This is a genomic window from Actinomadura soli, assembly GCF_005889715.1.
Taxonomy (GTDB): domain Bacteria; phylum Actinomycetota; class Actinomycetes; order Streptosporangiales; family Streptosporangiaceae; genus Spirillospora; species Spirillospora soli.
This window is the reverse complement of sequence record NZ_VCKW01000024.1, coordinates 1-51,865: the sequence shown is the minus strand read 5'-3', so window position 1 is coordinate 51,865 and position 51,865 is coordinate 1. Positions and strand designations below refer to the sequence as shown.

Annotated in this window: 46 protein-coding genes; 20 read left to right on the top strand and 26 right to left on the bottom strand. The window is 72.6% G+C overall.

The window, feature by feature from the left end:
- Positions 1 to 136: 136 nt before the first annotated feature.
- Entirely contained in the window at positions 137 to 1,561 is a 1,425-nt protein-coding gene (gene glnA / locus ETD83_RS07190) for a type I glutamate--ammonia ligase (RefSeq protein WP_138644262.1), read from the top strand.
- A gap of 100 nt (positions 1,562 to 1,661) precedes the next feature.
- Positions 1,662 to 2,153, top strand: a complete 492-nt coding sequence (locus ETD83_RS07185; protein ID WP_138644261.1) for a GNAT family N-acetyltransferase — start codon at positions 1,662 to 1,664, stop codon at positions 2,151 to 2,153.
- 44 nt (positions 2,154 to 2,197) lie between these two features.
- Here the strand turns inward: ETD83_RS07185 and ETD83_RS07180 are convergent, their stop codons facing one another.
- Together ETD83_RS07180 and ETD83_RS07175 are read right to left on the bottom strand one after the other, a co-directional pair.
- On the bottom strand, positions 2,198 to 3,031 hold the full coding sequence (locus ETD83_RS07180) for an NmrA family NAD(P)-binding protein (RefSeq protein WP_138644260.1): 834 nt from the start codon (positions 3,029 to 3,031) through the stop codon (positions 2,198 to 2,200).
- Complete coding sequence (locus ETD83_RS07175; protein ID WP_138644259.1) at positions 3,028 to 3,453, bottom strand: nuclear transport factor 2 family protein; 426 nt, start codon at positions 3,451 to 3,453, stop codon at positions 3,028 to 3,030. The genes ETD83_RS07180 and ETD83_RS07175 overlap by 4 nt, the downstream gene beginning before the upstream one ends.
- 87 nt (positions 3,454 to 3,540) lie before the next feature.
- Between ETD83_RS07175 and ETD83_RS07170 the strand changes: the two genes are divergently transcribed.
- Positions 3,541 to 4,134, top strand: coding sequence for a TetR/AcrR family transcriptional regulator (locus ETD83_RS07170; RefSeq protein ID WP_138644258.1), 594 nt, complete (start codon positions 3,541 to 3,543; stop codon positions 4,132 to 4,134).
- Here the strand turns inward: ETD83_RS07170 and ETD83_RS42270 are convergent.
- A complete protein-coding gene (locus ETD83_RS42270) occupies positions 4,094 to 4,255 on the bottom strand; it encodes a hypothetical protein (RefSeq protein WP_171064055.1) in 162 nt (53 codons plus the stop codon). The two genes, ETD83_RS07170 and ETD83_RS42270, sit on opposite strands and share 41 nt — an antisense overlap.
- A gap of 305 nt (positions 4,256 to 4,560) precedes the next feature.
- Here ETD83_RS42270 and ETD83_RS07165 point away from each other — a divergent pair, with 305 nt between their 5' ends.
- Together ETD83_RS07165 and ETD83_RS07160 are read left to right on the top strand one after the other, a co-directional pair.
- Positions 4,561 to 6,696 carry a DEAD/DEAH box helicase gene (locus tag ETD83_RS07165; RefSeq protein WP_138644257.1) on the top strand — a complete coding sequence of 712 codons (2,136 nt, stop codon included), beginning with the start codon at positions 4,561 to 4,563 and terminating at the stop codon, positions 6,694 to 6,696.
- A gap of 91 nt (positions 6,697 to 6,787) precedes the next feature.
- Positions 6,788 to 7,180, top strand: a complete 393-nt coding sequence (locus tag ETD83_RS07160) for an OsmC family protein (RefSeq protein ID WP_138644256.1) — start codon at positions 6,788 to 6,790, stop codon at positions 7,178 to 7,180.
- 167 nt (positions 7,181 to 7,347) lie between these two features.
- Here ETD83_RS07160 and ETD83_RS07155 read toward each other — a convergent pair whose 3' ends face one another.
- Positions 7,348 to 9,087 (bottom strand): glycoside hydrolase family 3 protein, encoded by a 1,740-nt coding sequence (locus tag ETD83_RS07155; protein ID WP_138644255.1) that lies wholly within the window; start codon positions 9,085 to 9,087, stop codon positions 7,348 to 7,350.
- Positions 9,088 to 9,176: 89 nt separating this feature from the next.
- The gene (locus ETD83_RS07150) at positions 9,177 to 10,622 is read right to left on the bottom strand and encodes an alpha/beta hydrolase (protein ID WP_205717531.1); all 1,446 of its coding nucleotides are present in this window, start codon (positions 10,620 to 10,622) and stop codon (positions 9,177 to 9,179) included.
- 341 nt (positions 10,623 to 10,963) lie between these two features.
- Here ETD83_RS07150 and ETD83_RS07145 point away from each other — a divergent pair, with 341 nt between their 5' ends.
- On the top strand, positions 10,964 to 11,881 hold the full coding sequence (locus tag ETD83_RS07145; RefSeq protein WP_230420745.1) for a phosphatase PAP2 family protein: 918 nt from the start codon (positions 10,964 to 10,966) through the stop codon (positions 11,879 to 11,881).
- Between the two features lie 73 nt (positions 11,882 to 11,954).
- Here the strand turns inward: ETD83_RS07145 and ETD83_RS07140 are convergent, their stop codons facing one another.
- From ETD83_RS07140 to ETD83_RS07120, 5 genes are all read right to left on the bottom strand, one after another.
- Complete coding sequence (locus tag ETD83_RS07140) at positions 11,955 to 15,005, bottom strand: bifunctional [glutamine synthetase] adenylyltransferase/[glutamine synthetase]-adenylyl-L-tyrosine phosphorylase (protein WP_407921472.1); 3,051 nt, start codon at positions 15,003 to 15,005, stop codon at positions 11,955 to 11,957.
- 20 nt (positions 15,006 to 15,025) lie between these two features.
- Complete coding sequence (gene glnA, locus ETD83_RS07135; protein WP_138644252.1) at positions 15,026 to 16,387, bottom strand: type I glutamate--ammonia ligase; 1,362 nt, start codon at positions 16,385 to 16,387, stop codon at positions 15,026 to 15,028.
- Between the two features lie 165 nt (positions 16,388 to 16,552).
- Positions 16,553 to 17,353: an amino acid ABC transporter ATP-binding protein gene (locus tag ETD83_RS07130; RefSeq protein ID WP_138644251.1), complete on the bottom strand. Its 801-nt coding sequence runs from the start codon at positions 17,351 to 17,353 to the stop codon at positions 16,553 to 16,555.
- Entirely contained in the window at positions 17,350 to 18,219 is an 870-nt protein-coding gene (locus ETD83_RS07125) for an amino acid ABC transporter permease (RefSeq protein ID WP_230420743.1), read from the bottom strand. The genes ETD83_RS07130 and ETD83_RS07125 overlap by 4 nt, the downstream gene beginning before the upstream one ends.
- Positions 18,174 to 19,004: a substrate-binding periplasmic protein gene (locus ETD83_RS07120; protein ID WP_230420742.1), complete on the bottom strand. Its 831-nt coding sequence runs from the start codon at positions 19,002 to 19,004 to the stop codon at positions 18,174 to 18,176. Before ETD83_RS07120 ends, ETD83_RS07125 begins: the two co-directional genes overlap by 46 nt.
- A 186-nt stretch (positions 19,005 to 19,190) precedes the next feature.
- Here ETD83_RS07120 and ETD83_RS07115 point away from each other — a divergent pair, with 186 nt between their 5' ends.
- The gene (locus ETD83_RS07115; RefSeq protein WP_205717530.1) at positions 19,191 to 20,228 is read left to right on the top strand and encodes a terpene synthase family protein; all 1,038 of its coding nucleotides are present in this window, start codon (positions 19,191 to 19,193) and stop codon (positions 20,226 to 20,228) included.
- 33 nt (positions 20,229 to 20,261) lie between these two features.
- Here ETD83_RS07115 and ETD83_RS07110 read toward each other — a convergent pair whose 3' ends face one another.
- Complete coding sequence (locus ETD83_RS07110) at positions 20,262 to 21,230, bottom strand: ArsR/SmtB family transcription factor (protein WP_138644249.1); 969 nt, start codon at positions 21,228 to 21,230, stop codon at positions 20,262 to 20,264.
- A gap of 55 nt (positions 21,231 to 21,285) precedes the next feature.
- Here ETD83_RS07110 and ETD83_RS07105 point away from each other — a divergent pair, with 55 nt between their 5' ends.
- Both ETD83_RS07105 and ETD83_RS07100 read left to right on the top strand, forming a co-directional pair.
- Entirely contained in the window at positions 21,286 to 22,548 is a 1,263-nt protein-coding gene (locus ETD83_RS07105) for an MDR family MFS transporter (RefSeq protein WP_230420741.1), read from the top strand.
- A 32-nt stretch (positions 22,549 to 22,580) separates the two neighbouring features.
- Complete coding sequence (locus tag ETD83_RS07100) at positions 22,581 to 24,263, top strand: NAD+ synthase (protein ID WP_138644248.1); 1,683 nt, start codon at positions 22,581 to 22,583, stop codon at positions 24,261 to 24,263.
- 188 nt (positions 24,264 to 24,451) lie between these two features.
- Here the strand turns inward: ETD83_RS07100 and ETD83_RS07095 are convergent, their stop codons facing one another.
- Positions 24,452 to 26,578 (bottom strand): SpoIIE family protein phosphatase, encoded by a 2,127-nt coding sequence (locus ETD83_RS07095; RefSeq protein ID WP_230420740.1) that lies wholly within the window; start codon positions 26,576 to 26,578, stop codon positions 24,452 to 24,454.
- Between the two features lie 327 nt (positions 26,579 to 26,905).
- Here ETD83_RS07095 and panB point away from each other — a divergent pair, with 327 nt between their 5' ends.
- Positions 26,906 to 27,757 carry a 3-methyl-2-oxobutanoate hydroxymethyltransferase gene (gene panB, locus ETD83_RS07090; protein ID WP_138644247.1) on the top strand — a complete coding sequence of 284 codons (852 nt, stop codon included), beginning with the start codon at positions 26,906 to 26,908 and terminating at the stop codon, positions 27,755 to 27,757.
- 19 nt (positions 27,758 to 27,776) lie between these two features.
- Here panB and ETD83_RS07085 read toward each other — a convergent pair whose 3' ends face one another.
- From ETD83_RS07085 to npdG, 4 genes are all read right to left on the bottom strand, one after another.
- Positions 27,777 to 28,523 (bottom strand): hypothetical protein, encoded by a 747-nt coding sequence (locus ETD83_RS07085; protein WP_230420739.1) that lies wholly within the window; start codon positions 28,521 to 28,523, stop codon positions 27,777 to 27,779.
- 64 nt (positions 28,524 to 28,587) lie between these two features.
- Positions 28,588 to 28,926, bottom strand: coding sequence for a hypothetical protein (locus ETD83_RS07080; RefSeq protein WP_138644246.1), 339 nt, complete (start codon positions 28,924 to 28,926; stop codon positions 28,588 to 28,590).
- A 77-nt stretch (positions 28,927 to 29,003) separates the two neighbouring features.
- A complete protein-coding gene (locus ETD83_RS07075; RefSeq protein WP_138644245.1) occupies positions 29,004 to 30,077 on the bottom strand; it encodes a potassium channel family protein in 1,074 nt (357 codons plus the stop codon).
- 10 nt (positions 30,078 to 30,087) lie between these two features.
- The gene (npdG, locus tag ETD83_RS07070; protein WP_138644244.1) at positions 30,088 to 30,795 is read right to left on the bottom strand and encodes an NADPH-dependent F420 reductase; all 708 of its coding nucleotides are present in this window, start codon (positions 30,793 to 30,795) and stop codon (positions 30,088 to 30,090) included.
- Positions 30,796 to 30,888: 93 nt separating this feature from the next.
- On the opposite strand from npdG, the gene ETD83_RS07065 reads away from it, so the two are divergent.
- Complete coding sequence (locus ETD83_RS07065; RefSeq protein WP_138644243.1) at positions 30,889 to 31,485, top strand: hypothetical protein; 597 nt, start codon at positions 30,889 to 30,891, stop codon at positions 31,483 to 31,485.
- A gap of 20 nt (positions 31,486 to 31,505) precedes the next feature.
- Here ETD83_RS07065 and ETD83_RS07060 read toward each other — a convergent pair whose 3' ends face one another.
- Positions 31,506 to 31,685 carry a hypothetical protein gene (locus ETD83_RS07060; protein ID WP_138644242.1) on the bottom strand — a complete coding sequence of 60 codons (180 nt, stop codon included), beginning with the start codon at positions 31,683 to 31,685 and terminating at the stop codon, positions 31,506 to 31,508.
- A 67-nt stretch (positions 31,686 to 31,752) separates the two neighbouring features.
- On the opposite strand from ETD83_RS07060, the gene map reads away from it, so the two are divergent.
- The 4 genes from map (at position 31,753) to ETD83_RS07040 (ending at position 35,286) form a co-directional block, all read left to right on the top strand.
- Positions 31,753 to 32,604 (top strand): type I methionyl aminopeptidase, encoded by an 852-nt coding sequence (gene map / locus ETD83_RS07055; protein WP_138644241.1) that lies wholly within the window; start codon positions 31,753 to 31,755, stop codon positions 32,602 to 32,604.
- A 58-nt stretch (positions 32,605 to 32,662) separates the two neighbouring features.
- Positions 32,663 to 33,352: a ComEA family DNA-binding protein gene (locus tag ETD83_RS07050; RefSeq protein ID WP_138644240.1), complete on the top strand. Its 690-nt coding sequence runs from the start codon at positions 32,663 to 32,665 to the stop codon at positions 33,350 to 33,352.
- 19 nt (positions 33,353 to 33,371) lie between these two features.
- Positions 33,372 to 34,421: a DNA polymerase ligase N-terminal domain-containing protein gene (locus tag ETD83_RS07045; protein ID WP_138644239.1), complete on the top strand. Its 1,050-nt coding sequence runs from the start codon at positions 33,372 to 33,374 to the stop codon at positions 34,419 to 34,421.
- A gap of 148 nt (positions 34,422 to 34,569) precedes the next feature.
- Positions 34,570 to 35,286: a metal-dependent hydrolase gene (locus ETD83_RS07040; protein WP_171064054.1), complete on the top strand. Its 717-nt coding sequence runs from the start codon at positions 34,570 to 34,572 to the stop codon at positions 35,284 to 35,286.
- 65 nt (positions 35,287 to 35,351) lie between these two features.
- On the opposite strand, the gene ETD83_RS07035 is transcribed toward ETD83_RS07040, so the two are convergent.
- Genes ETD83_RS07035 through ETD83_RS07025 form a run of 3 tightly spaced genes read right to left on the bottom strand, consistent with a single transcriptional unit; the run spans position 35,352 to position 38,037 of the window.
- Positions 35,352 to 35,903, bottom strand: coding sequence for a hypothetical protein (locus ETD83_RS07035; RefSeq protein ID WP_138644238.1), 552 nt, complete (start codon positions 35,901 to 35,903; stop codon positions 35,352 to 35,354).
- Positions 35,900 to 37,366: a sensor histidine kinase gene (locus ETD83_RS07030; protein ID WP_205717528.1), complete on the bottom strand. Its 1,467-nt coding sequence runs from the start codon at positions 37,364 to 37,366 to the stop codon at positions 35,900 to 35,902. The genes ETD83_RS07035 and ETD83_RS07030 overlap by 4 nt, the downstream gene beginning before the upstream one ends.
- On the bottom strand, positions 37,363 to 38,037 hold the full coding sequence (locus tag ETD83_RS07025; protein ID WP_138644236.1) for a response regulator transcription factor: 675 nt from the start codon (positions 38,035 to 38,037) through the stop codon (positions 37,363 to 37,365). The genes ETD83_RS07030 and ETD83_RS07025 overlap by 4 nt, the downstream gene beginning before the upstream one ends.
- 101 nt (positions 38,038 to 38,138) lie before the next feature.
- On the opposite strand from ETD83_RS07025, the gene ETD83_RS07020 reads away from it, so the two are divergent.
- The gene (locus ETD83_RS07020) at positions 38,139 to 39,884 is read left to right on the top strand and encodes a hypothetical protein (protein ID WP_138644235.1); all 1,746 of its coding nucleotides are present in this window, start codon (positions 38,139 to 38,141) and stop codon (positions 39,882 to 39,884) included.
- A 33-nt stretch (positions 39,885 to 39,917) separates the two neighbouring features.
- Here ETD83_RS07020 and ETD83_RS07015 read toward each other — a convergent pair whose 3' ends face one another.
- The 5 genes from ETD83_RS07015 to ETD83_RS06995 form a co-directional block, all read right to left on the bottom strand.
- The gene (locus tag ETD83_RS07015; RefSeq protein WP_138644234.1) at positions 39,918 to 41,015 is read right to left on the bottom strand and encodes a baeRF3 domain-containing protein; all 1,098 of its coding nucleotides are present in this window, start codon (positions 41,013 to 41,015) and stop codon (positions 39,918 to 39,920) included.
- Positions 41,016 to 41,099: 84 nt separating this feature from the next.
- A complete protein-coding gene (locus ETD83_RS07010) occupies positions 41,100 to 41,798 on the bottom strand; it encodes a response regulator (RefSeq protein WP_138644265.1) in 699 nt (232 codons plus the stop codon).
- Positions 41,799 to 41,812: 14 nt separating this feature from the next.
- Positions 41,813 to 43,048, bottom strand: coding sequence for a sensor histidine kinase (locus tag ETD83_RS07005; RefSeq protein ID WP_138644264.1), 1,236 nt, complete (start codon positions 43,046 to 43,048; stop codon positions 41,813 to 41,815).
- Between the two features lie 76 nt (positions 43,049 to 43,124).
- A complete protein-coding gene (locus ETD83_RS07000; RefSeq protein WP_138644233.1) occupies positions 43,125 to 45,212 on the bottom strand; it encodes a cytochrome c oxidase assembly protein in 2,088 nt (695 codons plus the stop codon).
- Between the two features lie 113 nt (positions 45,213 to 45,325).
- A complete protein-coding gene (locus ETD83_RS06995; RefSeq protein WP_138644232.1) occupies positions 45,326 to 46,624 on the bottom strand; it encodes a helix-turn-helix domain-containing protein in 1,299 nt (432 codons plus the stop codon).
- A gap of 214 nt (positions 46,625 to 46,838) precedes the next feature.
- On the opposite strand from ETD83_RS06995, the gene ETD83_RS06990 reads away from it, so the two are divergent.
- From ETD83_RS06990 to ETD83_RS06975, 4 genes are all read left to right on the top strand, one after another.
- Entirely contained in the window at positions 46,839 to 48,284 is a 1,446-nt protein-coding gene (locus ETD83_RS06990; protein WP_138644231.1) for an NCS2 family permease, read from the top strand.
- A gap of 148 nt (positions 48,285 to 48,432) precedes the next feature.
- Positions 48,433 to 49,596, top strand: a complete 1,164-nt coding sequence (locus ETD83_RS06985) for a glycerate kinase (protein WP_230420738.1) — start codon at positions 48,433 to 48,435, stop codon at positions 49,594 to 49,596.
- A 214-nt stretch (positions 49,597 to 49,810) separates the two neighbouring features.
- Positions 49,811 to 50,329, top strand: a complete 519-nt coding sequence (locus ETD83_RS06980) for an aldehyde dehydrogenase family protein (protein ID WP_138644230.1) — start codon at positions 49,811 to 49,813, stop codon at positions 50,327 to 50,329.
- A gap of 117 nt (positions 50,330 to 50,446) precedes the next feature.
- Entirely contained in the window at positions 50,447 to 50,716 is a 270-nt protein-coding gene (locus ETD83_RS06975) for a hypothetical protein (RefSeq protein ID WP_138644229.1), read from the top strand.
- Between the two features lie 190 nt (positions 50,717 to 50,906).
- Here ETD83_RS06975 and ETD83_RS06970 read toward each other — a convergent pair whose 3' ends face one another.
- Positions 50,907 to 51,212, bottom strand: coding sequence for a hypothetical protein (locus ETD83_RS06970; protein WP_138644228.1), 306 nt, complete (start codon positions 51,210 to 51,212; stop codon positions 50,907 to 50,909).
- Between the last annotated feature and the right edge of the window lie 653 nt (positions 51,213 to 51,865).

Sequence of the window (51,865 nt, the reverse complement as noted above, 5' to 3'; positions counted from 1 at the left end):
GCCCCCGGCACGGCTCGGGCCCGCCCCCGCCGCGGCCTCCGCCGGACGCGTAACACAGCGGAAACATATGAGACACGGCCGGGAAACGGCGCCGACCTAGCCTGCCGGGAAGCCGAGAAGCGCTCAAGGAGGCCGGATGTTCAGCAGCGCCGAAGAGGTCCTGAGCTACATCAGGAACGAAGGTGTGCGATTCGTCGACTGCCGGTTCGTGGACCTGCCGGGCAAGATGCAGCACTTCACGTTCCCCGTCGAGAGCTTCGGCGAGAGCGTCTTCACCGAGGGGCTGATGTTCGACGGCTCGTCCGTCCGCGGGTTCCAGGAGATCCACGAGTCGGACATGCTCCTGCTGCCGGACCCGTCCACCGCCGTCGTCGACCCGTTCCGCCAGCACAAGACCCTGAACCTGAACTTCTTCGTCCACGACCCGCTGACCGGCGAGCCGTACAGCCGCGACCCGCGCAACGTGGCGAAGAAGGCGCAGGACTACCTGCGCGGCACCGGCATCGCCGACACCTGCTACTTCGGCCCCGAGGCCGAGTTCTACATCTTCGACGACGTCCGGTTCGAGACCAAGGCGAACGCCGGCTACTACTACCTCGACTCCGTCGAGGGCGCGTGGAACACCGGCCGCGAGGAGCCCGGCGGCAACCTCGGCGCGAAGCCCCCGTACAAGGGCGGCTACTTCCCCGTCCCGCCGATGGACCACTACACCGACCTGCGCTCGGAGATGGTCGCGCAGCTCCTGGCCTGCGGCATCCACGTCGAGATGCAGCACCACGAGGTCGGCACCGCCGGCCAGGCCGAGATCGACTTCCGGTTCGACACGCTCCTGAAGACCGCCGACCAGCTCCTCCTCTACAAGTACATCGTCAAGAACGTCGCGCGCGCCGCGGGCAAGACCGTCACGTTCATGCCGAAGCCGATCTTCGGCGACAACGGCTCCGGCATGCACTGCCACCAGTCCCTGTGGAAGGACGGCGCGCCCCTCTTCTACGACGAGGTCGGCTACGCGGGCCTGTCGGACAACGCCCGCTACTACATCGGCGGCCTGCTCAAGCACGCCCCGTCGCTCCTGGCGTTCACGAACCCCACCGTGAACAGCTACCACCGGCTCGTCCCCGGCTTCGAGGCCCCGGTCAACCTGGTCTACTCCCAGCGCAACCGCTCGGCCTGCATCCGCATCCCGATCACCGGCTCGAACCCGAAGGCCAAGCGCGTCGAGTTCCGCGTGCCGGACCCGTCCTGCAACCCGTACCTGGCCTTCTCCGCCATGCTCATGGCCGGCCTGGACGGCATCAAGAACAAGATCGAGCCCGCCGAGCCGGTGGACAAGGACCTCTACGAGCTCCCGCCCGAGGAGGCCCGCGCGATCCCGCAGGTCCCCGGCTCGCTCCCCGAGGTCCTTGAGGCCCTGGAGTCCGACCACGACTACCTCCTCGAAGGCGGCGTCTTCACGCCCGACCTCATCGAGACGTGGATCACGATGAAGAACGAGTTCGAGATCGACCCCATCCGCCTCCGCCCCCACCCGCACGAGTTCGAGCTCTATTACGACATCTGAGCAGCCGTCGGGCCCTTGGTAAGATCTTGCTAGCGGCGAGAGCCTCCTGAGACCGTCTTCAGGAGGCTCTTTCGCGTTTCCGCACTTACCGAGGACCTTCATGCCCGACCTGTCAGTTCGCCTCGCCGACTCCGGAGACCGCCCGGTCCTTGAGCGCCTGTGGCTGATGTTCCAGCACGACGTCTCGCAGTTCCGCGGCCTGCTCCCCCGCCCGGATGGAACGTTCCGCAGCGAACGCCTCCACGCCGCCTTCCACGACCCGGACTGGGCCGCGTACCTGCTGACCAGCGACGCCGACCCCGTCGGTTTCGCGACCGTCCGGGGCCTCAAGGACGACAAGCGCGTGCTGAGCTCCTTCTTCATCGTCCGCGGCGCCCGCAGGACAGGGCTCGGCCTGCGCAGCGTCCGGGAGGTGATCGCCAGGCACCCGGGCCCGTGGGAGGTCGCCTTCCAGGACGAGAACGTCCCCGCCGTCCACTTCTGGCGCCGCGTGGCCACCGAGATCGCCCCCGACGCCTGGACCGAGGAGCTAAGACCGGTACCGACCAGCCCCCAGCTCCCGCCCGACGTCTGGATCTCCTTCAACGCCTGAGCACTCCGGTGCAGGCGGGCCCCCGCGCGAACGGCGGAACGGCGTCATCGCGGTTCGTCTTCGAGGAAGGCGCGGAAGGCGCGCGGAGCCCGGCCGGTGACGCGGTGGACGGCGCCGGTGACGCGGTCCTCGGCCCCTTCGGCGATGGCGCGGTCCATGCCCGCCAGCATCTCGGCGTACTCCGGCGGCACCAGCGCCGCGAGGCGATCGCGCAGCCGCTCGTAGGACAGCCGGCGATGGACGACCGTCCGACCGGTGACATCGGTGATGATCGCGGCGATGTCGTCGTGGCTCAGCGTCTCCGGCCCGGTGAGGACGAGGTCGGTGTCCGGGGCGTGCTCGTCGGTCAGGGCGTGGACGGCGACGGCCGCGATGTCGTCGGCGTCGACGAAGCCGACACGGCCGTCGCCGGCGGCGGTGAGGATCATGGCCTCCTCCCGGATGCTCCTGGCGTGGACGTGGGTGCCGGTGAAGTTCTGCATGAACCAGGAGGGCCGCAACACCGCCCACCGCTCGAACAGGTGTGGAAGGACCTTGTGCACCTTTCCCGAAGCCTGGCCGCCCTCGGGTATGGCCGACGAACTGAGGAGCACCGCGCGCTGGACACCGGCCGCGCGAGCAAGGTCGAGGAAGGGCACCATGACCGCCGCCGGGGACAGATCGCCCGGCGGCGGTACGAGGTAGAGGCGCCCAACCCCGTCGAGGACGTCGCGATGGGTGCCGGGCTCGTACCAGTCGAAACGGACCGATTCCGCGCCAGGGACGAGAGCGGCGCGACGACCGGCCGCCCTGACCCGGTGCCCCGAGGCCGCCAGCCGCGCCGCGACGCGGCTGCCGGTGGTGCCGGTCGCGCCGATGACCAGGATGGTGTCGCTCACCGGGCACTCCCGGCGAAGTCGGCACCGGGTTCGAGGACCACCAACGGGTTCCAGTAGTCGCGGTAGGAGGCGAAGCGCCCGTCCTGGACGGTCACGACGGCGATGTAGGACATGTCGAAGGGCTTGCCGGTCTTCACCAGCCGCCCGACGCCGCGCATCTCGACCACGATGGTCTCCGGAACGGCGGTCTGGTGGATCCGCACGCCGGTGAAGTCGTGCAGGTCGATGTGGTCGGGATACTCGCGCATGTAGGCGGCGATGGCCTCGGCTCCGTCCAGGCGTCCAGGCCAGCCTGGCGGGGCGAAGGGGAACTCCATGACGCCGTCTTCGGCCCAAAGCGCGACCCAGCCGGGGATGTCGCCGTCCAAAAGCAGTCGCAGGCTGTGGCGGAACAGGTCCGCCGGTGACGTGTGCGCGGGCATGGGCGTCCTCCATCTTCTAGAATCCGGACTCTGGGTCCGGAATTTGAAGATACGGACCCATGGTCCGGATCGCAACCTGGAGAGCCCATGCCCGAGCGCAGACCCCGCAAGGACGCCGTGCGCAACCGGAAAGCCGTCCTCACGGCCGCCGACGCCCTCTTCGCCCGCAGCGCGAGCCCGGACGAGGTCACCATGGCCGACGTCGCGGCGGCGGCCGGTGTCGGCAAGGGGACGCTCTTCCGCGCCTTCGGCGACCGCACCGGCCTGATCCGCGCCCTGTACCAGGCACGACTGGAACCGATCAGGAACGCCGTCGAGGCCGGCCCACCGCCACTCGGACCCGGCACCCCGCCACTGGAGCGCATACCCGCCCTGCTCGACGCCATCCTGCGCTTCAAACTCGACAACCGCGGCCTCGCACTGGCCCTGGAGGAAACCAGCGGCACCAGCCCGTACCAAGCGGAGCACTACGCGGCATGGCACAACCTGCTTCAAAACCTGCTGGAACAAGTGCCGGGTCTGACCGACACCGGTTTCACGGCCCACGCACTCCTCGCCGCCACCAGAGCCGACCTCGTCGAGCACCTGGCAGGACGAGAGCGCGTACCGCCCGAGACGCTACGGGCTTATCTCGCGGGCTTCACAGCCACAATCCTGCGCTCTCGTCCGGACGGGCGTTGATCTCAGCGCGGTCCCACCAGCGCCATGCCGTTGCGGACTGCTCGGCTCGGGCGGCGGTGTAGGCGACCTCGTGGTGAAGCGCGCCCCACATGGCGCGCAGCTCGTTGTCGGCGCCGTCCACCCGGGGCTTGAGGAAGTCGAGGCCACCGCGGTTCGCGGCCTCGGCCGCGTCGAAATCCCCGGCGTGTGCTTGGCCTCGCGGATCAATTCGGGGAGCAGGCCGCCGAGGATGGTGCGATGGTCGGGCGCGGGACATGCTGGGCCGCTCCCGGTAGTGCTGGATGCGCTGCGCGACGGTCTCGGGCCGCGGGGTCGATACTTCGGGTGTTCAAGGCCCTGCGCCTCCAGTCCCGGTGCTTCAAGGCTGGGCGCAGGTGTCGGGGGGCGCTGGCATCATGTGGCTGGACCTCCGGACGAGGGAGCGGGATGACGGACGAGCCCAAGGGCGTCCTGCGGGACGCTCACTCGCTGCTGGGTGCCGCGCGTGACCTGCTGGCCGATCATCGGCGGGCCGTGTCCGAGGTGCAGGGGGCGCTGAAGCCGTTGCGGGTGGAGGCGGCGCGGGAGCAGATGCGGTCGATTCCGCTGGCCCGGTTGAAGGACGTCACGGATGGGCGGCTTCGGCTCGGGCCCTTGGAAGAGGCCGGGTTCGCCAGTGTCGCTGATGTGCTGGAGGCTACGCGGTACCGGCTTCAGCTACTGCCGGGGATCGGGCCGCAGACCGCGCAGCAGCTCCACGCGGCGGCGGGCGGGCTGGCGGAGGCGGCCGAGCAGTCGGTGGGCGTGCGGATCGACGTGGAGCGTCGGGACGAGGTGACGACGCCGCTGGTCATCGCGTTGCACCGCCTGGTGAACGCCGGGCCCGAGCTGCCGCGGGCGCGGGCCGCGGCTCAGGATGTGGAGCGTCGGTTCGGGCCGCTTGTGCGGGACGCGCGGCCGATGGGGTCGTGGTGGCGGAAGATCTTCGCGCGGCCGTCGCGGCGGGAGCGGGCGCGGGAGGCGGTCGGCGAGCTGGCGGAGGCGCTGAGGGGTGAGGAGGAGCGCGATACCCGGCTGCTGATGTCGCAGGGGTCGGTCGATCTGCTGCGGCCCGCTGTTTCGGGCGATGAGGCGTGGATCGACTTCGAGTTGCGGGCCTCTGATTATCAGACTCTGCTCGCCGATCTCGCGGCACTGGTGCCCGAGCGGGAGGCGGCGGAGGGGTTCCTGCCGGGTGATCTGGCGGCGCGGGTGAAACACCAGCCGCTGGACGACGGGTTCCGGCGGGTTTCGCTGCGCGGATACCAGTCGTTCGGGGCGCGGTTCGCGCTCGTCCAGCGGCGGGTGATCCTGGGCGATGAGATGGGGCTCGGAAAGACCATTCAGGCGATTGCGGCGATGGCGCATCTGCGGGCCCAGGGGGCGACGCATTTCCTTGTCGCGTGTCCGGCGAGTGTGCTCATCAACTGGGTGCGGGAGATCGAGTCGCGTTGCACGCTGGCGGCGCATCCCCTGCACGGGTCGGGGCGGGAGACCGCGTTGGAGAAGTGGGCCGGGGACGGCGGGATCGCCGTTACGACGCTCGCCACGCTCCATTCGCTGGACGTGCCGGAGCATGTGCAGCTCGGGATGTTCGTGGTGGACGAGGCCCATTACGCGAAGAATCACGAGACGCGGCGTGCCCAGGCGGTCGCGTATTGGTGCAAGCGGACGGAGAATGTTCTCTTTCTGACCGGAACGCCGATGGAGAACCGGGTCGAGGAGTTCCGCAGTCTGGTCGCGCATTTGCGGCCGGAGGTGGCGAAGCAGATCCGGCCGCATGACGCGGCGGTGGGGGCGCGGGCGTTCCGGTCGGCGGTCGCGCCTGTCTATCTGCGGCGCAACCAGCGGGACGTGCTCGTCGAGCTCCCCGAGGTCGTGTACGTGGACGAGCTGGAGGAGTTCAGCAGGGCGGATGCCAGGGCCTACCGGCGGGCCGTGGCCGACGGCAATTTCATGGCGATGCGCAGGGCCGCGTATGCCGTCCCGAAGAAGTCGGCGAAGCTCGACCGGCTGGTGGAGCTGGTCGAGGAGGCGGCGGCGAACGAGCTGAAGGTCGTGATCTTCTCGTATTTCCGGGACGTGCTGGCCACCGTCCAGGCGGCGCTGCCGAACGCGCGGGGGCCGATCTCGGGTGACGTTCCGCCGGTGCGGCGCCAGGAACTGGTGGACGCGTTCACCGCCGCGTCCGGGCACGCCGTTCTGCTGGCGCAGATCCAGGCGGGCGGGGTCGGGCTGAACCTGCAGGCCGCGTCCGTCGTGATCATTTGTGAGCCGCAGGTGAAGCCGACGATGGAGACGCAGGCGATCGCCCGCGCCCACCGGATGGGGCAGGTGCGGACGGTGCAGGTCCACCGGCTGCTGACGCCCGGCGGCGTGGACGAGCGGATGCTGGAGATCCTGCAGCTCAAGGCCAGGTTGTTCGACGAGTACGCGCGCCGCAGCGATCTCGCGGAGCGGACGCCCGACGCGGTCGACATCTCCGAGCAGGCCCTCGCGCGGCAGATCGTCCAGGAGGAGCAGGAGCGGCTCGCCACGTCGTGAGCGCCGCGTCCTGAACCGTCCCTGAGTGGGGAAGAACCCGGCCGAGGCCGCTGTTCACGCGGGCGAGGACAGGTGATCGGAGGGGATGGCGATGACCGAGGTGAGGGTGGAGCGCACCGAGGACGGGTTCCAGGCGGTCAACGACCGGGGCGCGCGGGTCGCCATCGGCGACTCGGGCGCCGAGGGCGTGTTCACGCCGGTCGAGCTGCTGCTGGCGGCGCTCGGCGGCTGCGAGCTGGTGACCGTGGAGCCGCTGACGGCGCAGCGCGGGCACCGGATGGCGCGGCTCGCCGCGACGGTCCAGGCCGACAAGGTCGCGACGAGCACGCTGGGCACGATCACGGTCACCTATGACGTCGAGCTCCCCGAAGGCGACGCCAAGGCCGGTGACGTGCTGAAGGCCGTGGCCGAGCGGGTGCACGAGAAGTACTGCACGGTCGGCAACGCCCTCAGGGAGCCCATGAGGGTCGAGCAGGTCGTCTGAGGCGGGGAAAGGAGCCCGGGTGCGCCGATCGGGGGAGGCGGCGCACCCGGGCGGTCCGGGCCGTCGAGCGGAGCTCGTCCGTTGCATGGTGGTGGGTGGGGGCTGGAGGACAGGCCGTCGAGCGGAGCTCGTCCGTTGAATGGTGGTGGGTGGGGGCTGGAGGACGGTCAGTACCGCAGGCCGTGGCCGTACGGGTACAGGCCCTTGATCGTGACCGGCAGGCGCCCGCCGGGCTGCTCGCCGAAGACGACGCGCGCGGCGGCCTTGTGCATGGTCAGGTCGATCCGCTGGGTGCGGGCGGTCGTGCCGTAGGTCGCGATGTACGCCTTCACGTCCGGGTAGGACGTGAGGTCGTACGGCAGCCCGATCGCGAGCGCCGCGACCGGCTTGCCGGTCGCCTGCAGCGCCTTGACGAGCTTGGCCTGCCCCGCGGGCAGCGGCTTGGACGAGAACGTCGCGACGAGGATGCGGTCGGCGGACGCGGCGCGCTTGACGGCGTCGGCGATCTCCGCGTCGGTCGGGTCGGTCGTCGCGGCCTGCCAGGTCTCCACGGGACCGTCCGAGACGGCGGCGACCTGGTCGGCGAACACCTGGGTCTGGACGGCGCCGGCGACGAGCGTCCTGTCATCGGACTCCGGGTCGAACGGGAGGACGTCGCCGTCGTTGCGCACCAGGGTCGTCGCGGCGAGTCCCATGTCGAGGGCGCGCCGCTGGAACCGCTTGTTGCCGGAGACCTTCTCGGCCGTCCCGGGGTCGGCGTAGCGGTGGTCCCCCACCTTGTACTTGCACTTGAGGCCGAGGATGCGCCGGACGGACGCGTTCACCCGCTCCCCGCTCAGCGAGCCGTCGCTCAGGGCGTCGGCGAGCGCGTCGACCGCCTCGGCGTGGGTCTCGAAGCCGCCGGTGGACATGATGACGTCCGCGCCCGCCTCGACCGCCATCACCGTGGCCTGGCGGGTGCCCCAGTTCTTGTCGATGGCGTCCATGTCCATGGCGTCGGTGACGATGAGCCCGTCGAAGCCCATCTCCTCGCGGAGCAGGCCGGTCAGGACCTTGGGCGACAGCGTGGCGGGCAGGTCGGGGTCGATGGCCTTCACCACGACGTGCGCCGTCATGATCGAGTCGGCGCCCGCCTCGATCGCGCTGCGGAACGGGGGCAGGTGCACCTTTTCGAGGGTCGCGCGGTCGTAGGTGACGGCCGGCAGCTCCAGGTGGCTGTCGAACTCGGTGTCGCCGTGCCCGGGGAAGTGCTTGGGCGTCGCGATCAGGCCGGCCTGGTTGTAGGTGCGCACCTGCGCCTCGACGAGATCGGTGACGAGGTCGGTGCGCTCGCCGAACGACCGGACGCCGATGATCGGGTTGGCGGGGTTGGTGTTGACGTCGGCGACCGGCGCGTAGCCCCAGTGGAAGCCCATCGCGCGGGCCTCCGCCGCGGTGATCACGGCGGCCTCGCGGGCGAGGCGCGGGTCGCGGGCGGCGCCGAGGCCCATCGCGTTGGGCAGCGGGGTCGTGCCCTCGCGGACGTTGTGGGTGGTGCCGAACTCGAAGTCCCCCGAGACGAGGAGCGGCAGGCCGAGGCGGGTGTCGCGCGCCCAGCGCTGCATCTGGTTGGCGTAGCGGGCGGCGATCGCGGGGTTCTCCGGCTCGTGGGTGAGGGTCGAGCCGATCTTCAGTTCCTGGATCGCGCGGCGGGTCTCGTCGATGGGCATGCCGTCCGGTTTGGCCCCGGTGGACACCATGACCATCTGGCCGACCTTCTCGGCGTCGGTCATCCTGGCGAGCTGGGCGTCGACGTCGCAGCCCCGGCCTTTGCCCGGCGGCGCCTGCGCGTGGGCGGGCGGGGCCAGCGCCAGCCCGAGCGCCGCGACCGCGGCGATGGACACGAGGGTTCGGCCACCGTTCCTCATAATGATCCTCCTCCGCTCATTGGTCTAGACCAGTCCATACCAGCGGTCGGGATCAATGGTGAAACTTGCCAAAAAGGTGCGGAGGCCGGTCAGGCGCAGGTCGTCCCGGCGGGCGGGACGGTGCCGTCGAGGAGGTAGGCGTTCACCCGCGCGCGGACGCAGAGGTCGCCGGTGTCGTAGGCGCCGTGCCCCTCCCCCTTGAAGGTGAGGAGCGTCGCCCGTCCGCCCAGGGCCCGGGTCAGCGCGGGCGCCCACGCGTACGGGGTGGCCGGGTCGCCGGTGTTGCCGACGACGAGGATCGGCGCGGCGGACGGGGCGGACACCTCGCGCGCCGCGTCGTCGCCCCGCACCGGCCAGCCGGTGCACTGCAGCAGGCCCCACGCCATGGACGTCCCGAAGATCGGCGAGGCGTTGCGGAACGCGGGAAGGAGGCGCCGGACGTCGGCCGGGGTGCGGCGCTCCGTGCCGTCCGCGCAGGTGATCGCGGTGTTGGCGGCGGTCAGGTTGCTGTAGGTCCCGTCCTGCCTGCGGCCGTTCAGGACGTCGGCGAGCGCGAGCAGCAGCGAGCCGTCGCGGCGTTTCGCGGCGTCGACGAGGCCCTGCGCGAGGTACGGCCAGGCGTCGCGGGAGTAGAGCGCGGCGGCGGCCCCGGTCGTGCCGAGGCTCTGGGTGAGCCTGCGGCCGCCGGACGTTCGCAGCGGCCTGCGGTCGAGCCCGGCGAGGATCCGTGCCGTGGATCTCACGACGGCCGGGCCGTCGGCGCCCAGCGGGCACGCCTTCGGACCCAGCCGGGCGCAGGCGGCCCCGAAGGCGCCGAGGGCGCGCTGGAACCCGGCGGCCTGCTGGAGCGCGAGATCCTTACTGCCGATCTTGGTGTCGACGGCTCCATCGAGGACGGCCCGTCCGACCCGGCCGGGGAACCGGTGGGCGTACGCGCCGCCGAGCCAGGTGCCGTAGGAGATCCCGAAGTAGTGCAGCTTCTCGTCGCCGAGCGCGGCGCGGACCAGGTCCAGGTCGCGGGCGGCGCTCAGCGTGCCGACATGGGGCAGGAGCCTGCCCGACCGCGCCTGGCATTGCTTGACATAGGCGGCGCGGCCGCCGATGTACGCCTTCTCCTCGGCGGGGGTGTCGGGGCTGTCGTCCCGGGCGGTGAGCTCGTCCATCTGCCGGGTTCCGGCGCATGTGACCGGGGCGCTGCGCCCGACGCCGCGCGGGTCGAACCCGACCAGGTCGTAGCGGGCGCCGAGGTCGGAGTACTGGCCCGCGGCCTGGGCGAGCGCGCCGACGCCCTCGCCGCCGGGGCCGCCGAAGTTGAACACCAGCGAGCCGGCGCGGCGCCGGCCGTCGGTGGCCGGAACCTTGATCAGCGCGATGTCGATCTTCTCGCCGGACGGCCTGGCGTGGTCGAGCGGCACCTTCACCGTCGCGCAGCGGAATCCGGTGGGCGGCGGCACCGTGCCCGGGGGCGGCGACGGGAGCCCCGTGCACCGCTTCCATTCCGGCGGACGGACGCTCGCGGGCGATATGCTCAGCACCGCCGCATGGCCCACGTGTGTACCACCAGAGGCGTAGTTCAGACCAGAAGCGGCCACCGCGATGGCGCCGACTACCGCAATGCCAGGTATCGCCCAAAAGCGGGCCATTCGTCCCCCCGTTCGTGTCGCGGGGGGCGACCCTGATCTACCCAGGGGCTCCTATGCTGACTCCTGATCAACTCCAGAGGCTCCACATGGGGGGAGCCGGAGGGGGAGGCGTCCCCGGGGCCCATCCCCCGAAAGTCCGGATACCGCATCAGGGTCGTACTACTCAAGTCTGAGATGAAGACCATTCGTCGCGGTGATCTCAATTAGGGGGCCGTGCGGCAAAGATGGGTACCATGGCTCAACCGCCCCCCCAAGCAGCGGCCGCGACGAAGCGGCGACGGGTGCTCACCGCTCCTCCGGTGTGGCGTGAGCTTCTTCTGGTCGTGCTCTTCTACACCGGCTATACGCTGACGCGGATCATCCTGGTTCAGGACGGCACGGGGCCTGCGTTCGCGCACGCCGACCAGATTCTCGGTGTGGAACGGTACCTGGGGCTGGACGTCGAGCTTCATCTCAATCAGACCTTGCTCTCGGTGCCCTGGCTTGCACGCAGCGCGAACATCTTCTACGCCACGATGCATTTCATCGTGACGCTCGGGGTCGTCCTCTGGCTGTACCGCTACCGGCCCGAGCACTACCGCTGGCTCCGCACGTCGATCATGACGGCCACCGGCGTGGCTCTGATCGGCTTCTGGCTCTACCCGCTGGCCCCGCCGCGGTTCCTGCACAACGAGGGCTTCGTCGACCCCGTGACCGCGCTGCACTCGCTCGGCCTGTACGCCAGCGACGCGTCCGGGACGCTCACCAACCAGTACGCGGCGATGCCGTCCATGCACGCAGGGTGGTCACTGTGGTGCGGCATCGTCCTGGTCAAGCTCGCTACGCAGAAGTGGGCCAAGGCGCTCGGCGCGCTGTACCCCATCACGACCGTGTACGTGATCCTCGCCACCGCCAACCACTACGTGCTGGACGCCGTGGCCGGATTCGCGCTGGTCGGCGGCGCGGCGTGGCTGTCGTGGATCCTCTACGTGAGGTACCCCGAACCGATCATCGTCGCGCGGGCCCGGATCGCGCACGGCATCGCGCACCGCGTCCGGCGCGGCGCCGGCGAGCCCGCACCCGGTCACGGTCACGGCCATGCCGCCGCCGCGACCGGAGGCGGCGCCACACGCTCCACGTACAACTCTGGTCGTACATCCCAACCCGCTTAGGTCGTACAAGCCCCCCGCGAGCGCCTGCCGCAGGCCCGGCCCCCGCCAACCCCGGCCAACCCGGTGAACGCGGCTAGTCCGCGCCGTAGAAGACACGGTCGACGACGGCTCGGGCGCGGCGGGCGCAGCGGCGGTAGTCCTCCAGAAGGTCGCCCGTGCTCGGATAGCCGAGGACGCGGGCGACGGCCGTCCGCTCCCGATGGTGATCGTTGGGCAGCAGGTCGGACGCGCGGCCCCGCACCAGCATGATCGAGCCGCGGATGCGGGTGGCGAGGCACCACGCCTCGGCGAGGACGGCGGCGTCCTCGGCGTCCAGGAGGCGGGCCCCGACCGCGGCGTCGAGGGCGTCCAGGGTCCGGGTCGTGCGGAGCCCGGGGATCTCGTGCGCGTGCCGGAGCTGGAGGAGCTGCGCGACCCACTCCACGTCCGCGAGGCCGCCGGGGCCGAGCTTGGTGTGCAGCCGCCGGTCGACGCCGCGCGGGAGCCGCTCGGACTCCATCCGCGCCTTCAACCGCCGGATCTGCCGGACGGCGTCGTCGTCGATCCCCCCGGACGGCCACCGGACCGGGTCGATCAGGGCGCGGAACCGCTCGCGCAGCCCCGGGTCGCCGATCAGCGGGTCGGCGCGCAGGAGCGCCTGCGCCTCCCAGGGCTCCGACCAGCGGGCGTAGTAGGCGGCGTAGGACGCCAGCGTCCGCACGAGCGGCCCCTGCCGCCCCTCGGGACGCAGGTTCGGGTCGATCTCCAGCGGCGGGTCGGGCGCTGGCAGGGCCAGCAGGCGGCGCAGCTCCTCGGCGACGGCGTGCGCGGCGCGTCCGGCGGCCCGCTCCTCCGCGCCGGGCTCGGGGTCGTGGACGAACATGACGTCGGCGTCGCTGCCGTAACCGAGCTCGTGCCCCCCGAACCGGCCCATCGCCACGACCGCGACACGCGTCGGCAGCGGCTCCCGCGACCCGGTCTCGATCTTGTTGACGGCGGCCTGGAGCGCGGCCTCGACGGTGACGGTGGCGATGTCGGTGAGGGTCTCCCCGACCGTCCGGACGTCCACGAGGCCGAGCAGGTCGGCGACCGCCACCCGGAACAGCTCCCGGCGGCGCTGCGCCCGCACCGCCGCGGCCGCCTCCTCCGCCGCCGGCGCCCCGGACCCCCGGCCGGAGTCCCAGTGGCGGCGGACGGCCGCGAGGGCCTCCGCGCGCATCGTCGCGAACGGGCGCGGGGACAGGCCGGAGTCGCTGCCGAGCAGCGCGACGGCCTCGGGGGCGCGCAGCAGCAGGTCGGTGGCGTAGCGGCTGGAGCCGAGGATCCACGCCATCCGCTCGGCGACGGTCACCTCGTCCCGCAGCAGCCGCAGGTACCAGGGGGTGGTGCCGAGCGCGTCGCTGACCTGCCGGAACCCGAGCAGGCCCGCGTCCGGGTCGGGGGCGTCGGCGAACCAGCCGAGCATGACCGGCAGCAGCGTCCGCTGGATCGCGGCGCGCCGCGACACGCCGGAGGTGAGCGCCTCGATGTGCCGGAGCGCGCCCGCCGGGTCGGCGAAGCCGAGCGCCTCCAGCCGGGCGCCGGCGGCCGCCAGGGTGAGCCGCGCCTCCTCCCCCGGCAGCCGCGCCACGGCCAGCAGCAGCGGCCGGTAGAACAGCTTCTCGTGGATGCGGCGGACCTCGCGGGCGTGCCGCCGCCACAGCGCGGTGAACTCCTTTACCGGGTCGGGGCGCAGGCCGAGGGCGCGGCCGAGGCGGCGCAGGCCGTCCTCGTCGTCCGGGACGAGATGCGTGCGCCGCAGCCGGTACAGCTGGACGAGGTGCTCCACGCGCCGCAGGAACCGGTACGCCGAGGACAGCGCCGCCGCGTCGTCGCGTCCGACGTAGCCGCCCAGCGACAGCGCGTCGAGCGCGTCGAGGGTGGCGCGGGCGCGCAGCGACTCGTCGGACCGGCCGTGGACGAGCTGCAGCAGCTGCACCGAGAACTCCACATCCCGCAGCCCGCCGGGGCCGAGCTTGAGCTGCCGCTCGGAGTCGGCGGTGCGCTGGTTCAGGTCGGCCTCGACGCGGCGGCGCATGGCCTGGACGTCCTCCACGAAGCTCTCCCCTTCGGCCGCGTCCCACACGATCGGGGTGATCATGTCGAGGTAGCGGCCGCCGAGGGCCGCGTCGCCCGCGACGGGACGGGCCTTCAGCAGCGCCTGGAACTCCCAGGTCTTGGCCCACCGCTCGTAGTAGGCGCGGTGGCTGGCGAGAGTGCGCACCAGCGGGCCCGCCTTGCCCTCCGGGCGCAGCGCCGCGTCCACCTCCCAGAGCGCGCCCTCCTCGGTGCTGGACGAGCAGGCCCGCATCATCCCCGACGCCAGCCGCGCCGCGGTGCGCAGCGCCGCCTCCTCCGGCTCGCCCTCCGCCGCCTCCGCCACGAAGATCACGTCGACGTCGCTGACGTAGTTCAGCTCGCGCCCGCCGCACTTGCCCATGCCGATCACGGCGAGGCGGCACGTCCCGTGCCCGGGGACGTCGGCGCGGGCGATGGCGAGGCCCGCCTCCAGCGCGGCGGCGGCGAGATCGGCCAGCTCGGCGGCGACGTCCGCGACGTCCGCGAGGCCGGTCAGGTCGCGTCCCGCCAGCGCGAGGAGCCGCCTGCGGTACGCGACGCGCAGCGCGACGAGGGTCTTGCGGCCGGACCCGGACGCCACCGGCTCCCCCGCGCCCGGATCGGCGCCGACGGCGGCCAGCAGATCGTCGCGGGGGTCCCGGGCCGGCGTCTCGTCAGCGTCGCGCAGCACCCGCCAGTGCTCCGGATGCCGGGCGAGATGGTCGCCGAGCGCGGCGCTCACCCCGAGGACGGCGATGATCCGCTCCCGCGTCCCCGGCTCCCCGGACAGGGCCTCCCGCAGCTCCCCGCCGACGCCCTTCTCATCGGCGGCCGGCAGGAGCCGGAGCAGCCCGCCGAGCGCGAGATCGGGGTCTGCGGTGCCGCCGAGGGCGTCGAGAAGATCGTCGCCGGGACGGGCGCCGGAGCCCTTCTCCGCGTCCAGGAGGAGCCGCTCGGCGCGGGCGGCGTCGGTGAAGCCGAGCCGCGCCAGGCGCGCCGTGAGGGACGAGCGGCGCTCGGGAGTGCGGGACTCGGTCACGGACTCCACCGTAATCCCGGGGACCTTGCTTAGAGGACGGCGAGGAGGCGCTTCCGCTCGAACTCGGTCACCTGGCGCCGGTAGTCCTCCCATTCCTGCCGTTTGTTCCGCAGGAAGAAGTCGAAGACGTGCTCGCCCAGGATGTCGGCCATCAGCTCGCTGCGCTCCATGGCGTGGATCGCCTCGTCCAGGTCCTGCGGGAGCGGCTCGATGCCGAGGGCGCGCCGTTCGGCGACGGTCAGCGCCCACACGTCGTCCTCCGCGCCCGGCGGCAGCTCGTAGCCCTCCTCGATGCCCTTCAGCCCGGCGCCGAGGATCGCCGCGAACGCCAGGTACGGGTTCGCCGCGGTGTCCAGCGAGCGGAACTCGATGCGGGTCGAGTGGCCCTTGTGCGGCTTGTACATCGGGACGCGGACGAGCGCCGACCGGTTGTTGTGCCCCCAGCAGATGTAGGACGGCGCCTCTCCCCCGGCCCCGGCGGCGGAGCCGACGTTGCCCCACAGCCGCTTGTAGGAGTTGACGAACTGGTTGCACACCGCCGTGATCTCCGACGAGTGGCGCAGCAGCCCCGCGATGAACGCCCGCCCGACCTTGGACAGCTTGTACTCCGCGCCCGGCTCGTAGAACGCGTTGCGGTCGCCCTCGAACAGCGACATGTGCGTGTGCATGCCGGACCCGGGATGCTCGGTGAACGGCTTCGGCATGAAGGACGCGTGCACGCCCTGCTCCAGCGCGACCTCCTTCATCACCAGCCGGAACGTCATGATGTTGTCGGCGGTGGTGAGCGCGTCGGCGTACCGCAGGTCGATCTCCTGCTGGCCGGGGGCGCCCTCGTGGTGGCTGAACTCCACCGAGATGCCCATCGCCTCCAGCATCGTGATCGCGTTGCGGCGGAAGTCGTGCGCGGCGCTGTGCGGGGTGTGGTCGAAGTAGCCGCCCGCGTCCGCCGGCTCGGGCTCGCGGCCGTCCTCCGGCTTGTCGTTGAGCAGGAAGAACTCGATCTCGGGGTGGGTGTAGAAGGTGAAGCCGAGGTCGGCGGCCCTGGCGAGGGCCCGCTTGAGGACGTAGCGAGGGTCGGCGAAGCTCGGCGTCCCGTCCGGCATGAGGATGTCGCAGAACATCCGGCCGACGCCCGGCGACTCCGACCGCCAGGGCAGCACCTGGAAGGTGGACGGGTCCGGCTTGGCGATCATGTCGGCCTCGTACACCCGGGCGAAGCCCTCGATCGCCGACCCGTCGAAGCCGATGCCCTCGCCGAAGGCGCCCTCCAGCTCGGCGGGGGCGACGGCCACCGACTTCAGGAACCCGACCACGTCGGTGAACCACAGCCGGATGAAGCGGATGTCGCGCTCCTCCAGCGTGCGCAGCACGAACTCCTGCTGACGGTCCAAAGCCTTCTCCCTCGGTACTGCCCGCTCCCTCGGCGCCGCCCGTGTCCTCGGCGCCGCGTCCCCGGAAACCCGGCCGCTACGTCGCAGTATGCCCGGCCGCTGTTACCGCGACGTTACGCGCGCGCGTTCCATCAGAACGTTCCCGCTGAGCGGAACATATCCGACTTATTCGCCCTCTCCGACCCGTGCCGCCGCCGGATCGAGGACGCGGGACAGGAACGTCCGCGTCCGCTCGTGGGACGGGTCGTCGATCACCCGCGCGGGCGGGCCCTCCTCGACGACCGCGCCGGCGTCCATGAACACGACCCGGTCGGCGACCTCGCGCGCGAAGCTCATCTCGTGGGTGACGACGAGCATGGTCATCCCCTGCTCGGCCAGCCCGCGCATGACGCCGAGGACGTCGCCGACCAGCTCCGGGTCCAGCGCGGACGTCGGCTCGTCGAACAGCATCACCTCGGGACCCATCGCCAGCGCCCGGGCGATCGCGACGCGCTGCTGCTGCCCGCCCGACAGCTGCGCCGGATAGGAGCCGATCTTGTCGGCGAGCCCGACCCGCTCCAGGTTCTCCCGCGCGATCCGCCCGGCCTCCGCCTTGTCGCGCTTCAGCACCTTCCGCTGCGCGATCATGACGTTGCCGAGGGCCGTCAGGTGCGGGAACAGGTTGAACGACTGGAAGACCATGCCGATCCGGCGGCGGACGGCGTCGATGTCGGCGTCGGGGTCGGTGACGTCCACGCCGACGACGTTGACGCTCCCGGACGTCGGCTCCTCCAGCAGGTTGACGCAGCGCAGCAGCGTCGACTTGCCCGACCCGGACGGGCCGATCACGCAGACGACCTCGCCCGGCCCGACGCGGAAGTCGATGCCGCGCAGCACCTCGTTCGTCCCGAACGACTTGCGCAGCCCGCTGATCTCGATCGCGCCGCGCCCGTCCGGCTCCCCAGGCCTCTTGTCCAAGCTGGTCATCGGGCCTCCCGCTGCCGGGCCTCCAGCCGCCGGGCCAGCAGGCTCAGCGGGATCGTGATGAGCAGATAGCAGATGCCGGCCACGATGATCGGGGTGGTGTTGCCGACCTGCCCCGCCAGGTCGCGGCCGAACTTGGTGAGCTCGCGCTCCTCCAGCGTGATGCCGAGGAACAGCACGAGCGAGGAGTCCTTGCAGAGCAGCACCAGCTGGTTGGTCAGCGGCGGGATGATGATCCGGAACGCCTGCGGGATGATGATCGACCACATCGCCCGGGGGTAGGACATGCCGAGCGACCGCGCCGCCTCCATCTGCCCCTTCGGCACGGCGACGATCCCGGCGCGGATCGTCTCGGCCATGTACGCGGCGGCGGCGAGGCCGAGGGAGAGACCCGCCTGGCCCACCGCGCCGCCGGGGATGTTCGTGCCGGGGAACGCCAGCGGCACCCCCACTCCCACGAAGATGAAGATCAGCAGCAGCGGCAGGCCGCGGAAGATCTCGATGTAGGCGGTGGCGAACGCCCGGTACGGCGGGACGGACGACAGCCGCATCAGCGCGATGAGGAGCCCGCCGCCGAGGCCGAGCCCGAACCCGACCGCGGTGTAGACGGCCGTGTTGCGGAGCCCGACCGTGATGACCTCGGGGAACAGGCCCTTGGCGACGTCCCAGTTGGCGAAGTTGCGCTGGAGCGTGCTCCAGTCGGCCAGGACGATCACCAGCACGACGACGACGATGAACAGGCCGTACTGCCCGCCGAGCGAGAGCTGCCGGCGGCGGCGCCGGGACAGCCCGCCCGGCGCCGCCGTCTTCATCTGCTCGGCCGTCACGACCCGCTGCCGCCCGCCGCCGGGGGCATGGGGCCGATCCACTTCTCATAGATCCGCTTGTAGGCGCCGTCCGACTTCGCCTGCGCGATCACCTCGTTGGTCATCTTGACCAGCTCGGGGTTGTGGCCCTTGCGCATCCACATGCCGTACTGCTCGCCCGTGTTCAGGTTCGCGACGACCTCGTACGCGGAGTTGGCCGGGTCCTTCAGCCAGCCCCGCACGACCGGGTCGTCCTGGACGATCACGTCCACCTGGCCGGTGCGCAGCCCGTCCAGCTCGGCGGTGGAGTTGTCGAACGAGCGCGGGTCGAGGCCCTTGCCGCGGACGAAGTCCTCGCCCGTGGTGCCCGCCTGGGAGCCGAGCTTGAGCTTCTTGGACTTGACGTCGTCCAGCGACGTGATCCCGCTGCCCTTCTTCGCCATCAGCGACTGGGTCGCGTCGAAGTAGGGGGAGGACACGTCCATGAACTTCACGCGGTCGGGCTTGATGGTCATCCCGCCCATCTGGATGTCGCACTTGCCGGCGTTCAGGGCCGAGCCCGTCTTCATCGTCTCGAACGGGGTGTCGACGATCTTCTGGGTGACGCCGAGCTTCTTGGCGACGAGGTCGATGATGTCCACGTCGAAGCCGACGACCTTGCCCGTCTTCTTGTCCTCGAACTGGAACGGCGGATAGGGCAGGTGCGTGCAGGACGTCAGCGCGCCCTTCTCGATGAGCTTCACGCCCTGCACGGTGGCGCCCTCGTCGCCGCCGCATGCCGTCGCCGTCAGCGTCAGGGCGGCCGCCAGCCCGGCGCCCAGTGCCCAACGCTTGGTTCGTCTGGACACGTTTCCTCCTGTGGGAGCGATTGGGAGCGTTTTGCGCGATCGTCGAACTATCCCACGCCGTGCGGCGGGTCCGCCCATGACCGTCCCCGCATATCCGTTTCCCGAAAATTGACGTGGCGATCATGCCCGTCCGGCGGAGTGATCATTAGCGTGGGCGGGGTCGTGGACATCTCTCTTCTTCTCTCGATGACCGACCGGGTGACCGCACTGGCGGCCCCGTCGGCGATGCATCCTGAGTCGTGGCGGCTGGGCGCGCAGGTGGAGACCTGGGCGCGCGGCCGCGGGCTGGTGCTCGGAGATCCGGACACCTCGCCGCTCGGCCGGGCCCGCTGCGAGCGGCTCGCCGCCCGCGTGTTCCCGACCGCCGACCTCGCCGCGGTCGAGCTGTTCGCCCGCTGGCTGACCTGGACCCTCGCGCTGGACGACACGCTGGACCAGCCGCCGCTCGCCGACAGCGGCAGCGCCGTCCACGCGATGTACGACGACCTGCTGCGCGCGATGCGGCGCGGCCACGCCCGGCCGGGCGCCCGGCCGCTGGAGGCGGCGCTGGTGGAGCTGTGGCAGGCCACCGCCGCCGGCATGAGCCGCGAATGGCGCCGCCGCTTCATGCTGCAGCTGGAGGCGCACCGGGACGGCTGCGCGGAGGAGTCCGTCAACCGCCGGATCAGGCACGTCCCGACCGAGGCGCAGTACGCGCCGCTGCGCCGCCGCGCGTGTGGACCGTTCCTGTACGACCTGGTCGAGCCCGTCCTCGGCGTCGAGCTGCCCGCGCGGCTGCTGCGGACGCCGCGGTGGAAGACGCTCGCGCACAGCGTCGCCGACGTCGTGGCCTGGTCGAACGATGTGGCGTCGCACGAGCTGGAGTCGGCGCGCGGCGACGTCCACGGCCTGCCCGCCGTGCTCGCCCGCGCGCACGGCCTGGACCCGGCGCTGTCCCCCGGCCGGATCGCCGGCATGGTCGCCAAGAAGATCGCCGACCGGATCGAGGACGCCTGGCGGGCGGCCCGCAGCCTCCCCGAGATGCTCGACCGGCTGGAGCTCACCGTGGCGCAGCGCGCCGCCGCCGCGCGGGTCGTCAAGGTCCTGCTGGACACCCCGCGCGCCCATGTCGACTGGCTGGCCGAATCCGGTCGCTACATCGAATTCCGCTCTTCCCCGGGCCCCGGAGTGCCTCCGCCACCGGGCCACGCGATGCGATCGCTGCATCGCTCCGTCTCGCCCTGACGGCCCGCTGAAGCGCGGCTCGCCGACGCGCGGTCAGCCTTGGGCGAGGGCGTCGCCGGCCGAGGTGCGGACGTACAGGACGCGGCGGCCCAGGCGGTGCCCGGTCACGAGGCCGCAGGCGCGCAGGACGCCGAGGTGCTGGCTGACCGCCCCGGCCGTCACGTCCATCCGCCGCGCCAGCTCCGTCGTCGACGCGGGCGTCGCGAGGGCGGTGAGCAGCTCGGCGCGGCGGCGGCCGATGAGCGCGGCGAGCGCGTCCTTCCGGTCCCCGGCCGGGGGCCCCGTCTCCCAGAGGGTCGCGACGCCGTTCGGCGGGTAGCTGAGCATGGCCTGGTACGGCGGCACCATCACCGAGACGTCCGGCCACACGAAGGCGCTCGGGATGAGCATGAGCCCGCGTCCGGCCAGCTCGCCGCTGAACGTCCAGTGCCGGTCGACGCGGAGGGTGCCGGACCGCCAGGAGACCGCCTCGTGCAGGTCGCCGAACACGCCGGCGGCGCCCTCGACGGCGAGCGCGGCGGTCCGGCGCAGTACGTCGCCCTCGAGGAGGTCGCGGACCCGCGGCCAGAACGGTTCCATGGCGGCGGCCCAGTACCGTCCGAGCAGGTCGGCGAGCGTTTCCAGGGTGCGTTCCGGGTCGGCGGCCATCGCGTGGCGGGCGGGCGTCGGACGGCTGCCGCGCGCCGTCCAGCGCAGCTCGGCGGCGACGACCTCGGGCGGCGTGGCCCGGACGGTCTCCAGCTCGGCGGCCAGGTCGGGCAGCGGGGTGGCCGGCGGCGGGGTGAGGAAGTCGGGAATGTACCCCGCGGCCGCCACGACCTCGCGGAGCGGGCCGAGGTCGAGCCCGCGCAGCCTGGGCCGGACGGCGTGCGCCCACGGCAGGTGCAGCGCGTGGCCGGACGGGTCGGCGAGCACCCGCAGGCTGCGCACCATCTCCCACAGCGGCGAGAACGCGAACCTGACCCGTGCCACGTCGTCCGGCGTGAACACGAACTCGATCATTTAGTCCAGGCTAAAGGATTACCGGGCGGGGCGCGGAGCCGTCACCATCGTGAAAGTGACGACACTGGAAGACACTCCTGTCGACCCCTCGTCGGGCAGGCTCGCGGCCTTCTTCCGCCCCCGGGTCGGCGGTCTCCCCCGCGCCTTCTGGGCGCTCTGGACTGGAACGCTCCTCAACCGGCTCGGCACCATGGTCCAGCCCTTCCTCGGCCTTTACCTGACGACCGTCCGCGGCCTGTCGCTCGGGGAGGCCGGCCTGGTGATGGCGACCCTCGGCGCGGGCTCGCTCTGCGGGACGCTCGCGGGCGGCGCGCTCGCCGACCGGATCGGACGTCGCGCCACGCTCACCATCGCGACCGTCGGCAGCGGCGTCAGCATGCTGGCGCTCGGCTACGCCCACGGGATCGTCGCGATCGTCGCGGCGGCGCTGCTGGTCGGCATGCTGCTGGACATGCACCGGCCCGCCGCGCAGGCGATGATCGCCGACATCATCTCCCCGCAGGACCGGCCGCGCGCGTTCGGGCTGCTGTTCTGGGCGATCAACCTGGGCTGGGCGGTCGCGATGGTGGTCGGCGGGCTGCTCGCCCAGCAGGGCTTCCTGTGGCTGTTCTGGATCGACGCGCTCACCTGCGCCGGATTCGGGCTGCTGGTGTGGCGGGCGATCCCGGAGACCCGCGCCCGCGACCACGGCGGTCCGGGCGTGTTCAAGGGGTTCGGCGAGGTGCTGCGCGACCGGGTGATGGTCGGCTACGTGCTGATCAGCGTCGCGTACATCTTCGTCCTCATGCAGGCCATGACCACGATGCCGCTGGCGATGAAGGAGGACGGCCTCGGCCCGCGCGACTACGGAATCGCGATCGCCGCCAACGGGGTGGTGATCATCACCGTCCAGCCGCTGGTCAACGCGTGGCTCGCGCGGCGGGACCACAGCCTGGTGATGGCGGCGGGCTGCGTCCTGGTCGGGATCGGGTTCGGGCTCACGGCGCCCGCGTCGTCGCTCGCCGCCTACACGGCGGCGATCCTGGTGTGGACGCTCGGGGAGATCACCGCGGCGACCGTCCTGCAGGCCGTCGTCGCCGACCTCGCCCCGGCCCACCTGCGCGGGCGCTACAACGGCCTGTATGCGATGGCGTGGTCCGGGGGCTTCCTCCTGGCGCCGCTCGGCGGGACGCAGTTGCTCGCCCTCGGCGGTGGCTCCGCACTGTGGCTGACCTGCATGGGCCTCGCGTTCGCCGCCGCGGCCGCGCTGCTCGCGCTCGCCCCCGCGATCCGGCGCCGCCACGACGGTGTGCTGAAGGCCACCTTTTCGTCAGAGTGACGAAACTGATCCGGGCGACTTATCCTTGGTGGGTGGCACAGCTCAGGATCGCGCTCGCGCAGGTGAACTCGACCGTCGGCGACCTCGACGGCAACGCCGGCACAGTCGTGGAATGGACCAGGCGCGCCGCCGGCGCGGGCGCGCACCTGGTCGCCTTCCCCGAGATGATGCTGACCGGCTACCCGGTGGAGGACCTCGCGCTCCGCGCGTCCTTCGTCGAGGCGTCCCAGACGGCCCTCGAACACCTCGCCCGGCGGCTCGCCGACGAGGGCCTCGGCGACCTGCCCGTCGTCGTCGGCTACCTCGACCGGCGGACGGTCGGGCTCGTCCGTCCCGGGCAGCCCGCCGGCGCGCCGCTGGACGCCGCCGCGTGGCTGCACGGCGGCGAGGTGCTGGTCCGCTCGGCCAAGCACCACCTCCCGAACTACGGCGTGTTCGACGAGTACCGGATCTTCGTGCGCGGCGACCGGCTGCCGGTCGTCCGCGTCCACGGCGTCGACGTCGCCACCGCCATCTGCGAGGACCTCTGGCAGGACGGCGGCCCGGTCAGCGCCGCGGCCGCCGCGGGCGCCGGGCTGCTCCTGTCCATCAACGCCTCCCCGTACGAGCGCGACAAGGACGACACCCGCCTCGACCTGTGCGCCCGGCGCGCGCGCGAGGCCGGCTGTGCTCTCGCCTACGTCAACCTGGTCGGCGGCCAGGACGAGCTGGTCTTCGACGGCGACTCCGTCATCGTCGGCGCGGACGGCGCGCTCCTCGCCCGCGCCCCCCAGTTCACCGAGCACCTCCTCGTCGCCGACCTCGCGCTGCCCGCCTACCCGGTCGAGCCGCAGACCGTCGCCGAGCCGCTGGACGACCTCGCCGAGGTGTACGCGGCGCTCGTCCTCGGCACGCGCGACTACGTCCGCAAGAACGGGTTCCGCTCCGTCGTCCTCGGCCTGTCGGGCGGCATCGACTCGGCGCTCGTCGCCACCATCGCCTCGGACGCGATCGGGCCGGAGAACGTCCACGCCATCCTGCTCCCGAGCCGCTACTCCTCCGAGGGCTCGGTCCTGGACGCCGAGGACCTCGTCAAACGGCAGGGCGTCAACGCCCGCACGGTCCCCATCGCGCCCATGGTGGAGGCGTTCGAGGCGCAGCTCGACCTGCACGGGCTCGCCGCGGAGAACCTCCAGGCCCGCATCCGCGCGAACGTCTGGATGGGCCTGTCGAACGAGCACGGCCACCTCGTCCTGACCGGCGGCAACAAGAGCGAGCTGGCCACGGGCTACTCCACCCTCTACGGCGACTCCGCGGGCGGCTTCGGCCCCATCAAGGACGTCTTCAAGCTCACCGTCTGGGAGCTGGCCCGCTGGCGCAACACCCAGACCGGCAGGAGCACGCCGTTCCTGCACCCCTTCGCGGAGGAGCCCATCCCCGAGGCGATCCTCGTCAAGGAGCCGTCGGCCGAGCTGCGCCCGGGCCAGCGCGACGTCGACAGCCTGCCCGAGTACGCCGCCCTCGACCCCGTCCTCACCGACTACGTGGAACGCGACATGGGCCGCGACGCCCTGATCGCCGCCGGCCACGACGCCGCCCTGGTCGACCGCGTCATCCGCCTGGTCGACCTGGCCGAGTACAAGCGCCGCCAGTACCCGCCCGGCCCCAAGATCACCCCAAAGAACTTCGGCCGCGACCGCCGCCTCCCCATCACCAGCCGCTGGCGCGAGAGGTAGGCAGGCAACCCCGGCAGGTTGAACCTCAGCCACCGCTTACGGGCAGGCACGCGGAGCGAGCCCTGCGGGCGCAGCGGGCATGCCCGGCGCGCCGCGTCCCCGCAGCGGCGGGAGCGCCAGCGACCAGAGCGAGGAGACCCGTGCCGCGCAGCCGGGGGTCTGGGGGTCGCCCCCCAGATGAACAGGGCTTACTCGCGGTGGTGGTTTTCGCCGGGCCAGGTTTCGCCGGGCCAGCCGGGGACCTGTTCGGACGCGTCCGGGTCGACGCCGGGGACGATCTGCTCGCACCAGACGACCTTGCCGGCGGCGGTGCGGCGGGTGCCCCAGCGGTGCGCGAGCTGGCTGACGACGAGGAGCCCGCGGCCGTTCTCGTCGTCGTCCTCGGCGCGGCGCAGGCGGGGCAGCGCGGCGGACCGGTCCAGCACCTCGCAGACGAGGGTGCGTTCCAGGAGGAGGCGCAACTCGATCGGGCCCGGCGCGTAGCGGAGCGCGTTGGTGATCAGCTCGGACGCCAGCAGCTCGGTGGTGTAGTCGAGCTCCTCAAGGCCCCAGTCCTCCAGGCGGCTTGAGACCAGGCCGCGGGCGCGGCGGACGGCGGCGGGGTCGGCGGGCAGCGTCCAGGAGGCGTAGCGGTCTTCGGGGAGGCGGCGGAGCCGGGCGATGAGGACGGCGATGTCGTCGCGGTGCTGGTCGGCGTACACACCGGCGAGGGTGGCCTTCGCGAGGTCCTCCATCGAGTGGCCGACGGAGTCGGGCCCGAACACGGTCTGGAGGCGGGCGAGGCCGTCGTCGATGTCGCGGCCCCGGTTCTCGACGAGGCCGTCGGTGTAGATGACGAAGAGGCTGCCGTCCTCGACGGTGAACTCGCGGCTCTCGATCGCGGAGCCGCCCGCGACGCCGAGCGGCGGCGCGGGCGGGACCTGCAGGTACTCGTTGTCGCCGTTCGGCCCGGCGAGCAGCGGCGGCAGGTGCCCGGCGGACGCGATCTCGATCGTGCCGGTGGTCGCGTCGTACACCGCGTACACGCAGGTGGCGAAGTGCGGTTCCTGCTCGCCAAGCTCGATCATCAGCTCGTGCATGACGTGCAGGGCGTCGGCGGGCGGGAGTTCCAGGTTCGCGAGGGTGTGGAGGGCCGTGCGGAGGCGTCCCATGGTGACGGCGGCGCGGACGCCGTGCCCGGCGACGTCGCCGACGATCAGGGCGACGCGGGCGCCGGGCAGCGCGATGGACTCGTACCAGTCGCCGCCGACCTCGACGAGCTTGCTGCCGGGCAGGTAGCGGTGCCTGACCTCGACCGACGACGGCGCGGACAGCCGGTTCGGCAGGAGGCTGCGCTGCAGCGCGAGGGCGGTGGCGCGCTCGCGGCTGAACAGCCGCGCGTTGTCGATCACGATCGCGGCGCGGGTGGCGAACTCCATGCCGATCTCGACGTCGTAGGCGTCGAAGTTGCGGAACCCGGGGACGCGGGTGCAGGCGATGAACCCGAGCAGCGTGTCCCGGGCGATCATCGGCAGCAGCACCATCGACACGCCGGACAGCAGCTCCCCGGCCGGGCCGCGCTTCCACAGCCGGCCGATCTCGGACGCGGAGTCCACGTCGATGTGCGGCAGGTGGACGGGACGCGCCGTGTCCATGACCTGCCGGTACGGGGTGCCCTCGGGGAACACCAGCACCTCGCCGACGGGGAACGTCGACGTCCAGGCCGGGTTCCCGTCGTCGGAGGTGACGGCGATGCGGCGCAGCACGGCCGACCCGGACTCGGCGTGCACCTCGTCGGCGGCGACCAGGCTCTCCAGCACCAGCACCGACGCGGCGTTGCAGTAGTGCGGGACGACGACGTCGACGAGCCCGCGGGCGGACTGGTCGAGGTCGAGGGACGCGCCGAACCGGGTGAGCTGGTCGTCCATCAGCGCCCGCCGCATGAGCGCCGGGTCCTGGTAGCGCTCGCTCGGCGGCAGCGCGACCCGGACGAACAGCAGCGTCGCGGGCGCGGCGGAGTCGCCGCCGACCAGGGGCTGCGCGGTCATCACGGCCTCGGTGGACGTGCCGTCGCCGCGCAGCACGGTGATCACGCCGTTGCGCTCCTGCCCGGCGTCGTTGGCCTCCAGCAGTGCCTCGAGCTCGGCCTTGCCCACGTCCCCCACGAGTTCGATGGCCGGATGGCCGATCAGCTCCTCGGGGGCACGGCCGAGGACGGCCCTTGCGTTCGGGCCGCATTGCACGATCCGCCGGGAACCGTCGATGCCCAGGACCAGCGTCCGGGACGCGGAATCGGTGGCGGGCGCATCGCCTCGCGGCGCCATGACGGATCTCACCTGACGCGCTCCCAGACAGCCGGTCGTATCAGCACTATCCAGCGACAGTATGGGGCATGACACCGTTTCAAGGGGAGAAGATCACGCTTACCACGTGGAAATCCCTTAGGGATATGCCCCCCTCGGCCACATTCCGGGCGCTCCGGCGTCCGTTCGAGGCGTCACGCGCCCTCTGAAAGGCGTCGCGCGCCCCTCCGCGCCGGTGCCGTACGGCCTTCCGGCGGGGGCCTCCGGGAATGGCGGGGGCTACCAGAATCGTTTTCGAAGTGGCACGATCGGTTCCGTCTGGGTACGCCACCGTGGCGCCTCAAGACCGGAGGTTCTCGCATGTCTTCTTCTGTCGCACCCCCAGCACAGCCGACCGCACTCTACGGCGGTACGAGCGGGCGAAGGGTGACCGTACGCGACATCGCCGCCGCCAAGGAGCGGCACGAGAAGTGGCCGATGCTCACCGCCTACGACGCGCTCACCGCGCGGATCTTCGACGAGGCCGGTATCCCCGTCCTGCTCGTCGGCGACTCCGCCGCGATGGTCGTGTACGGCTACGACTCGACGATCCCCGTCACCGTGGACGATCTGATCCCGCTCACCGCGGCCGTCGTCCGCGGCTCCAAGCGCGCGATGGTCGTCGCCGACCTGCCGTTCGGCTCGTACCAGACGGGCGTGCCCGAGGCGCTCGCCGCCGCGACGCGGTTCCTCAAGGAGACCGGCGCGCACGCGGTGAAGCTGGAGGGCGGGCGCCGGATCCTCCCGCAGGTCGAGGCGATGGTCGCCGCGGGCATCCCGGTGATGGGCCACCTCGGCCTCACCCCGCAGTCGGTGAACGCCTTCGGCGGCTACCGGGTGCAGGGCCGCGGGCAGGACGGCGACGAGCTCATGACGGACGCGAAGGCGCTGCAGGCCGCCGGCGCGTTCTCCGTCGTGCTCGAATGCGTGCCCGAGGACCTCGCGGCGCGGGTCACGTCGTCGCTGTCCATCCCGACGATCGGGATCGGCGGCGGCAACCAGACCGACGCGCAGGTCCTCGTCTGGCAGGACATGGCCGGGCTCACCCCGCACACGGCGAAGTTCGTCAAGAAGTTCGCCGACATGAACACGCTGCTCGGCGAGGCCGCCCGCACCTACGCCGACGAGGTCGTGAGCGGCGTCTACCCGGCGCCGGAGCACACCTACCGCTGACCGCCCGCCGCCCCGGCCCCTACTGGTCGGGGTTGGCGCGGGCCAGATCCGCCCGGGCGGCCTCGCCGTCGCCGCCCTCGCGGGTCTGGCCGTCGCGGGGCGGCGGGACGCGGCGCGCGTCCGGGTCGTCCGCCATGATCTCGGCGCGGAGGGTCTCGACCGCCGACCGCAGCACGTCGGGTCCGGCGACGTTCATGAGCAGCAGGCCGAGGTTGAGGGCCATCTGGCCGTCGGTCATCTCGCTGCCGGCGAGGGCGTCCACGGCGGTCCGCAGGTCGGCCTGGTCTTCGGCGGACACGTTCTGCAGCAGCCCGAGGCAGTAGGTCGGCAGCGCGAGCCTCGACTTGGCGAACGACACGCCCCGCATGATCTCGCCCGCCTCGTGGGCGCGGGTCTTGGCCTGCATCCGGTCGACGCCGCGGTCGGCGGCGGCGAGCAGCGCGGTCAGCAGGGTGCTCGGCCCGACCGCGACGTCCTCGTCCCCGACCCGGACGGTGAAGATCGCGCTGCGGAACACCATCATCGAGCCGAAGCTCGCGACCAGCACCTGCGTGGCGGCGACGACGTCCGGGGCATGCACGCCGAACCGCCAGTCGAACGTGTGCAGGGCCAGCAGCGAGCCCGCGCCCGCGGTGCCGTTGATCAGCACGTACGCCCAGGTGCTCGGCACCCGGACCAGCGTGGTGGGCCGGTCCCGGTACCGGCTGACGAGCTCGGCGATGCCGACGAGGCAGCTCAGCGAGACGGCGACGACGTATCCGATCATCCGACCGTCCTCCGGCCCCCACCCACCGCCATCCAACGGACGAGCTCCGCTCGACGGTCCCCGTTCACTCCTCGGTCAGCCTGACGATCTCGTCGATCTCGCGTTCCACGGAGACCAGGCCGCGGGCGCGCAGCGCGTCGACGGCGTTCGCGACCTCCAGCAGCCCGAGCCTCGTCGCGTGGTGGATCTGCTCCAGCGACATCGGGCCCTGCGCGGCCCTCAGCTGCGCCAGCACGCGCCTGCGCACGTCCTCCGCGCCCGGCCGCTCGCCGGGCGCTCCAGGCGCGGCGGGCGGTGCGGCGGACGTGCGGCCGTACTCGCCGGTGTCCCGCCGTGCGGCCCCGTCCCGCCCGGACGGGGCCAGGAACGCGCTCCACGGGTCCGCCGACCGGTTCTCTCTCATGTCCACCCCGCCTGTCGCCAGCCCGATCATATGCCAGTAATCGGACGCGCCAGGGCCGTGGACCGCTCCCTGAAACGTCAGGAATCTGACTCCTCGCGGCCATCGCCGGACGGACGGAGGCGGGGCAGGGACCGTGCCACGATCAGCCGGTCGCCGGGCCTGATCGGCGAGCAGTCCGGGTCGTCGAACGCGAGCGTGCGGTCGTCCCGCACCACCGCCAGCACCGGCTCCCCGACCTCGCCGATCGCGCGTCCGGCCTCGTCCGGGCGGGCCGCCCGCTCGGCCAGGTCGAGGCCGCTGCCGTGCTCGACCAGGTCCGCGAGGACGTCGCCGACGTGCGGGCGGCTGGTGGACACGCCGAGCAGCCGGCCCGCCGCCTCCGACGAGGTCACGACCCGGTCGGCGCCGCTCTGCCGCAGCAGCGACGCGTTCTCCGACTCGCGGACCGCCGCCTGGATCCGGGCGGACGGGTTCAGCTCCCGCGCGGTCAGGGTGATCAGCACCGCGGTGTCGTCCCGGCTCGCCGCCACCACGATCTCCTTGGCCAGCGGCACCGCCGCCCGCCGCTGCACCACGTTGCGGGTCGCGTCGCCGACGATGCCGGCGATCCCGGCGTTGGCCGCCTCTTCGACGGCCTTCGGGTCGGGGTCGACGACGACGATGGCGTCGCTGGCGACGCCGGTGCGGAGCAGCGTCTCGATGGCGCTGCGGCCCTTCGTGCCGTAGCCGGCCACCACGATGTGGTCGCGCACGCGATTCCTCCAGCGGGCCTGGCGCCACTCCTCGCGGGTGCGCTGGGCGAGCACCTCGAGGGTCGTGCCCACGAGGACGATGATGAACAGCACCCGGACGGGTGTGACGAAGACGATGTTGACCAGCCGGGCGGTGGCGGTGACCGGCGTGATGTCGCCGTACCCGGTGGTGGTGATGGTCACGGTGGCGTAGTAGAACGCGTCCAGCAGGGAGAGGGGCCCGCCCGCGGTGTCGCGGTAGCCGTCGCGGTCGGCGTACACGACGGCCACCACGGCGAGGAGCAGCACGACCGCGAAGACGACCCGCTGGGCGACCGCGCGCAGCGGGCTGCGGCTGACCGAGGGCAGCAGGAGGCGCGGCGGCCGCACCGCCGCCACCGCCCGCGGGTCGCTCTTCATCGGGCGGACGTCAGACGTCGGTGACGCGGAGGCCGGCGTGGGCCTTGTAGCGGCGGTTGATCGAGATGAGGTTCGCGGTGAGCGCCTCGATCTGGTGGGCGTTGTGCAGCCGGCCGCCGTAGACGCCGCGCATGCCGGGGATGCGCCCGGCGAGCGCCTGGACGAGGTCGGTGGCCTCCCGGTCGTCGCCTAGGACGAGGACGTCCAGCTCCATCCCGTCCACGTCCGGGTCGAGCAGCAGCTTGGCGGAGACGTGGTGGAACGCCGCGATGACCCGGCTGCCGGGCAGGACGGCGGCGGCCTGCTCGGCGGCGCTGCCCTCCTCGACGGGCAGCGCGAACGCACCCTTTCCCTTCTCGAAACCGAGCGGGTTCACGCAGTCGACGACGATCTTCCCGGCGAGTTCGGCGCGCAGCGACTCCAGCGTGGCCTTGTGCCCCTCCCACGGCACCGCGACGATCACGACGTCGGACCCTCCGGCGGCCGCCGGGTTCTCCGCACCGGACACCGGCAGGCCCCCGTCCTGCCCGCCGGTGAGGTCGTCGGCGGCGGCCTGGGCGCGCTCCGCCTTGCGCGACCCGATCGTCACCCGGTGACCGGCGAGCGCGAACCGCCGCGCGAGCCCCTTGCCCTGGTCTCCGGTGCCGCCGAGGATGCCGATCGACAGGCCGCTCACGTCCGGGAGGTCGTAGGGCGCCTTGCGCTGCTGCTCAGTCATGCCGCCGAGTCTGCCAGGCGGGCTCCGGGGCGGCGCGCTCCGGGCTCCCCCGCATCGCCGAAACCGCCTGCCCGGCTCGTCGCGTGCGGCACCATGGTTCCCGTGGACGCCGAGCAGATCGTGATGTTGCGCGAGGTCCTGTCGACGACGGGCTGGCTGGAGCGGACCGAGGAGTTCGGCCGCGCGCTGCGGGTCACGTCCCGGACGCCGGGCGGGCTGCTGCTCGTCGGCACCCCCGCCGGTGATCCGTGGCATCTGGCCGCGCATCTGGACGACGAGAGCCGCCTCGCGGACGTCCCCGGCCTCGCGCCGACGCTGGTGCGCTGGAAGCCCCCGGCGGACGCGCCCGCGCACCTGCGGGTCGGGCTGGAGCGGCTGGAGGCGGCGCGGCGCGGCGAGACGCTGTTCGTCGTCGCCGAGGAGGACGCGCCCGTCCCGCTGCTGGAGCGGGTGGACGACGCGCGCCGCGTCGGGGCGACCGTCCTCGCGCTGGACGGCGGCGACAAGGACCTGCGGGGCCTCGCCCACGAGGCGCTGACCGTCCCGCCGGACGAGGCGCTCATCTCGTTCGACGGCGCGCAGCATCTGGTCAGCGCGGCCGCCGGGCAGGAGCCGGCGCGCGGCCCGCGCGGGATCCGGCACCGCATCGCCAAGCTGCTCGACGCGGTGTCCGGGCCCGTCGTCGACTAGGCGCGTCAGTCCGGCCCGCCTCAGTCCTCGCCGTTCCGCTCGCGCCACGCCTCGTTGCGTTCGCGGGCCAGGGTGAGCGCGCTCGCCGCGGCGCTCTCGGACTCGTAGGGGCCCATCCGGTCCTTGCCGGGGCAACCGGGCCCGTGCTCGACCTTCATGTGCTTCAGGCAGAACCACCAGTCACCGTCGTCACCGGCCATCGGCGCTCCTTTCGATCTTGCTCGCACGGGATTCGTTGCCCGATCCCGGCTGACTACACTCCCCACTATGACGACCCAGCTACTCCGGCCCGGACACGTTTCCCCCATGCGCAAGGTCCCGGCGAGCATTCCGCGGCCGGAGTACGTGGGGAAGAAACGTCCGAAGACCGGAGAGGCCGACGTCAAGACGCCCGAGATCATCGAGCGGATGCGGGTGGCGGGGAAGATCGCCGCGCAGGCGCTGGAGGAGGTCGGCAAGCACGTCCGGCCGGGCGTCACGACCGACGAGCTCGACGTCATCGGCCACGAGTTCCTCCTCGACCACGGCGCCTACCCGTCCACGCTCGGGTACCGCGGCTTCCCGAAGTCGCTGTGCACCTCGATCAACGAGGTGATCTGCCACGGCATCCCGGACGACACCGTCCTGCGCGACGGCGACATCGTCAACGTCGACATCACCGCGTTCATCGGCGGCGTGCACGGCGACACCGACGCGACGTTCCTGTGCGGCGACGTCGACGAGGAGTCGCGGCTGCTCGTGGAGCGCACCCACGAGGCGGCGATGCGGGGCATCCGCGCGGTGAAGCCGGGCCGCGCGCTGAACGTGATCGGACGGGTCATCGAGTCGTACGCGAAGCGGTTCGGGTACGGGGTCGTCCGCGACTTCACCGGGCACGGGATCGGCACGACGTTCCATTCGGGGCTGGTCGTCCCGCACTACGACGACCCGAGCGCCACGACGATCATCGAGCCGGGGATGACGTTCACGATCGAGCCGATGCTGACGCTCGGCACCCACGACTACGACATGTGGCAGGACGGCTGGACGGTCGTCACCAAGGACCGCAAGCGGACCGCCCAGTTCGAGCACACGCTGCTGGTGACCGCGGACGGCCACGAAATCCTCACCCTGCCGTGACAGACCTCTTGATCTAGAGTCCGATTCGCCCCACATCCGGCCGGGAGACCCTCTAGAGATGAACGCCCCAGCGCCGTACGAGCCGAGGGTTCCGTCCGACAGCATGCCGCCGGGGCGCGCGGCGCTCAGCGTGACGTGGGCGGCGCTGCCCTTCCTGACCCTCGGCTACGCCACACCGTTCACGTTCGCGGCGGCGGCGCTGTGGCGGCGCAGCGTCCACCTCCTGATCTCCACGGCCGCCTACATCGGCGTGTTCACGGTGATGCTGTTCCTGCTGCCCGACATCGGCAAGGACGACGGCGCCGAACGCACGGTCGGGGTGCTGCTGTTCGTCCTCGCCGTGATCGGCTGCGCGCACGCGTTCATCATCCGCCGCCGCGTGTTCGACCCGCACGGGCTGTCGGCGGTCGACAACGAGGCGGTGGTGGAGCGCGTGAAGCGGCGGCGGCTGCTGCGCGACAAGGCGCGGGACCTGGCCGCGTCCGACCCCGGCCTGGCCAAGGAGCTGCGGATCGGACGTCCCGACCTGCCGCGCCAGTACAACGACGGCGGGCTCGTCGACGTCAACCACGCGCCGGCGGAGGCGCTCACGCTGCTGCCCGGCATCACGCCCGAGCTGGCGGGCAAGATCGAGCGGGTGCGGGCCGAGACGGGCGGGTTCGTGTCCGCCGAGGAACTGTCCGCGGTGGCGGGGCTGCCGCCGTCCCTCACCGGCGACCTCGCCGACTACGCCGTCTTCATCCGCTGATCGCGGGTACGAACCGGGCGTGACCCCGAAGAAGCGGAAGAAGGACGGCGAGGACCGTCAAGGCGGCGATGGCGGCGGCGACCGGCTCGCCGCGTACCGGGGCAAGCGCGATCCAGGCCGGACGCCCGAGCCCGTCCCCGAGGAGAAGGCGCTCCCGCACGGCGACGACGACACCTTCGTCGTCCAGGAGCACCACGCGAGCAGCCTGCACTGGGACCTGCGGCTCGAACGCGACGGCGTGCTCGTCTCGTGGGCCGTGCCGAAGGGCCTGCCGTGGAGCCCGGACACCAACCACCTCGCCGTCCACACCGAGGACCATCCGCTGGAGTACGCGACGTTCGAGGGCGAGATCCCGCGCGGCGAGTACGGCGCCGGCACGATGACCATCTGGGATCGCGGGACGTACGAGACGGAGAAGTGGTCCGAGCGCGAAGTCAAGATCGTGATCCACGGGTCGCGGGTCTCCGGCCGCTACGTGCTGTTCCGCACGCGCGGCAAGAACTGGATGATCCACCGGATGGACCCGCCCGCCGATCCCGGCGCCGAGCCGCTGCCGGACTCGCTGCGGCCGATGCGCCCGGTCGAGAAGGCCCGGCTGCCGCGCGACCAGGAGGCGTGGGGCTTCGAGTTCGCGTGGGGCGGCAGGCGGATGCCCGCCTACGTCGAGGGCGGCCGGACGCGGTTCACCGACGACCGGGGCCGCGCCGTCGACGGGCCCGGCGGGCTGGGCTCCCGGCTCGGCGCCTCGCTGGGCGCCCGGCCCGTGCTGCTGGACGGGGAGCTGGCCGTCCTGGAGGGCCGCGAGATCTACATGATCTACGACCTGCTGCATCTGGACGGGCATCCGCTGCTGGACGTCCCGTACCGGGAGCGCCGGGAGCGGCTCGACGAGCTGGACCTGTCGGGGCCCCGGTGGCAGACGGCGCCCTGGTTCCCCGGCGACGGCGACGCCGTCCGGCTCGCCGCCGCCGACCAGGGGCTGCCGGGCGTCGTCGCCAAGCGCCTGGACTCGTCCTACGAGCCCGGCGAGGACTCCGGCGCCTGGCGCTTCATCCCAGTCACGTCCTAGCTCGCCGGGCGGAACCGGTGCCGCGCATCCCGCATCAAACGGGCGTAGTGCCAGCTTCGGCGCGCCGCCGCTGAAAACGATCAGTAGCGGGCTAGAGTCCCGCTCTGGAACGGCGGCGGGACGTGCTGAGAGGCGGGGGAACGGGCACATGATGGGCAAGACGCACGCCCTCAGCGGGGCGCTGGCATGGCTCGGCGCCGTGCCGGTGATCGCCCAGGAGCGGCTGCTCGGCGACTACGCGGTGTCGCTGTCGGCGGAGCAGGTCGCGGCGGGCGCCGTGGTGTGCGCGGGCGCGGCGATCCTGCCCGACATCGACCATCACAACGGACGCATCGCCAACACGTTCGGGCCGATCACCGAGCACATGTGCAAGTGGATCGGGAAGCTCTCTGGCGGGCACCGGCAGGCGACCCACTCGCTCCTGTTCGCGGTCGCCATGGGCCTGGCGATGGACATCCTCGCGACGCACTACGTCTACGCGTGGTGGGCCTGCCTGTTCATGATCGTCGGGCTGGGGCTGCGCGGCGTCGGGCTGGACTTCGAGGGCAAGGAGCCCCAGTCGGCGCTCGCCGACTGCGCGCTCGCCCTCGCCGCGGTCTGGCTGATGCACAAGATCGACATGAGCTTCGTCGGGTTCGCGGTGGGGCTCGGCTGCTTCGCGCACGTCGTCGGCGACTGCCTGACGCCGCGGGGCTGCCCGGTGTTCTGGCCGCTGCCGTACCGGATCGACGTCCCCGTCATCCCGAGGACGGACGGCAAGGTGGAGCGCTGGGTCGTCATGCCCGTCCTCAGCCTCGGCATCGCCGTCCTCGCCGTCCGCTCGGTGCTCGGCGACACCACCACCCAGTGGCTCACCCGCGGCTGAGCACCCCGCGCGGACCTGCCCTGACGTGCCCTGCCCTGACGTGCCCTGGGCCGGCGGCCGGGCGGTCAGCTCAGAAGGTCCTCGAACTCGTCGCAGGTCACCGTCGTCCAGAAGTCGTGCCGCTTGTTGAACAGCCCGGCGAGCACGACCCGTTCCACCCCCGGCACGGTCTGCGCCGTGCACGCGAGCTGCCCGAGGGCGGCCCGTGACCAGAGACCGAAGCTCCCGTCTCCGCGGGCCGGCTCCTCGATCATGTCGACGGCGAGCTCGCCCGGCATGCCGTCCTGCCTGACCTGCATCTCCCACTCGTTCGGCACCTCGGTGCGCAGACCGCCGCGCCGCTCCTCGTAGGTGACCGGGACGCCGAGCTGGGTGAGGCCCAGATACGGGTGCCCCGGGAGGCCGGGGCGCACGACCGGCACCAGCCGGTGGCCCCGCAGGAGATAGACCGTGATGCCGGCCGCCTTGCCCGCCGCGACCGGCCTGCCGCCCGCGCTGATGATCCCGGTCGGCTGGATGCCGAGCCCCGGCATCACCGGCGCGGCGAGCGCCGCCAGCGCGACGGTGGCCGCGAACAGCATCCGCACCGGGCCGACCGCGCTCGGCCTCCCCCTCATGGGGCCTCCTCACCTTCCGGGAACGGGCGGCCGGGCAGCCAGAGCGTGAACACCGCTCCGCCGTCCGCGCCGTTGGCGGCCGTGAGCGTCCCTCCGTGCAGCATGGCGTTCTCCTTCGCGATGGACAGCCCGAGGCCGCTGCCGTCGCTGCGCGAGCGTGCCGCGTCGGACTTGACGAACCGGTCGAACACCACGTCGACCAGGTCGGCGGGCAGTCCCGGGCCGTGGTCGGTGACGACGACGGTCACGCCCGCGACGCCGTGCCGGTCCGCCGCCTCGAACCGCACCGCGACCGGAGGGCCCCCGTGCCGCAGCGCGTTCCCGACCAGGTTGGCGATGACGACGTCGAACCGCCTCGGGTCCAGCCGCGCGAACAGGTCCGGCGGGCCGTGCACGGCCACGTCGTCCCGCCAGCCGCGCGCCTCCAGGGTCCCGGCGACCGCGTCCGCCACGCGCACCTCGTCCAGGACGAGCGCGGCGGCGCCGGCGTCGAAGCGGCTGATCTCGATCAGGTGCTCGACGAGCCGCCCGAGCCGCCGGGTCTCGCCCGCGACGAGCCGCGCCGCGGCGCCGTTCTCGTCGGCGGCCTGCTCCGCCAGCACATCGGTCACGGCGATCATCGAGGTCAGCGGGGTGCGCAGCTCGTGGGACACGTCGGCGACGAACCGGCGGGACGCGGCCTCCATCGCGCGCAGGTCCGTCACCGTCCGCTCCAGCGCCTCGGCGGTGCGGTTGAAGGTGCGGGCCAGGTCGGCCAGTTCGTCGCCGCCGCGCACGGTCACCCGGGTCTCCAGGTCGCCCTCCCCGAGCGCCCTGGCCGCGGCGGCGAGGCCGCGCACCGGACGCAGCACGCCGCGGGTCGCCAGCAGCGCGAACCCGACCGCCGACACCAGCGCCAGCGCGTCCGCGATCAGCAGCGCGCGGGTGAACAGGCGCAGGTCGGCGGCCTCCCGGCTGAGGCTCGCGGAGACGAACACCATCGGCGGCGTCGTCCGCCACGGCTCCTCCAACGTGGTCTGGTAGCGGCTGGCGCGCGCGCCGACGAGCAGATAGGGCGTGCCGTTCCGGATGACGCGCTGGAAGACGACGCCACGGAGCGCACGCCGGGCGAACTCCCGGGTGACGGGGACGTCGAGGGAGCCCGGGGGCGGCAGGTTGACCCTGCCGTCCAGCGCCACCGGCACCGCGGCCGCCTTGCGTCCGGGGGCGTCGCCGAGGACCTCCTCCAGCTGGGCGCGGATGAGGGCCGCCGTGTCCGGCGGCAGGCGGGGCGGGATCTGCCGGGTGAGGGTGTCGCGCACCTCGCTCAGCACCGCGTCCTGCGCGCGCTGCAGCATCACGCGCCTGAGCAGGACGTAGGAGATGCCGGACGCCAGCAGCGCGGCCAGCAGCGCGACCGCGGTGAACGCCGCCGCGAGCCGGAGCCGCAGGCCGGTGAACCGGCGGCCGGCGTCCCCGGTCACGGCGCGTTGAACCGGTAGCCGAAGCCCCGGACGGTCTCGATCAGCCGCGGCTCGGCGGGCTCGTCCTCGATCTTGGCGCGGACGCGCTGGACGCAGGCGTCCACGAGCCGCGAGTCACCGGGATAGGTGTGCTCCCAGACCTCGGACAGCAGGTGCTGCCGGGTGAGCGCCTGGCCCGGCCGCCGCGCCAGCTCCAGCAGCAGGCGCAGCTCGGTCGGGGTGAGGCGCAGGTCGGCCCCCGCCTTGGTGACCTTCAGCGAGGCCCGGTCGATGACGAGGTCGCCGTACACGGACCGGTCGACGCGGGTGTGGTCGGCGCGGCGCAGGACGGCGCGGATGCGGGCGTCCAGGACGCGGGGCTCGACGGGCTTGACCACGTAGTCGTCGGCGCCCGCCTCCAGGCCGAGGACGACGTCGAGGTCGTCGCCGCGCGCGGTCAGCAGGATGACCGGCAGCGGGTCCTCGCGGCGGATCCGGCGGCAGACCTCGATGCCGTCGATGCCGGGCAGCATGACGTCCAGGATCGCGATCTCGGGGCGCCGGGCGCGCAGCGCGTCCAGCCCGTCCTCGCCGGTGGCCCGGGACGTCACCCCGTGCCCCTGGCGGGTGAGCGCCAGCTCCAGGGCGGCCCGGGCGGCGGGATCGTCCTCGACGAAGAGAATGCTCGCCACCCCACCAGTATCGGGCACGAATGATTAGCCATCCGCCTTTGTCACGAGATCTGGACATCGCGCGCACAAGATCATGACAGTCGGCCCGGAGCGTGGGCGTCATGACGCTCACGACCGCGCCGCCCCGCCGTGACGACCCGCCGGCCCCGCCCGGCCCGCGGCTCGCCCGCCGTCCCGCCGTCCTGCCGTGGCTGCTCGCGGCGGGCACGGCGGCGCAGGTGGCCGTGCGCCTGTGGTTCGCGCGGGCGCGGACGGCCCCGGCGGCGAACCCGGACGAGACCGGCTACCTGACGGCGGCCCGGTGGCTGGCCGGGTCGGCGGGCGGTGAGCTGTCCGGGAACACCTTCTACCAGGGCGGATATCCGCTGCTGCTCGCCCCGGCGTACTGGCTCTCGCACGACCCGGCGACCGTCTACACGATCGTCATGGTGATCAACGCGCTGCTCGGCGCGGCGCTGTTCCCGCTCGGGTACGCGGCGGCGCGGCGGCTGGGGCTCGCCCGGTCGCTCGCGCTGCCCGTGGCGTTCGCGGCGGCGCTGCTGCCCGCCACGACGTTCTTCGGCGCGTTCGCGCTCGCGGACGCCGTCCTGCCCGCGCTGGCGCTGGCCTGGCTGCTGTCGCTCGACCGGTTCGTCCGCAAAGGCCGGGCCCTCGACGCGGCCGCGGCGAGCGCGGTCGCGTCCTACGCGGCGATGGTCCACACGCGCGGGATGGTGTTCCTGGTCGTCCACGTCCTCGTTCTCGTCGGCGTGGCGGTCACGCACCGCCTGAGGGACCGGGCCGCGGTCGCCGGGGGCGCGGTCGCGCTCGCCGGATACGCGGCGGGGGCCTCGCTGAACACGCGCGTCAAGGGCGAGCTGTATCCGGGCGGGACGCGGGATCTCGCCGCGTCGCTGGAGCTGAGGATCACCACGGTCCCGGGACAGGAATGGGCACTGTCGGGCGCCGCCGGGCAGATCTGGTACCTGGTCGTGTCCACGTGGGGCCTGGCCGGGGTGGGGCTGGCCGCCGTCGCGGTGGTCCTGGTCCGCCGCCGGACACCGGGCCCGGACCGGATCATGGCGGCGGCGCTGCTCGCCGCGACCTTCGCGGTGGCCTACGCCTCCTCGGCCGCGCTGCCGGACGAGCACCGGGTCGGGAACTTCGCGTACGGCCGCTACCTGTCATGCCTGGCGCTCGTCTACACGCTGATCGGCGTGACGGCGCTGATGCGCTCCGGGCCGCGGGCGGCGATCCGGCTGGCCGCGGCGTCCCTGCTCGTGCTGGGGGGCGCCGCCCTCTGGGTGGCCGCCTACGCGGGCGGACGGCTCCGCACCCACACCTTCATCGCGTTCGACTTCCCCGAGACCACGTTCCTGACCGGCGACCGGAGCGCGCTGCATCTGCCGGCCGTGACCCTCATCGTGAGCGCCCTGCTGTGCGGGTTCCTGGCCCTGTCACGGCTGGGCGGACGCCGTGGCGCGCTCGTGACGGCCGTCGCCCTGGCCGGGATCAACCTCGCGGCGCTGACGTTCGCGATGGGGCCGTCCCCGCGGCGGGTCCCCCCGCCGGCGCCGTTTCCGGGACCGGCGGCGGGCGGGGTCGTCGCGGACGTCTCACTGCACTGGGCCGTCAGGATCAGCCTCATGCATCCCGTGTGGTGGACGCGCGTCGGCCGCGTCGACCTCCGGGACGGCCGCCGTCCGGCGCCCGGCGTGTGCACCGTCGTCGTGCCCCAGCCGGACGAGACGGACCCGGAGGCGTCCTGGCCCGCCCACCCGGCGGGATGGCGGCCGCACGCGGGACGGACCTGGTCGATCCGCTGGGTCAGCTGGCATGCCCCGTCCTGCGACGCCGCTCCTCGATAGCGCGGCACCTCGACAGCGCGGCACCGCGGCGGTTCAGTAGCGGGTCACCAGGGCGATGCGGTCGTGGTCGACGAGGAAGCCGTCCGAGACGAAGGTGACCTCGCCGCCGTACTCCAGCGTCGTCTCGATCGCGTCGTCCACGGCGTCGTCGACGACGTCCGCGCCCTTGAGGACGCCGGGCATGCCGTCCACCGGGACGAGTTCGCCCTCGGTCTTCACCGCGGGCGCGTAGTAGCCGCGTTCGACGACGAGGTGCTCGCCGCGCCCCTCCTCGACCAGCCGCGTCACCTCGCACAGGCCGCCCGCGTAGCGCTGGATGCTGCGCGCCGCCTCCAGTTCCGACAGGACACCGACCTCGCGGAGGTCCTCGTAGGCGGCGAGCGCGGGCCTGGCCGCCTCGGCGAGCGCGCTGGGCGCGGCGCCCTCGAAGCTGCCGTCGACGCGTCCCGCCACGGTGATGTGCGGGCCCGCCACCTCGTCGAAGAACGCCTGGTGGCGGGTGACGCCCGCGACGATCAGCGGGCGGCGGTCGCGGGCCAGGACCCGGTCGAGCGCGCCGACGACGTCCCGCATGATCTGCCTGTGGCGCTCCGTGTCGCCGCCCTGCGCCCCGCGGCGCGAGTGGCGTCCCGAGCCCGCCTCGTCGAGCGGCTCCGGCTCGACGGGGAAGCCGCCGCCGGTGCGTTCGGTGAGATCCTCGCCGTGGCCGTCCCAGAGGCGCGTCCGGTGGTCGGACAGCGACAGGAGCCAGTAGCGCGGGGTGCGCGTGAAGTCGGCGACGAGGTCGCGGGTGGCGAAGCCGCTGTCCACGACGACGCGCTCGTCCACGTTCTGCGCGATCATGAACGCGTGGTGCTCGCCGCCGGGCGCCGCGAACAGCACCAGCCCGTCGGAGGCGTGCCGCAGGTCGACCTCCCCGGCGGCGCGTTCCAGGCCGCGGAGCACGTGGTCGGCGGCGTCGGGCGCCACCCGCGCGTCGCCGTGCAGCCGCCGCCGCACCTCGGCCAGCAGGTTGCGCAGCCGGATGGGGTCCTGCCGGTTGGCCGGGACGGACCGATGCGTCGGCATCAGCACCGACACCGCCGGATAGGCCCTCGGCTTGCGGAGTTCGGCCAGAGTGACGGCGTCCATGATCCCCCGATCTGTCAGACTTTGTCCCTTGTGCTCATTTCTAGCTACCGCCAGGTAAATCAGGTGTAAGCGGCGTGCCGAAAGTCAGCCCGGCGTGATGAAGGACGTCTCGTAGGCGAGGATCACCGCCTGCGTGCGGTCGCGGGCCTGCAGCTTGGCGAGGATGTTCCCGACGTGCGTCTTCACCGTCTGCGGGCTCACGAACAGGTCCTCGGCGATCTCCGCGTTGGAGCGCCCCTTGGCCATGAGCCGCAGGACGTCGCCCTCCCGCTCGGTGAGCTGCCCGTGCCAGCGCGCCCCGCCCGCCCCGGCGGACGGCGCGTGCCGGGCGGCCAGCTCCCGGATCGCGGCCGGGAACAACAGGCTGTCGCCGTGCGCCACCATCCGGACGGCCTGCAGGATCTCCTCCGGACGCGTCCGCTTGAGCAGGAAGCCGTTCGCGCCCGCCTTCAGCGCGTCGTACACGTACTCGTCGTTCTCGAACGTCGTGACGACGATGATGCGCGGCGGCCTCGACTCCGGTCCCGGGGAGTCTGGGGAGTCGTCCGCCCTCGATGAGTACGGCGTCGACTCCAGGATGAGGCGGGTCGCCTGGATGCCGTCGAGCCGGGGCATCCGCACGTCCATGAGGATCACGTCCGGTCGCAGCCGCTTCACCGCGTCCGGCACCTCCGCGCCGTCCGCGGCCTCCCCCACCACGGTCAGGTCGTCCTCGGCCTCGATGATGGCCGCGAGACCCGCCCTGATCAGCCGCTCGTCGTCGACCAGCAGAACCTTGATCATGTCCCCGTCCCCCGTCATGTCCCGGACCTTAGCGGGAGCGACACGTGGAAGCGCCAGCGGTCTCCGTCCGGTCCGGCGGTCATCTCGCCGCGCAGGACCGTGACGCGCTCGCGGACGCCGCCGAGGCCGCGCCCGCCGCCGTGGTCGGCGCCGGCGCCGGACGCCAGGTCGAGCGGGTTGGTCATCTCCATCTCCAGCCGTTCGCGCTCCACCCCGAGCCGCAGCCGCACCGGGACCTTCCCGGCGTGCCGCAGCGCGTTCGTGAGCCCCTCCTGGACGATCCGGTACGCCTCCCGCGACACCGCCGCCGGGACGTGCTCCACCTCGTCGCCGATCTCCGCGTCGAGCTCCACCCCGGCGATCCTCGTCTGCTCCAGCAGCCGCCCGAGGTCCTTCAGAGTGGCCTGCGGGGCGGCCGCGGCCCTTGACGCGTCCTCACGCAGCAGCCCGAGCACATGGTCGAGGTCCTCCAGCGCGGCGCGGGCGGAGTCCTCGATCGCGCCGAGCGCCTCCCGGGCGAACGCCGGGTCGGCGTCCAGCACCCGTCCGGCCGCGGCGGCCTGCAGGGTCACCACGCTGAGCGCGTGGCCGACCGAGTCGTGCAGCTCCCTGGCCAGCCGGTTCCGCTCGGCGAGCTTGACGGCCTTGGCCTCCATATCGGCGAGCTTCTCCGCGGCGGACGGCCCGAGGAACCACGGCGCCAGCCGCGACAGCAGCTCCCCCACGCCGACGATCAGCGCGAGCAGCGCGGCCAGCGACGCGAGCCCGACCGGCGGCGCGGGCCACTGGTGCCAGGTGTCCTGCCAGCCCCAGGAGTCGAGGAACCGGGTGTCCCAGGTCACCAGCGGCGCGAGGATCATCACGACCGCGAACGGCGGCACCGCCAGGCTCAGCCCGCTGACGACCACTCCGGCGCCCAGGTGGAGGCCGAACCACGCCCCTGCCCGGGCCCTGCTCTCCCACGATCGCGCCGACCCGGGCACGATCGACGCGGCCGGGCCCTTGAGCAGCTCCTTCGCGAGCGCCCCCTCCAGCAGCCGCACCGTCGGCACGAGCCCCGTGACGAACGTCGCCGCCGCCGGCATGAACAGCAGCATCAGCACGACCTTGACGACGCCGTCGCTGAGCGGCAGCAGCGGGATGAGGCTGATCGCGAGGAACCAGTACGGCATCAGCAGCGCGCCGCCCACGACGAGATGGGACCAGCGCAGCCAGGTCGTCCGCTCGATCAGCGGCCGGAGGACGCGCATCACGCCATCGATCCTGGCAGATCAGCGCCCCTGTCCACTCCCCCGCGAGAGGGAATGGGGCTCGCTCCGCCGGGGGTTACTCGGACTTGTCACGTTCGGCGAGTTTGGCCAGGCGGGCGTTGTAGGTCGCGAGCTCGTCGTCCTCGGAGCGTCCGCCGGGGGCCGCGGCGCGGTCGGCCTTGCGGTCCATGCGCCGCGCCTGGCGCTGGTCGTCCAGGTACCACTGGAACGCCAGGACGATCAGGACGAGGAACGTCGGGACCTCGCCGAACCCCCACGCGATCGCGCCGCCGGTGTGCTGGTCCTTCAGGATCGTCGTGCCCCACGGCGGGTCGACGGACGCGTACCAGCCGCGCGCCAGCGCCTGGCTCAGGTTCATCAGCGCGATGCCGAAGAACGCGTGGAACGGCATCGTGACGAACAGCAGCAGGAGCCGTCCCGGGTAGGGCAGCTTCTTCGGCGCCGGGTCGACGCCGAGGAGCACCCAGAAGAACAGGCTCCCGGCGAACAGGAAGTGCAGCGACATCGCCATGTGCCCGAGGTGGTTGCGCATCGCCGCCTCGAACAGCGTCGTGAAGTACAGCGCGAACGTGCTCACCACGAAGATGAACGTCGCCACCGCCGGATGCGCGATGACCGCGACGTACCGGCTGTGCAGCATCGCGGTCAGCCACTCGCGCGGGCCCCGGTCGCCGCGGACGCGCGCGGGCTTGAGGGCGCGCAGCGCGAGCGTCACCGGCGCGCCGAGGACCAGGAAGATCGGCGTCAGCATGTTCAGCACCATGTGCTGCGCCATGTGCACGCTGAACAGGATCGGCGCGTACTTCGCGACGCCGGTCTGGGTGACGGCGATCATCGTCACCAGCCCGATGAGCCAGGCCGCGCTGCGTCCGGCCGGCCAGGAGTCGCCGCGCCGCCGCAGCCGGACGACCGCGGCGAGGTAGAGGCCGCCGAGAGCCGCGACCAGCACGACGAACAGCAGGTCGAGCTGCCACAGGGTCGCGAGCCGCGCCGGGGTGATCTGCGGCGGCATCTCGTAGCCGAGCAGCGCCTTGACCGCGGACTCCGGCTCGGTGGGCGCGGGCGGCGCGGTGCGGGCCAGCGCGACGGCGAGGCCCACCGCGGCGCCCATCACGGCGGCCTCGACGGACGCGAGCCGCGCGAACGACCACGGCTTGCCCGCCTCCAGGGCCGGGAGGGTGCGGCTCCGGTGCCACCAGCCGAACCAGCCCAGCGCGCAGAACGCGGCGATCTTGCCGAGGGCGAGCCGTCCGTAGTTCGTCTCGACCATCTCGACCGGGTCGGGCAGCCGGGCGATCACGTTCACCAGGCCGCTGGCACCGACGATGACGTAGCACCACAGGGCCATGCGGCTGAACCGGTCGGCCATGACGGGCAGCCGGTCGCGGCGGAGCAGCGCGTGGACGCCGACGACGGCGAGGCCGCCGACCCACGGCGCGACGGCGGCGACGTGCAGCGCGACGCCGGTCGTCGCGACGGTGTGGTTGGCGGCGGACGCCGAATGCCCCGTCAGCGGCGCGGGCAGCAGCGCGATCCCCGCCAGCGCGAGCAGCCCGAACGCGGCGGCGGGCGTCGTGGTGGTGCGGGCGAGCAACGCCACGACGACGGCCAGCAGCACCACGATCATCAGCGCGGTGCCCTGCGGCAGGGAGCCGACGTAGCTGCTCAGCTCGCTGCCGGTGACGACCTGCCCGACCGGCTGGCCGAGGACGTCGGCGACCGTGAACACGAGTGTGGCCGCGGCGGCGGCGGCCCAGGCGGCGGCGAGCCAGGACGCGGCGTGCAGGTAGCCGACCGCGTCCCTGGACAGCCGTCCGGGCCCGCGCCCGCCTTCCGCGGAGCGCCCGCCGCCGGCGGGGCCGCCGCTCTCGATGGGCAGGAGCGCGGCGGCGGCGATCAGCGCGCCGACGGTCAGCGCGGACAGCAGGTCCATCGCCGCGCGGGACGCGGGCAGCCCCCACCGGGTGAGGACGCCGGCGTCACCGAGGCCGGGGATGACCTTCTCGGTGACGGATCCGCCGAGGACGAGCCCGCCCACCAGGACGGCGCCGCACGCCGCCGCCGCGATCACGGCGGCACGCACGACGCCCAAGGCGGCCCTGTTCACGTCCGGCTTGACGTCCGGTGATCCTTGGGTGCTCATGGGAGGCCGGGTTCTGTGCGGGGTCGACGGGGCGTCTCTACCCTACTGAGCCCCCGCCACCGGCCTGTCCCGGGTCGCCGGGCGTCCCGGCCGCGCCTCCGGCCACACCCCGGCTACACGCCGACGCAGGTCAGGGCGCGGCGGTAGGCGGCCATGCGGGGCTCCTCCGCGGTCCCCGTCTCGGCGAGGACCTCGGCGAGGTCGAACCACGCCTGCGCGGCCTCCCGGGAGGACTCCATCTCCTCCAGGCAGGTGGCGGCGCGGGTCAGCACCTCCACGGCGCGGTCGCGGCGGCCGAGCCGCACCGACGCCTCGCCGAGCACCGTCAGCGCCCCGGCGGTGGCGCGGCGCGGCGCGTCCCCGAGCAGGTCCAGGGCCTCCTCGGCGAGCCGCACCGCCTCGGCGGGACGGCCGAGCGCCGTCTCCGCGCGGGCCAGCTCGGTCAGGCACCAGGCGACGTCGATCTCCCCGGACGAGCTGGCGTTGATCTCGCCGCGGACGCGGGCGAGCAGCTCGTGGGCGCGGGCGGCCTGGTCGGGCCGGGCGCGCAGCAGCAGCCCGGCGTAGATGACGCGGAGCCGGTTGAGGTTGCGCGGGTCCTCGCCGTCGCCGGCCAGGATCAGCGCCCGCTCGGCGAGGGTGACGCCGTCCTCGTACTCGCCGCGGATCTCGGCGACGTAGGCGGCCTCCCAGTAGGCGACCATCCGGGCGCGGGGGCTGCCGATCCGCTCGGCCCGCTCGACGAGCTGGGTGGCGAGCTGCCGGGCGCGGACGAGGTCGCCGCGCTCGATGAACGCGGCGAGCAGCGCGGCCCCGAGGTGGACGGCGGCGTCGGTGGAGTCGGCGCCGGTCGCGATGAGGTGCCGCAACGCGTTCTCGGCGGCCTGGACGCCGGCGCTGGTGTCGCCGCGCTCGCGCAGGCAGCGGCTCAGCGCGACGTGGACCTTGGCCCAGTGGTCGAGGTCGACCTCGGCGGACGCCTCCCCGGTCAGCTCCGTCAGCTGGGCGATCGCCTCCTCCAGCTCGCCCGCGGCCTCCAGCGCCAGCGCGTGGCCCCAGCGGGCCTGGTGCAGCATCTCGGGCAGCGCGACGGCGTCGGCGCTGGCGAGGACCTCGGCGAACCGGGCCCGCGCCTCGGCCGCCGCGCCGTTGCTCAGCGCGATCTCGGCGTAGTCGAGCGTGACGCGCAGCTCGTCGACGACGTCCTCGCTGACGCCGCTGACGAGGTAGGTCGCCGAGCAGTTCAGCTTCGCCGCGAGCAGCTCCACCACGCTCGGCGCGGGCACCCGCTTGTCGCTCTCGATCAGCGAGATGTAGCTGTCGGACAGCTCGGGGAAGGCGAGCTGCGCCTGGCTCACGCCCTGCCTGATCCGCAGGGCGCGGATGCGCTGCCCCAGTGTCTCCCGATCCATCGTGTGACCACCGCCTACGGAATGCCCGCCGGCCGCGCTCGCGCGGCCGGCGGGGATGAAGTCGACTCGCCCCTCAAGTGTGCCCAGATCACGGCCGGTCGGGGCTGCGATTCCGCTGATTCGGTACCGGAGCGTGTTCCGCACCCGCGCAGGCTATACCGGCTACCCTGTGCACGCCATTTCGAGATCACGCTGTGGAAAGCGGAGCGCACGCATGCCCGGTACCAACGCCGCCACGACCGACGAATCACCGCCGGGGCGCGGGGGTGGACCGCTGGAACGGCTCTTCGATCTCTCCGGGCGCCGGACGACGGTGGCGCGCGAGCTGCGCGGCGGCGTCACCACGTTCTTCGCGATGGCGTACATCATCCTGCTGAACCCGATCATCCTCGGCGGCGCGAAGGACGTCACCGGGGCGACGCTGTCGATCCCGCAGCTCGCCACGATGACGGCGCTGTCCGCGGCGATCGCCACGGTGATCATGGGCCTGGTCGGGAACGCGCCGCTCGCGCTCGCCGCCGGGCTCGGCATCAACGCGGTCGTGGCGTTCCAGGCGGCGCCGGTGATGACGTGGCCGCAGGCGATGGGCCTCGTGGTGATCGAGGGCGCGGTCATCGTGGTGCTGGCGCTCACCGGGATCCGCGAGCGGATCATGAACTCGATCCCGCTGGCGCTCAAGCACGCGATCGCGGTCGGCATCGGCGCTTTCATCGCGCTGGTCGGGTTCTACGACGCGGGGTTCGTCTCGTCCAGCGACGTGAGCCCGCCGCTGGCGCTCGGCACCGGCGGCCATCTGTCAACGTGGCCGGCGCTGGTGTTCGCGCTCACCCTGTTGCTGATGATCGTCCTGTACGTGCGGCGGCTGCCGGGCGCGATCCTGATCAGCATCGTCGCCGGGACGGTCGCGGCCGTGGTGATCCAGGAGAACGCGTCCGTCAAGGAGGGCGGCTGGGGCGTGGTGACCCCGAACATGCCCGACAAGCTGTTCGCCACTCCCGACTTCGGGCTGTTCGGGGAGTTCGACCTGTTCGGCGGGTTCGCCGAGGCCGGCGTGATCACCGCGCTGGTCGTGCTGTTCACGCTGGTGCTGTCGGGGTTCTTCGACGCGATGGGCACGATCCTCGGCATCAGCGACGAGGCCGGGCTGGTGGGGCCGAAGGGCGAGGTGCCGCGGCTCGGCCGGATCCTGTCGGTGGACGGCCTGTCCGCCGCGTTCGGCGGCGTGACCAGCTCGTCCGCCAACACCGTGTTCGTCGAGTCGGCGGCCGGCGTCGGGGAGGGCGCCCGGACGGGCCTCGCCAACCTCGCCACCGGCGCGCTGTTCGCGGTGACGCTGTTCCTCACCCCGCTCGCCGCGACCGTCCCGGCGCAGGCCGCGGCGCCCGCGCTGGTCGTCGTCGGCGCGCTGATGATGACGCAGGTCGCCAAGGTCGCCTGGGACGACCTGGACATCGCGATCCCGGCGTTCCTCACCATCGTGCTGATGCCGTTCACCTACTCGATCACGATCGGGATCGGCGGCGGGATGGTGAGCTTCGCGCTGATCAAGGCGGCCAGGGGCCGGTGGCGCGAGGTTTCGGTCTGGCTGTGGCCGGTGGTGCTGCTGTTCCTGCTGTTCTTCGCGATCGAGCCGATCGAGGAGTGGCTGAACGTGCGGTAGCGGGCGCCGCCGCGTCCTCCAGAGGTCCTTTCTGGGCAACTCTCCGTTCATTTGGAAGTCCCGGACGCGTTTGCGGGTGTCAAATAGTGCCGTCATGGCGTAAGCAGAAGGTAGGGCCTTACCCCCCGGCGTGAAAGGCGTGCCTGTGGTGTCCGCGGACTCTCCCCCGCATCTGTCTCCGCCGGGTCATGTCCTGCTGGCGCCCGGCAGGTTCCCGGGGGCCCTGACGGCGGCGCAGGCGGCCCGGCATCTCGCGGCCGGGCTGCGCCGCGCCCGGCCCGGCGTCCCGCTGGTCGAGCTGCCGGTCGCCGATGGCGGGGAGGGCACCGTCGATGCGGCGGTGGCGGCCGGGTGGCGGCGGGTCGAGGTCGAGGTGTCCGGGCCGACGTGCCGTCCCGTCACCGCGCGGCTGGCGCTGAACGGGCACAGCGCCGTGGTGGAGCTCGCCGAGGCGTCCGGGCTGCGGCGGCTGCCGGGCGGGAAGCCGCGCCCGCTCGTCGCGTCCAGCGTCGGGACGGGGCAGCTGCTCGGGCACGCGGTGCGGCTCGGGGCGCGCCGGATCGTCCTCGGGCTCGGCGGCGGCGCCTGCACCGACGGCGGCGCGGGCCTCGTCCAGGGGCTCGGCGGGCGGCTGCTCGACGCGCTCGGCAAGGACCTGCCGCCCGGCGGCGCCGCGCTGCGCTCCCTGCACGCGCTCGACCTGCGCGGCCTGCCCGACATGTCGGGCATCGAGGTGGTGGTGGCGGGCGACTCGGCGGGGCCGCTGCTCGGCCGCGCCGGCGCCGCCGCCGTGGACGGGCCGCGGCGCGGCGCGACCCGCGACGAGGTCCGGCTGCTGGACGCCGGGCTGCGCCGCTGGGCCGACCTGGCGGAGGCGGCGTCCCGGAAGGCGGCCCGCGACCTGCCCGGCGCCGGGACGGCGGGCGGCGTCGCGTTCGCCGCGTTCACCTTCCTCGGCGCGACGATCGAGCCGGGCGCGTCCCTCATGCTCGACCTGCTCGGCTTCGCCGCGAAGGCGCGCGGCGCGCGGCTGGTCGTCACCGGGGAGGGCTCGCTCGACACCCGCTCGCTGCGCGGCACCGCGCCGATCGGGGTGGCCCGTGCCGCCGCCCGCGCGGGGGCGCCCGTCGTCGCGGTGGCCGGCAAGCGCGGACTCACCGGCGAGCAGCTCCGCAAGGCGCGGATCCAGGCCGCGTACGCGCTGGCCGACATCGAACCGGACCCGGAGCGCCGTGTCCGCCGGGCCGGGCCGCTGCTGGAGCAGCTGACGGTCGCGATCGCCGACGAGTGGCTGCCCCCGGCGGGCCCTTAGGCCGGATCGCCCCAATGGTCCGCTGAAATTCTCGCTCCCGGCGCCGCCCTAAATAGCCGCCACGCCCGGGTTAGCCCTCGCTACAAGATCACTTTCGGCGCGCTGACCCGCACGGGGTCACGATCTGTAGTCTTTTACTGGCGCGAGAGGTGGTCTTCGGCACCCTCTCCCCCTATGCTTGGCAGCCGGGGAGTGAGTAACGGAGAGTTTGAACATGGGCCTTATTCGTGATGAGGACTTTTTGAGCCTCTGGCGCGAGCACGGAAAGGATCTGGCTTGGCGGGGGTACGCTCACCGGCTGAGCGTTCTGGCAGACGAAGAGGTGACCGAAAGCTACGTCCGCGTGTGGGTGCAGCGTAATCGCGAGCGCCTTCAGGAGCAGTACGGGGTCGCGGTCGGAGCCCGGCGTGTCCGCGCCGACCGCGAGTTCGAGGCATGGCCTGACCTGCCGCGCCACGAACGGAACCAGAGCCTCTACCGGCTCCTGGAATACCACGCACGAGTGCGCGCACTTGGCCTCGACAATCTCGCCGTGTCGGTGCGGGAAATGTACGTCACCGCGGTGCGCAACATCCGGGACGACAATCAGATCATCAGATACGACCCCCATCACGGGCTCTACCGCGACACCCGCACACCGGAGGAGGCGGCGGCCGATCCGAACTACGAGCGGATCTCCGAGCCGAAATCCTCGTACGCGGCGCGGCAACAGCAGAAGGTTGTAAGCGACTAGGCGGCCGAGGCACCTCTACCGCATACCTGACAACTTCTTGTAGCCTCTGTTCGGAACTTAACTCCTTGGTGGGGGAGGAACTGCAAGGGGGTAAAGGGGTTTGAGAGGGTCGGCTACGTGAGTGATATCAGGTCATTGGCCAGTACCGAGGTAGTTGCCGACACAAACCTGGTGGCGCCCAATGGAGGTGCGCTCGTCTTCGTCGCGGACCGGACCCTCATTGCCTATGACCGGCCAGGTGAGACTGCAGAGCAGGATGACGCCTGGCTGGACGCCACGCTCGACTTCTTCGGAGTGACGCACCTTCCACCGCCCTCCTACGTCGTGGACGGTGAACTCGCCGGCTGGCGATGCTGGACGGTGCCGATCGGCCGACGAGCCCCGTGAGCGGCGGGGCGACTCCGAACGCGCGGGCCCGTCACCCGCCACAGCTCCACCCTCCACGCCACCACCGCCGTCCGGCATGCCACCGTCGCCCGGCACGGCCCTACCGTCCGGGATGGCCCCACCGTCCGGCGCGGCGCCACCGTCCGGGGACCGGACGGGCCGGGACGCCCCCGTAGACGTCCCGGCTCGGTCACGGCCGCGCGGCGGCGCGCTCAGGTACCGGCGCCCGCGGTGGTGAAGACGGCACTCTCGGCGTGCGGACCGCGGGCTGGTGCAGCAGCCGGATCCGCACCACCCGGTACGGGCTCGGCGCCCCCTCCGGCCACACCCCGTGGACGGTCAGGATGCAGGCTCCACACTGTGAGCACACCCGCAGGGGCGGCAGCGGCGACCGGTCCGACAGCCGGCCGAGCATCACCTCCAGGGTGGGGAGCTGGGAGCACCGCGGCTGCGGCCCCTGGCACCGGTCGGTCTCCTCCACGACGGCCTCCTCCACGATGGCTTCCCCGGTGGCTCCCCCGATGGCGCCCGCGGCTCCCACGGGCGGTGACGCCGTCGCCGGCAAGACGGTGAACCGCCGCCCGGCCTGCGGTGATCTTGGTTTCGCAGCGGCGGAGCGGGCTGCCGCACCCGCACCCGCACGTCCGGCGGCGGACAAGCCGCCATTGCTCCCAAAGCAGCACGATCACGCACATCAGCAGGCCGGCGACCAGCACGGACAGCACCGGCCCGAGCGTGCCGTGCGCTCGCTCGAAGGCCGGAAGCATGAAAGGATCTTCCATGGCTCCTCTCCTCACAGAGGACGGACTAGGACCCCGCCGTGGCAGCGGCGGGGTCCCTAGTGTTACATGGGCTAAAACTTTCGTACATCACGAGTTGATTACGACTGGCGCATGGGACAATCGAGCAGTCATGGACCGATCCAGCGCCAAATGCGCCATCCGGGAAACGCAGAAAGCCCCCGGGTGAACGAGGCCCGACGCGTTCCGATGGGGCGTGATCACCGGACGGTCAGGGCGGTTCACCCGGAGGCGGGAACGGTGCGAACCGGCGCGGCCATTCTCCCGGCCGACTCGCTTAGCCCATGCTGCCAACCCGAGGGCCACGACGGGGGAGCCCGATCGCTCGGACTCCCCCGCTACCCGTGAC

Bases quoted from the DNA above. Each gene is read 5' to 3' on its own strand.
- ETD83_RS07050 (WP_138644240.1), top strand. From the start codon at position 32,663: ATGAACGCCCCAGCGCCGTACGAGCCGAGGGTTCCGTCCGACAGCATG.
- ETD83_RS07130 (WP_138644251.1), bottom strand. From the start codon at position 17,353: ATGACCAGCTTGGACAAGAGGCCTGGGGAGCCGGACGGGCGCGGCGCG.
- ETD83_RS07080 (WP_138644246.1), bottom strand. From the start codon at position 28,926: ATGAGAGAGAACCGGTCGGCGGACCCGTGGAGCGCGTTCCTGGCCCCG.
- ETD83_RS07160 (WP_138644256.1), top strand. From the start codon at position 6,788: ATGACCGAGGTGAGGGTGGAGCGCACCGAGGACGGGTTCCAGGCGGTC.
- ETD83_RS07020 (WP_138644235.1), top strand. From the start codon at position 38,139: ATGACGCTCACGACCGCGCCGCCCCGCCGTGACGACCCGCCGGCCCCG.
- map (WP_138644241.1), top strand. From the start codon at position 31,753: ATGACGACCCAGCTACTCCGGCCCGGACACGTTTCCCCCATGCGCAAG.
- ETD83_RS06990 (WP_138644231.1), top strand. From the start codon at position 46,839: ATGCCCGGTACCAACGCCGCCACGACCGACGAATCACCGCCGGGGCGC.
- ETD83_RS07185 (WP_138644261.1), top strand. From the start codon at position 1,662: ATGCCCGACCTGTCAGTTCGCCTCGCCGACTCCGGAGACCGCCCGGTC.
- ETD83_RS07175 (WP_138644259.1), bottom strand. From the start codon at position 3,453: ATGCCCGCGCACACGTCACCGGCGGACCTGTTCCGCCACAGCCTGCGA.
- npdG (WP_138644244.1), bottom strand. From the start codon at position 30,795: ATGACTGAGCAGCAGCGCAAGGCGCCCTACGACCTCCCGGACGTGAGC.
- ETD83_RS07145 (WP_230420745.1), top strand. From the start codon at position 10,964: ATGGCTCAACCGCCCCCCCAAGCAGCGGCCGCGACGAAGCGGCGACGG.
- ETD83_RS06980 (WP_138644230.1), top strand. From the start codon at position 49,811: ATGGGCCTTATTCGTGATGAGGACTTTTTGAGCCTCTGGCGCGAGCAC.
- panB (WP_138644247.1), top strand. From the start codon at position 26,906: ATGTCTTCTTCTGTCGCACCCCCAGCACAGCCGACCGCACTCTACGGC.
- ETD83_RS07005 (WP_138644264.1), bottom strand. From the start codon at position 43,048: ATGCGCGTCCTCCGGCCGCTGATCGAGCGGACGACCTGGCTGCGCTGG.
- ETD83_RS07115 (WP_205717530.1), top strand. From the start codon at position 19,191: ATGACCGACCGGGTGACCGCACTGGCGGCCCCGTCGGCGATGCATCCT.
- ETD83_RS07165 (WP_138644257.1), top strand. From the start codon at position 4,561: ATGACGGACGAGCCCAAGGGCGTCCTGCGGGACGCTCACTCGCTGCTG.
- glnA (WP_138644262.1), top strand. From the start codon at position 137: ATGTTCAGCAGCGCCGAAGAGGTCCTGAGCTACATCAGGAACGAAGGT.
- ETD83_RS07010 (WP_138644265.1), bottom strand. From the start codon at position 41,798: ATGATCAAGGTTCTGCTGGTCGACGACGAGCGGCTGATCAGGGCGGGT.
- ETD83_RS07085 (WP_230420739.1), bottom strand. From the start codon at position 28,523: ATGATCGGATACGTCGTCGCCGTCTCGCTGAGCTGCCTCGTCGGCATC.
- ETD83_RS06995 (WP_138644232.1), bottom strand. From the start codon at position 46,624: ATGGATCGGGAGACACTGGGGCAGCGCATCCGCGCCCTGCGGATCAGG.
- ETD83_RS07170 (WP_138644258.1), top strand. From the start codon at position 3,541: ATGCCCGAGCGCAGACCCCGCAAGGACGCCGTGCGCAACCGGAAAGCC.
- ETD83_RS07040 (WP_171064054.1), top strand. From the start codon at position 34,570: ATGATGGGCAAGACGCACGCCCTCAGCGGGGCGCTGGCATGGCTCGGC.
- ETD83_RS07065 (WP_138644243.1), top strand. From the start codon at position 30,889: ATGGTTCCCGTGGACGCCGAGCAGATCGTGATGTTGCGCGAGGTCCTG.
- ETD83_RS07060 (WP_138644242.1), bottom strand. From the start codon at position 31,685: ATGGCCGGTGACGACGGTGACTGGTGGTTCTGCCTGAAGCACATGAAG.
- ETD83_RS07110 (WP_138644249.1), bottom strand. From the start codon at position 21,230: ATGATCGAGTTCGTGTTCACGCCGGACGACGTGGCACGGGTCAGGTTC.
- ETD83_RS07075 (WP_138644245.1), bottom strand. From the start codon at position 30,077: ATGAAGAGCGACCCGCGGGCGGTGGCGGCGGTGCGGCCGCCGCGCCTC.
- ETD83_RS07035 (WP_138644238.1), bottom strand. From the start codon at position 35,903: ATGAGGGGGAGGCCGAGCGCGGTCGGCCCGGTGCGGATGCTGTTCGCG.
- ETD83_RS07155 (WP_138644255.1), bottom strand. From the start codon at position 9,087: ATGAGGAACGGTGGCCGAACCCTCGTGTCCATCGCCGCGGTCGCGGCG.
- ETD83_RS07000 (WP_138644233.1), bottom strand. From the start codon at position 45,212: ATGAGCACCCAAGGATCACCGGACGTCAAGCCGGACGTGAACAGGGCC.
- ETD83_RS07015 (WP_138644234.1), bottom strand. From the start codon at position 41,015: ATGGACGCCGTCACTCTGGCCGAACTCCGCAAGCCGAGGGCCTATCCG.